Genomic DNA, 57671 nt, shown 5'->3' on the forward strand with positions numbered 1-57671 from the left:
CTATTCTGCCGCGCGTTTTCTGACCCAGCCAAGGAAGGCCGCATCCGGGCGCCGCAGCCGTGGCGCGCCAGAGCGCACCCACATCGTGCGCCAGTCCGCCTCCAGCGCATAGACATCCACGCCGGGGATCAGGCTGCGGGCCTGCTCCAGCGTGCGCGCGCTCAGCACCGGCGGGCGCTGGCTGTTGTCCAGCACCGCATGTTTCTGGGAAAACCGGATCAGATCCCCCGGCAGCTCCTCCATCGCGTAATCCGGCAGGGGCTGGGCCGCAATCATGTCGCGCAGCATCTTGCGAAACACCCGGCGCGGCGAGGCTGAGCCGGATTTCTTCAACAGCACCTCCACCGAGATCTGCCAGCTGTCCTGCCGCCCGCAATGTTTGCGCGCCAGCTCATAGATGCGCCGCTCCAGCGGTTTCCTGAGCCGGAAGTAATCGCGGCTGAGGGTCAGCACCGATTTCGACAGCACCGCGCGATAGATCCATTCGCTGAGCGTCACCACCACATTGACCATCCGCCCGCCGCGCGCCTTGCGCACAATCTCCCAGCTCTCGATCAGGCCAAAGCCGCTGGTCACCTCCTGACCGCCGGTGACGATATTGGTGGTGATGCGGGTGCCCGCCAGCCGCTCAAACGCCTCGCGCAGACGGCGGTAGGCATCGCCCGAGGTTTCGCGGTTGGTCGCCACCAGCAGATCATGGGCGGTGAGATGCAGCGTGCGGCTGACCTGGCGGCCCGCGTTCACCGCCGCCATCAGCTGGCTGATGCAGAAGATCAGAATGTCCTTGTCGTGGATCGTCGCCAGCCCTTTGACCGAAGGCACCACGGTGATCTCGGCACCATTGTGTTCGTAGTTCAGAATCCGCCGGTCCGGCCGTGTGCCAAGCGAGAACAGCGGGTGTTCCATCGAGGCGAGATCGTTTTTCGGGATCGCATCAAAGATATCGCAGAGGAAAAAATCCCCGCCCTGCGCCCCGCCGCCTGCGGTCATCTGGCCTGAAATCTGGCCTGCCATGTCACTGTCCTGTCTGCTCTGCCGCCCCTCGTCTGTGCGGGCCTTATGGCCTCTTTCGGGGTGACTCGCGTCTTCGTGGTTTTGATTACGCCCACCCTAAAGTTATCCACACCAGTTCTCAACGGGGGTTCAGAGTCACTGCTTCGGGGGATCAGAGTCAGTCTATCGGGGTTTCAGAATCGCAAAGCCCTGAAAAAAGTCCCGCATCGCCAATGAAAAAAGGGCTTTGCGCCGATGGGTGTTGCGCCTTAACTTATATATAACTCAATAATAACAGGTAGAAAAAATCGACGCCGGAAAAATCACCCCCGGTCGCGCCCCAGAGCCACCCGATTTTGACGCCGCAACCCCCGGATTTGCTTAGAAAATTCAAAAGAGATGCGCATATATCTTTCATGTGCGCTGTTTTCTGCTATCATCCGCAAAAGGCCGCACATCAGGGGTGCCCTTCGGGGGCAGTCCGGATGGAAGGGGCACAGGCAGAGGCATGAGAGCAATGGCACGAGAGACCCAGAAGAAAGACCCAAGCCGCGGCGCGGCCGGGCTGCCCCCCTATTTCAACATCGACCCCGACAGCGCGCTCAGCGATCTGGATGCCCCCACCAGCACCGGTGGCTTTGCCGATATCGCCGAGGCCTGCGCCCGGGGCCGGGCGGATCTCTCCAGCCGGGGCATGAACGAAGAGGGGCGCAAAGCGCTGCGCCTGTTCTCCACCTGGGAAATCACCCGCTATCTGATCCCGGTTGCCCAGGCCCATTTCCGCCGGGTGCTGAAGGCCAACCCCGAACTGCCGCAGGGCCGCTCTGAAACCGAGGGCGGCGCCAAGTGGTTCACCCTCGACGAGGTGCTGCGGCTGCGGGCGCATTTCGCCGCCCAGGGCTCCAAGGCCAAGGATTACCAACCCTACCGCCCCGAAGGGCTGCCCGCCAAAATGGTCGCTGTGGCCAACTTCAAAGGCGGCGTGGGCAAGACGTCGACGGCGGCCCATCTGGCGATGTCAGCCGCGCTGGATGGCTACAAGGTGCTGGTGATTGATCTCGATAGCCAGGGCTCGATGACCTCGATCTTCGGCGGCCGCGTGGAGGATGAATGGCAAACCGCCTTCCCGCTTTTGGCGCGCCATTACGGCGATCACCTGCGGCTGGAAAACCAGCGCCGTCTGGATCGCGGCGATGCGCCCCAGCCGCTGGACGACAGCCTGTCGGCCGCGATGGAGATGACGGCGGCGGATGTGATCCAGCCCACCCATTGGCCCAATATCGATCTCATCGGCGCGCAGCTGAACCTCTACTGGGCGGAATTCCAGATCCCGGTCTGGCGCATGGCCGCGCGCTCCTGGAAGCTCTGGGATGCGCTGACCGAACGGCTGGAGGCCGACGGGGTCTTGGACCAATATGACGTGATCTTCATCGACACGCCGCCGGCCCTTGGCTACCTGACCATCAACGGTCTGTCGGCGGCGGATATCCTCTTGGTGCCGATGGGCGCGTCCTTTCTGGAGTTCGACAGTACGGGGCGGTTTTTCGATATGCTGCATTCCACCTTCGCCTCCATCGAGGAGGGTGAGAACCTGGCCGCGCGCGCGCTGGGGCGGCCGGAGATTGCCTTTGAATGGGATGCGGTGCGCACGGTAATCACCCGCTATGACAGCGCCCAGCAGGGGGAGCTGGCAGCCCTGATGCAGGCCTATCTGGGCCCCACCCTGTCGCCGCACCGGCAAGATTACACCGCGCTGATCGGTCAGGCCGGCGAGCAGGTCAATGGCATCTACGAGGCCGATTACCGCGATTTCAACCGCGAAACCTATGCGCGCGGGCGCGAGACCTTCGACGCCACCTATGCGGCCTTCAAGCGGCTCCTGCTGGCGGTCTGGCGCCGGGATGAGTTGCAGATGCAGCGCGCGGCGCAGTAACGGGCTAAAAACACACCGCGCCTCATACTGTGACCCCGGCGGCCCCCAAGGGCAGACAGGACCGCAGAGATCAGATCAGGCGCGACAAAAAAAGGACAGGCAGATGGCAAAACGCAAACGGCTTTCCCCGGCACAGCCGACCTATCTCAGCACCGCGCCGGAGAGCAAATCCGCCCTCGGCGGCCCAGGTTCGCTGTCAGCGCCACCGATTGCGCAGGTCGCCTCCGAAGCCGCCACAGAGGGCGCGCTGCAGGAGCTGACAGCGGTGCTGGAGACCGCCCGCGCCAAGGGGCTGATGATCGAGGAGATCGCGCTTGAGGCCATTGATGAGACCCATCTGGTGCGCGACCGGCTGGAACAGGACGAGGAGGAAATGGGGGCGCTGGTGGGATCCCTGCGCGCCCGTGGCCAGCAGACCCCGATCGAGGTGGTCGAGCTGGGCCAGACCGCAGATGGCAAGACCCACGGGCTGATTTCCGGCTGGCGCCGTCTGCGGGCGATGCGCAGGCTGCATGCCGAAACCGGCGATCCCGCCTTTGCCACCATCAAGGCGCTGGTGATCCAGCCCGATGGCGCTGAGGGCGCTTATGTGGCGATGGTTGAGGAAAACGAAATCCGGGTGAACCTCTCCCACTATGAACGGGCCCGCATTGCGGTGCGGGCGCTGCGCGAAGGGGTCTACAGCAGCCAGAAATATGCGCTGCAATCGCTGTTTGCCAATGCCACCCGCGCCAAACGTTCCAAGATCGGCAGCTTTGTCACCCTGGTTGAGGCGCTGGATGAGGATCTGCTGTTCCCCACCGCCATCCGCGAGAAACTGGGGCTGGGGCTGGCGCGGGCCTTTGCGCAGACACCCGGCTTTGCCGATGAGGTGGTCGCGGCCCTGCGCGCCACCGCCCGCCCCACGGCAGAGGCGGAACAGGAGGTGCTGAGCCAGCTGCTGGCGGCTTATGAGGGGAGTGAGATTCCGGGCCCCGCTGTGGATCAAGCGGCCTCTGCCGTCCCGACGTCTGAGCGGGCGCCGGCTCCTGCGGAACAGCCTGCCCCGGCGCCCCGGGTGCGCAGCCTTGATCCTGCGGATCACATTGGCGCGGATGAGCGGGTGAGCGTGCAAGCCGCTGCGGGCGTGCGGCTGGGGTTCACCCCCGGTCAGCAGCGGATCGAACTCACCGGCACGGCAGTGGATACGACACTGATGGAAGATCTGAAGGCCTGGCTGCGCCGCCGCTGAACGGAGCCTGACAAGAGCATGCAAAAAGACCCTGATACAGGCGTATCAGGGTCTTTTGCGTTTCTGGGAGATAGGTTTCGGCGGGCTTATCGGCCCACCCCGACATAGGTTTCAAACCCGGCGCGTTTGGCGGCTTTGGCGGTGTAGATATTGCGCAGATCCACCATCCGGGGCTGCGCCATCTTGCGCGCCAGCGCCTTCAGATCGAGGGCGCGGAATTCATTCCATTCCGTCAGCAGCACCACCAGATCGGCATTGCGCGCGGCCTTATAGGGATCGTCCTCCCATTTGACACCGGGCAGCAGATCGCGCCCCTCGGCCTCGCCCTGCGGGTCCACCACCCGCACCTTGGCGCCGCCGCCAATGAGGGCCGGCACGATGGTGAGGCTCGGCGCCTCGCGCATGTCATCGGTATTGGGTTTGAAGGTGACGCCCAGCACCGCGATGGTCTTGCCGTTGAAATTGCCGTCACAGGCGTCGCGCAGCTTCTCCAGCATCCGCGCCTTGACCTCCTGATTGACCCGCATCACGGTTTCGGTGATCTGCATCGGATAGGCATGGTCCTGACCGATGCGCGCCAGCGCGGCAGTGTCCTTGGGAAAACACGACCCGCCATAGCCGGGACCGGCATGCAGGAACTTATTGCCGATGCGCCCGTCCAGCCCGATGCCACGGGCGACTTCCTTGACGTCGGATCCCACCCGCTCACAGAGGCCGGCGATTTCATTCATGAAGGTGATCTTGGTCGCCAGAAACGCATTGGCGGCATATTTGATCATCTCGGCACTTTCGAGATCGGTGGTGAGGATCGGGAAATCGCGCAGATATAATGGCCGGTAGATCTCGGCCATGACCTCAGCGGCGCGGTCGTTCTGCACGCCCACAACCACCCGGTCGGGGCGCATGAAATCATCAATCGCCGCCCCTTCGCGCAGGAACTCCGGGTTGGAGGCCACATCAAACTCCGCCGCCGGATTGGATTTGGCGATCACCTGTTTCACCTGCCGGTTGGTGCCGAGGGGAACGGTGGATTTGGTGACCACCACGGTATAGCCCTGCAGGGCGGCGGCAATTTCCTCGCTGGCGGCCATCACATAGGTGAGATCGGCATGACCATCGCCGCGCCGTGTTGGCGTGCCAACGGCGATGAACACCGCTTCGGCCTCGGCGACGGCGGCGGCCAGATCATCGGTAAAGGAGAGCCGGCCCGCCGCCACATTGCGCGCCATCAGATCCTCCAGCCCCGGCTCATAGATCGGCACCTCACCGGCTTGTAGCCGGGCGATCTTGGCAGCGTCCTTGTCGACGCAGACCACGTCATGGCCAAAGTCGGAAAAACAGACGCCGGAGACCAATCCGACATATCCGGTGCCAATCATTGCAATGCGCATGGGGGTGGTCCTTTGCTGTTGCCTCATGGCCCTCGCTTGGGGGAGGGCTTTGGATATCAGACATATACGGGCGCGCGGGGGGCGGGAACCGGAATTTTGGGCCGCTGACGGGGGTGGGCAAAATAGGTCCGGTTCGGACCAAATGTTTCGCACGCGAAACATTTGGTCAATCATGCTGACCTAATTGAAGGGGAGAGTCTTGCTGCCAATTTCACAGAAATCGGCAGGCCTGCGGCGCGCGTCTTTAGGGAAAGGTGACAGGTCAGAGATGCCTGTCGCCCCGGATTAGCCCTGCCCCGGATCAGCCTTCCGCGTCGCTGTAATACGCCCGGTACCAGGCAACAAACCGCGCCACGCCCTCTGCGACGCTGACTTGCGGTTCATAGCCGGTGAGCTGGCTCAGCAAGCTGGTGTCGGCCCAGGTGGCCGGCACATCCCCGGCCTGCATCTCCATCAGGTTTTTCTCGGCCGGAAGTCCCAGCGCGGTTTCCAGCGCCGCGATATACTCCATCAGCGGTGTCGGCTTGGAGGCGCCGATATTGACCACCCGGAACGGGGCGACAGGGCTGAGATTGTCCTGTTCCGAGACCGGCTGATCCCCCGGCACCGCGTCGATCAGCCCGGTGATGCCGGTCACCAGATCGTCGATATAGGTGAAGTCCCGGCTCATCCTGCCGTGGTTATAGACGTCGATCGGCTGACCGGCCTGCATCGCCTTGGTGAATTTGAACAGCGCCATATCGGGCCGGCCCCAGGGGCCGTAGACGGTGAAGAAGCGGAACATGGTGGTGGGCAGCCCATAGAGATGGGCATAGGAATGCGCCATCGTCTCGCCTGCCTTTTTGGTGGCGGCATAAAAGGACATCTGATGATCGGCCTGCTGACGCTCATCAAAGGGCATCTGGGTATTGGCGCCATAAGCCGAGGAGGTGGAGGCGATCAGCATATGGGCGGGCGGATGGGCGCGGGCGGCCTCCAGCAGTTCAAAGGTGCCAATGAGATTGGCCTCAAGATAATCGCGCGGCGCATCAATCGAATGGCGCACCCCGGCCTGGGCGGCCAGATGGATCACCGCATCGGGCTTATGGGTGTCAAACAGTGCCATCAGGCGGCCGGGATCTTCCAGCTTGCCAATGATTGGCGTGAAGCCGGCGTGCGCTGCCAGCATGGCGTGGCGGCGTTCTTTCAGGCGGACATCATAATAAGGCGAGAGGCAATCCAGCCCAATGACACGCCAGCCTGCGGCCAGCAGCCGGTCTGCCAGGTGATAGCCGATAAAGCCGGCCGATCCGGTGATAAGAGCGGTTTTCATGCCCCTTAGGTGGCGGCTTGGGCGCGGGGTGTCAATGCGTCCTGCGGCGGGGAAACCAATCTGTCACCGGCAGGTGAATTGACAGCCCGGTCTATTTATGAGTTTTGCGCTCTGAACCAAACCCGCCGCTGCCCGCAGGAGCCCTTGTCGCTGTGAACGAAACCTTGATCCCCGAGCCTGCGCCTCAGGCTGATATGCAGCAGGCCAATATGCAGCAAGCCGGTGCCGGACGTCTGGTGGCGGTGGTGGTCACCTACAATCGGCTGGAGAAGCTGAAGGTGACGCTGGCGCGGCTGCTGGAGAGCCCCGCTGAGGACCTGGCGGCGCTGGTGGTGGTGGACAATGCCTCCAACGATGGGACTGGTGACTGGCTGGCCGGCTGGGCGGCGGAGCATCCGCGGGTTGATGTGATCACAAGTGCCACCAATCAAGGCGGGGCCGGGGGCTTTGCCCTGGGAATGCGCCGTGCGATGGAGGCCCATAGACCCGACTGGCTGGTGGTGATGGATGATGATGGCCGCCCGGAACCCGGTGGGCTGGCGGCGTTTCACGCCATGGGGCAGAGCGGCGCGCTGGCCCATTGGGACGCGGTGGCGGCGGCGGTCTATTTCCCGAGCGGCGAGATCTGCGAGATGAACCGCCCTTCGCGCAATCCGTTCTGGAGCTTCGGGCATTTCCTCTCCACCGCGCGCAAAGGGCGCGATGGGTTCCATATTCCGCGCCGCGCCTATGAGGGCGGGCTGAGTGCGATTGATGTGACCTCTTTTGTGGGGTTCTTCATTTCAGCAGCGGCGGTGCGGCGGGTGGGCTACCCGGATCCCAAGCTGTTCATCTACGGCGATGATGCGCTTTATACGCTGGGGCTGAGTGCGGCGGGCGGGCGCATCTGCTTTGCCGCCGATGTGCGGTTTGAGCATGATTTCTCCACCTTCAGCAATGGCGACAGCGGCCAGCGGTTCCGGCCGCTGTGGAAGGTCTATTACCATCACCGCAATCTGCTGCTGCTGTACCGGCAGGCGGCGGGCTGGCTGTTCTGGCCGGTGCTGTTGCTGATCCTGCCCAAATGGGTGCTGAAAGTGCGCCACCACCCCGGCGTGCGCCGGGCCTATCTACGCCTGACCTGGCTGGCGGTGCGGGACGGGCTGTTGCGCCGGCTGGGGCGCAGCCACGGCGAGGTGCTGGCAGAAGCCCGCGAATAGGGGCCGATCAGCGGTTCAGGATCACCCGGTGATAGCGGCGCATCAGGATCAGGCCGAGGGCGGTCAGCGCCAGGCCGATCAGCAGCACATAAGAATGGCTGACGTAATCGGCATTATAGGTGGGGTAGAACCCGGTGCGCATCAACCCGGTGATATGCAGCAGCGGATTATACCACAGCACGTCCTGCGCCACCGGCGGCAGATCCTCATAGATATAGATCACGCCGGAGGCCAGAAACAGCGGTCGGGTGATGATCGACCAGGCCACATCCCACAAGGGAAACAACCCCATCAGCACCGCATTGATGCAGCCCACGCCCAGTCCCAGCACCATGGCGAGGGTGATGGCTTCGACCAGCGGCGGCAGGTCGATGGCAGTGCGGCTGTCGATCACCGCAAGGATGCCGGTGATCAGCAGGGTGGTGATGACAATGCCGGTCAGGCTGTTCAGCACAAACCGCGCCAGGATCGCATCCAGCCAGGTGACCGCGGGGTAGCGCAGCAAGGGGCGGGAATAGGCCAGCGCCCGCGCAACGGTGCCGGAAAGAGTCTGATACAGGTTAAATGGCAGAAACCCGGTGGCGTAGAACAATAGGAAGCTGGTGCCGAGCGAGGGCGTGCGGATCACCAGCGAGAAGCCCAGCGACAGAAACAGGATTGCGGCGAGCGGTTCCAGAATGCCCCAGAGGTAGCCGCCGGGGGTGCGCCCGTAGCGGGTCGACATCTCGCGCAGCACCAGTGCCGCCACGGTGCGCAGTGTCGCCATGCTGCGGCGGTGCCGCTGGTGCGGATTGGCGGCGGGGCTGGTGGGGATCTGAGCGGGGATCTGTGCCGCGCCTTGTGTCTTTGGCGGGCTTAACGGGCGGGGCTGAGCCGGGGGCGCAGAAGAAGACAGGCTGGCCATGAACACCCCATGAATACCCATTGTGAAACGCGGATCGCGAACGGTATTATGAGAGAAACAAAAGACAATGACAAACGGCTTGGGGCAGGGTGCTTTTGGGCCAGGACAGGTTGATCATGACACAGACGCCCCCGTCGGCCCTGACCGGACGCCCCGCTTCAGATGAGGCGACCTCAGAGGAGGTGGCTGCGGCAGAGACTGCCGCCAGCCCAGCGACCGGCACCCCCGCGGCCTCTCCTGCTGCCACAGCATCAGACAGCGCCCCGAATACGGCAGAGGCCGCCGCCCCCGCCCAGCGGGTGCCGGATCCCGTCAAACAGCTGAAACGGGTGCGCCGCAAGGCGCGCAAGGCTGAGGCCGCGGTGGCCGAGCTGGAAGCGCGCATTGCCGAGGCCGAGCAGCGCCCGGCCTATCCGCTGGCGCGCCCCGCCAGTATGAAAAAACGCCACTGGGGGCTGGTGATCAGCTTTGTGGCGCTGGTGCTGGCGCCGCTTCTGGCGGTGATGATCTACCTCTGGACCTTTGCCGAGGATCAATATGCCTCCACCGCCGGCTTTACCGTGCGCAGCCAGGAAAGCAGCGGCGCCAATGATCTGCTTGGCGGTCTGGCGCAGTTTGCAGGCACCAGCAGCGCCTCGGACAGTGATATTCTCTATGAATTCATCCAGAGCCAGGAAATGGTGGCGGCGGTCGACAAAGCCGTGGATCTGCAGGGGCATTACAGCGCGCTCTGGCCGCGGGACTGGGCTTTTGCGCTCTGGCCGGAGGCCTCGCTGGAGGATCTGACCTGGTATTGGCAGCGCATTGTCGGCATCTCCTTTGACAGCGGCTCGGGGCTGATCGAGGTGCAGGCGCTGGCCTTTGATGCGGCGACTGCGCAGGCGATCACAAAAGCCATCGTGGCGGAGAGCCAGACCCGGATCAATGCGCTGAACGAACAGGCGCGCGCCGATGCGATGCGCTATGCCCGCGCCGATCTGGACGAGGCGCTGGAGCGGCTGAAGGAAGCCCGTCAGTCGCTGACCCAATTCCGCACCCGCACCCGGATTGTGGATCCCGAGGCCGATATCCAGGGCCGTATGGGGGTAATGAACAACCTCCAGCAGCAGCTGGCCGAGGCGCTGATTGAACAGGATCTGTTGCTGGTTTCTGTCAGCCCGTCAGATCCCCGGATCAAGAAAGCGCAGCAGCATATTGATGTGATCCGCGACCGGATCAATATCGAACGGCAGACCTTTACCTCCAACAACACCGACACCGGGGGCGTCGGGGAGGATTACCCGTCGCTGATTTCCGAGTTTGAACGGCTGACGGTGGACCGCGAATATGCCGAGGAAAGCTATCGTGCGGCGCTGACGGCGCTGGAGGTGGCGCGCGATGATGCCGCCCGTCAGAGCCGCTATCTGGCGACCTATATCAACCCCACCCGTGCCACCGAGGCGGAATATCCCCGCCGCGCGGTGCTGGCCGCCCTGGCCGGGCTGTTCCTGCTGCTGACCTGGTCGATCCTGACGCTGATCTACTATTCGATCCGCGATCGCAGTTAAGTCGAGGGGGCAGGGCGGTGATCCGGTTTGAAAATCTGACCAAGAGCTTCTGGCTCAAGGGCGAGCGGCGGGTTGTCATCGACAATCTGAACCTGACCCTGCCGACGGGGCGGTCGCTGGCGCTTCTGGGGCGCAATGGCGCGGGCAAATCCACCCTGCTGCAGCTGGTGGCGGGCACCATGCGCCCCGATCATGGTGAGATCATCTCCGACGGGTCGATCTCCTGGCCGGTGGGGCTGGCGGCGTCGTTTCACGGCGATCTGAGCGGCGCGGAAAACGTCCGCTTCATCGCGCGGATTTACGGCGTGGATACCGATGATCTGGTGGGGTTTGTGGAAGATTTTGCCGAGTTGGGCAAATTCTACCACATGCCGATGCGCAGCTATTCTTCCGGCATGCGGGCGCGGCTGACATTCGGCGCCTCCATGGGGATCAAGTTTGACACCTATCTGGTGGATGAGGTGACGGCGGTGGGCGATGCCGCCTTCAAGCGCAAAAGCCGCGATATCTTCACCGACCGGATGCGCCATTCCAGCGCCATTCTGGTCAATCATTCGATGCGCCAGCTGCGCCAGTTCTGCAATGCCGGCCTGGTGCTGGATAATGGCCGGCTGCGCTATTTCAGCGATCTGGATGAGGCCATTGCCGAGCATCACCGCCTGATGGCGGTCTGACGGGGGTTGAGATGTCCGGCAGGTGTTCCCGTAATGCCTTGATATCAAATTAAAATGCAGGTCTTTGCCGGCGCTGAAACCGATCCTTGTATGCTTTTGGATTGTTTGACAAAAAGGGCAGGGGACGCAAACAGGACGGGGTGCCGGGGTGAATATACTGATGGTGGGCGCAGGGCTTTCGGGCGCTGTGATCGGACGGCATCTGGCCGAGGCAGGTCACAAGATCACGGTGCTGGACAGCCGCGACCATATCGGCGGCAATTGCCATACCGCGCGCGATGCGGAGACCGGCGTCATGGTGCATGTCTACGGGCCGCATATTTTCCACACGGATGACGCGGAGGTCTGGGACTATGTGAACGGGTTTGAGACCTTCCTGCCCTATAAAAACCGGGTGAAGACCACCAGCCTGGACCCCGAGGGGCGGCGCGGGGTGTTCTCGCTGCCGGTGAATCTGCACACCATCAACCAGTTCTTCGGCAAGACCCTGCGCCCCGAAGCGGCGCATGAGTTCATCACCCAAGAGCAGGCCGATACCTCCATCACCGATCCGCAGACCTTTGAAGAGCAGGCGCTGCGCTTTGTGGGCCGCGATCTTTATGAGGCGTTTTTCAAGGGCTACACCATCAAGCAATGGGGCGTGGCGCCAAGCGCACTGCCGGCCTCGATCCTGAAACGGCTGCCGGTGCGGTTCAACTACGACGACAATTACTTCTTCCATAAATATCAGGGCATGCCGGAGAACGGCTATACCGCGATGATTGAAAAAATCCTCGATCATCCGGGCATAACGGTCAAGTTAGAGACTGTTTTTGACCAATCGCAGGCGGCAGATTACGACCATGTGTTCTACTCCGGGCCGTTGGATGGGTATTTCGACTACCAGCTGGGCCGGCTGGGGTACCGGACGCTGGATTTCGAACGGTTCACCCATCAGGGCGATTATCAGGGCTGCGCGGTGATGAACTACGGCGAGGAATCCGTGCCTTACACCCGCATCACCGAACACAAGCATTTCGCCCCCTGGGAAAGCCATGACGGCTCGGTCTGCTACCGTGAGTTTTCCCGCGCCGCAGAGCCGGAGGATATCCCCTATTACCCGATCCGCCAGGTCGAGGAGAAAGCGCTGCTGGGAGAGTATGTGGCGCTGGCCGAACAGGCCGAGGGCGTCACCTTTGTGGGGCGTCTGGGCACCTATCGCTATCTCGATATGGATGTGACCATCCGCGAGGCGCTGGACACCGCGCGCGGCTTTCTGGCGGCGGCGGAGGCAGGCAACCGGGCGCCTGCGTTTTTCGTGGCACCGCTCTGAGCGGATCGGCGGGCTGTGGCAGGTGGCTTGGTCTGGACCCGTACCGGATGTTAGAGTAGGGCTTGGGCGCCGGAAAATAAGGCTGATGAAGTAACGAGATGGAGCCGATGAGCGACAAGACCGGAGCCAGACCCAAGACGCTTGTGATTCACATCGGCGACCACAAGACCGGGACCACCACCATCCAGAACGCGCTGGCTGTGGGCAGCATTCAGCTGCATGACGCCAAGCTGCTCTACCCGGCCAAGATGAACCACAATTATCTGACCGGGTTTATCACCAGCTATCGCAAGGGCACGCCCCTGCCCAAACATCTGGAGGATCGCGACGGTCTGACAGAGGTGGCCGCCCAGATCGCGGCCTCGGATGCGGATTATGCGGTGCTGTCTGCCGAGGCGTTTGAGAATATCCCGGCGCCGGAATTTCACGATCTGGTCGAGACCTTCTTTCGCGGCTGCGCCGATCGCATTCATATCGTGGCCTATGTGCGCCCCCATGCGCAGCGGATCCTGTCGAGCTATGCCGAGCAGATCAAGATCGGCTGGTACCGGGGCAGCATGCAGGAGTTCTTTGACCACAATCTGCAAAACGGCCGCTTTCACTACGCGCCACGTTTTGCCCAGTGGCGCCAGCTGTTCGGCGAGGATTTCACCCTGCGCCCGATGATCCGCAAGGAGCTGAAAAACGGCTCGGTGCTGGATGATTTTGCCGAGGTGGCCTTTGACGGGCGGCCCTGCACGGTGGAGGAATTCGAGCCGGAAAACCAGGCCATGACCGTGCGCGAGCTGGCGTTGATGTATTTCCTGCAAGGTAAGTTTCAGGAACAGGACCCCTGGCTGCGCCATACGCTGGGCTGGGAAGTGTCGCGCCAGCTGGACCGCTCGCGCGGCGACAGCGAGGCCAAGGTGCGCAAACTGGTGATGGCACGCGATCTGGCCGAGGCCGCCACCGCCGCCTATCGCTGCGATGCCGAGGTTATGGATGCCGAATTCTTCGGCGGCCGGCCGCTGTTGCGCAATGCGCTGCGCGACATGGAAAAACAATCCGCCCCGCGCGCCCCCTCACTGGATCCGAGCCAGTTTTTCAGCCCCGAACATCTGCGCAACCTGACCGTCATGGCCAAGATCATCGAAGGCATGCTGGAGCGGCAGGGCAAATGGCCCTCCTATTTCCACAGTCACCGGATCAAGGATATTGAACGGCACAAGAACGCGCGTCTGGGGCTGGATGAAAACGGCGATCCGCTGGAGCCGGAGGTGGATGCAGAGATGCCTGCCGGATCCGAGACCGCAGCCTCTCCCGCCACCCAGAGCGCCACACCCACATCTGACACGCCGGCCCAGACACCACCGTCACCGCCCGCGCGCGTCCTCGCAGATGCCGCCGCAGGCGCTGCGCCACAGAAGGATCAGCCATGAATATCCGTTCCTCCCTCGCCGCGGTCATCGTGACCTATAACCGGCTGGACAAGCTGAAGCGCGTGATCGCGGCCCTGCAGGCGCAGACCTGCCTGCCGGAGCGGGTTTTTGTGATCGACAATGCCTCCACCGATGAGACCGGCAGCTGGTTGACCCAACTGCAACAGGACGACCCGCGGTTTCAGCATGTGCGGCTGCCGGAGAACATCGGCGGCGCTGGCGGCTTTTACGAGGGCGCGCGGGTGGCCTATGAGGAAGGCTATGATTACATCTGGTTCAGCGATGATGATGCCTACCCAGAGCCCAATGCCATCGAGCTGCTGCTGACCGGCATCAAGGATTTCGAGGCGCGGTTCACCTGGCGGCCGTCTTTTGCCTGTTCGGCGGTAAAATGGACCAATGGCGATCTCTGCGAGATGAACACGCCTTCGACGGTCTGGGACTGGCCGCGGTTCTACAGCCCCGAGACGCCTTATTTCCTGGTCGGATCCTGTTCCTTTGTCTCGGTGCTGGTGCCGCGTTGGGCGATCCAGAAACACGGTTTTCCGATCAAGGAATATTTCATCTGGTACGATGATGCCGAATACACCCAGCGGATCGCCAAATCCTACCCTGGCATCTATTGCCCCAACAGTGTGGTGGTTCATGATGTGCCGGAAAACAAGGGCGTGAACTATTCGCTGGTGAACCAGGCCAATATCTGGAAATTCCGCTATGGCGCGCGCAATGAGGCGTCGTTCCGCCGCCGTGAACAGGGCTGGGCCGGGGTGGCTGTCTTTGCCCGCGGGGTGCGCCGGCAGATGCGCCAGGGCAATGTGGAAAAATCCCTGCGCCGGGAGGTCTATAAGGCGATCTGGCAGGGCTGTTCCTTTAATCCGCCCATCGTGCGCCCCGATCCCGACACCGGCGTCTGAAACAGGACGTCTGAAACCCAGCATCTGAAAACGGCGTCTATATAGGCCCGTTCCCCACAGATCGCACAAGCCGACAGGCAGGCAGACAGAGCACGAGGCAGGAGCCCCCATGTCCCAGGACAGAGAGTATATCGATCAGGAGATCGCGCAGATCCGTTTCATCTATGAAACGCTCTATCCCGAGACCCCGGTCGAGACCCATATGTGGTGGGAAAAGGCCAAGCTGCCGACCCCGGCGGTGCAGCCGCAGGAGATGGCCTATGGCGCCGAGATGATGGCGCTGACCTATATCGGCAACCTGCGCACCGGACCGCAGGAGACCCCGGCGCTGCCGGGCAAACGGGTGTTTGTCACCATTCCCTCGCCGCGCCAGGTGGCGGTGCGCGAAAGTGCTGGCGGCGTGCCCTGGCACAAACGGCCGCGCAAATACCGGGCCATTCATGCGCTCTCGCCGATATTGGCGGAACAGATGAAATATCAGATCGAGGCGCGGCGGTTCCGCAAACTGCCCAGTCGGCATAAATTCTCCCGGCTGGCCTGTTCACGCGGCATCTTTGAAACCCAGAAAATGGCCCCTGAGGGGCGCCATGGCGGCAAGGATCCGGCGATCCTGATCGGGCTGCACTGGCTGGATGTGGGCGGTGCCGAGAGCCTTGGCATCGACAGCATTCAATGGGCGCTGGATGCCGGGTTGCGGGTGTTTGTCATGGTGGGTCAGCAGGGGCCCGAACGGCTGCTGGCGAAACTGCCCGATGATCCGCGCCTGCAGTTGATCCGCACCGACCGTTACCTGCCGCGCAGCCAGACCAGCGGTTTTGTCAGCCAGCTGATCGCGCAGGAAAACATCATCCTCACCCACAATCATCACTGCGTGCCGCTCTATGATGCCTTGCCCACGATCAAGCTGCGCCATCCGCATGTGGTCAATATCGACAGCACCCATATCGTGGAATACGCCGATGGCGGCTATCCGCGGATCTCGGGCGTCTGGAGCAATTACATCGATCATCACCATGTGATCAGCGGCGATCTGGAACGCTTCTACAAGGAGCGGTTCCGGGTCTATGGCAGCAAGCTGGTGCTGGGGCGTCTGCTGGATGACAGCCGCCGCGGGGCGGAGGTGGCGCCGGTGCGCATCAAGGCCGGGCAGAGCCGCTGCCGGGTCGCCTTTGTCGGGCGGATGGTGCATCAGAAACGCCCGGTGGTGGCGCTGTCGATCATCCGGCGGCTGCGTGCCTGGGGCAAGCGCAACGGTGTGGAATTCCGCTTTGATATGGTGGGCGAGGGGCCCTATCGCGGCGCGGTGGAACATCTTTTGACCCGCTACCGGCTGACGGATGTGGTGCATCTGCATCCTGCGGGCACCGATGTGCCGGCCCTCCTGGGCGAGAGCGATATCCTTCTGGTGCCGTCGTCGAACGAAGGGCTGGCGCTGGTCTGTTATGAGGCGATCGAGGCCGGCTGCGTGCCGATCTGCTCCGAGGTGGGGGCGCAGGCGGAGATCTGCCCGCCGGAAACGCTGGTGGCCTGGTCGCCGCTGCAGGCGGTGCGCGACAGCGTCGCGGTGGTGCAGCGGCTGTTGCGCGAGGAAGGCTTTGCCGAGGCGGTGGAGACCGGCCAGCGCGCCCGGATGCAGGCCTTGCAGGATGAGCCTTCGGCGCGCGAGGTGCTGGACCGGCTCTATCGCGATACGCTGGCGGCGGCGCAAGCCGGACCTGAGAGCCAGAGCGAGACACCCCAGCCTGCTGCCGCCAAACGCAAGACAAAAGGCAAGGCCCCGGCATGACCCGTCGGCTGTGGCTGCATATCGGCTCGCATAAGACCGGGTCGACCTCGCTGCAGACCGCGCTGCGACAGGGGCAGAGCGACAAGACCCTGGGTCGCTGGAGCTATCTGCATGCCCGCCCGCGGGTGGATTTCAACCCGCTGGTGCGCTGCCATGGCATGGGCGCGGGGATGCACACCGAATTGCGTTGGCCGTTTCTGGAGCGGCGCATGGCGGATGCCGATCATCGTGGCCATGGTGACTGTATCCTGTCGAGCGAAATGCTGTTCTGGCTGATGGATGTCGCGGATCTGGAGGCGCTGCGCCAGCAGCTGCTGACCCATTTTGACGAGATCAGCGTGGTGGCCTATCTGCGGCGTCAGGACGCGCTGGCGCTGTCGCACCGCAAACAGGTGGTGATGGGGCGGGCGGCCTATCAGTTTTACGGCGCGCAGATCCAGGGGCTGCCGGAATTTCAGCCGCATATGATGCGCTATTTCGACTATGCCACCAAACTGGCGCGCTGGGAGCAGGTGTTCGGGGCCGAGAATGTCACCGTGCGCCGGTTCCAGCGTGGCGATCTGGTGGGCGGCGATACGGTGCTGGATTTCTACCATCTGGTGGGGCTGACGCCACCGCCGGAGCTGCCGCAGGAAAACGCGGCCTGGTCGCGCAGCCAGTTGCTGGCGGGGCTGTGGCTGCGCCAGCGTGGCTATCCGCGCCAAAGCTTTGCCGAGGCGGTGCAGGAGCTGCCGGATGATGGCCGTCTGATGCCCGCGCGGGCAGAGGCGGCGGCGTTTCTGGCGCGATTTGACGCGATCAACCGGGCCTTAGCGGCGCGTTATGATCCCGAGGGGCCGGAGATGTTTTTTGACTGTGATCTCAGCCGTTATCCCGAAGCGGGCAATGGCGAGGGGCTGGAAGGCGACGCGGTGGTGACGCCTGAGGTGCTGGCGGGGTTGGAGGCGCGGGCGCGGGCGGAAATGGCGGCGCGGGAGCTGCCGCTGGATCCGCTGAACCCGGAGGATCGGCTTTAGGCTGCCGCAGACCGATTATTGATCTGGCATCCCCCTCCGCAAGAGATTGCGGGGGGATTTTTTATGCGCGCGCGGGTCATCAGATCCGCGCAAAAGAAAAGGCCCCGCAAAGCGGGGCCTTTCCGAAGACATGTGACAGCGCCAATTAGACGATGAAGTCGCCTGCGTCCAAGCTTGCGAGTGTCACATCTGTAGTGTTTTGCAGAGCTACAGAGGTATCAGCGTCAATTTGCAGCACAACGTAGGTACCATTTGCAGCACCGGGAGTCCCATCAACTTCATATGCATTGGCGAGCAGATCTGCCAGCGTCATGCCTCCATCAACCAGTTCGGAGATGTCAAGCAAGTCGGTCCCATCGGTGAAATCTTCGATGGTGGTTGCGCCTGTGCCCGCTTTCAGGACAAAGGTGTCCGCACCAGCGCCACCGAGCAGATCGTCACCGCCGAGGCTGGTGTAGATCACATCGTCGCCAGCACCGCCGTCAACGTCATCTTTGCCCGCACCGCCGCGCAGTTCGTCGTTATTGTTTCCACCGTTAAGGACGTCGTTGCCGTCGCCACCTTTCAGGGTGTCATTACCGTCGCCACCGTTCAGCTGGTCTGCACCTGCACCACCGTTGATGACGTCGTTGCCCGCACCGCCGTCGAGGCCGTTGTTAGCTGCATCGTCGCCGTTGCCGCCGAAGATGGTGTCGTTGCCGTCGCCGCCGGTGATTTCATCGTTACCTGCGCCGCCACCAAGAAGGTTGTCATCGGACGCGCCACCAGTTGCTGCGGTGATGACATCATTGCCGTTACCGCCGCGGATGATGTTGTCGCCGGTGCCGCCATTGATCTGGTCGTTGCCGTTTTCACCGAGAATCAGGTCATCACCATCGCCACCGGCGAGGATGTCATTATCATCGCCACCGGACAGGCTGTCATTGCCGTCACCTGCAGTGATGTTGTCAACGCCTTCGTGACCGGTGAAGGTGTCATTGCCGTCATCTTCGCTACCGGTTTCGTCGACAGTTGCATTCGATGTCGATGCTACCCAAGTGTCGTCACCGGTGGTGAAGGGGATGGTTTCAGTAAAGGTGACCGGAATGGTCGACTGAACGCCATTGGCATCTTCTACGACGATGTCATAGGTGAAGGATGCGGTGCCACCAACATTGCCTGCTGCGCGCAGGGCTGCGTCGCTTGCAGTGAATGCAACGGAAGTTGCGCCTGCGCCATCAACGATGCTGAATTGGCCATCGTCGTTGTTGAAAGCAGTGCCCGCGTCGGCGATTACAGAACCATCAACACTGATGATGGTGTGCCCGTTTGTCAGAGCTGCGTCTGCGGTCAGGTTTGACCCGTCCCAGCGATATGTCAGTTCAGAACCGGCTGCGCCAGTAAAGGTCCCATCAGAAACAATCGGATTGTGGACCGAAGCGACGCCGGATTCCAAAACTGCACCGTCAGCAAATTGAACTTTGGTGAAGCCGTTGGTCAGAGTGATGACATCTGCCGCGGTACCACCTGCCGTATTATCGTCGAGAGTTCATTCCTTGGTGCTGCCGCCGACATAAGAAACACGGTCAAGCTCGGTGCCGACAAATGCGGCGAGGCCCTGGCCCAGCACCAGAGTATCGGAACCACCATTGCCGTCGTGAGTCAGCTGATCTGTGCCGTCGATGGTACCAGTCAGGGTGACGACGTCATCGCCAGTTGTGCCTTTGACCAGCTGATCGTCGGCGGGAAGTGTAATATTAGCCATTTTCTACTCCGTAGTAATGCTCGTCGATTTCTGCGAACAAACGCGCCTGCCTTATGCCCGCAAAGGTTTTACCGCTCTCTGTCTCTCTGGATGGGCATCTGTTGTCAAGGAAACTTGCGCAGGCGGGCTCAGGAATTGCGGGGATGTCGAAATCGTGCCCTGCGTGCCACGCTGCCCCATTGTGGGAAACGGGCGGCTTGCAGCTAATTTAACCATTTTAGGGGTTGAAAAGACGGGATCTTTTTGCAAATTTCTTGCCCGACTGAGGTGCGTTGCGGCGCGCCTGCGGGAGCTATGGCGGATTTATGTATGATTTCGCCGGTAAACTTGACGTTTTGCGAAGCGCCTGCGCATTTTGTTAACTCTTTTTTAATACATCTTATAAGGGTAGGGAATACCTGACCTGTGGCTCATCCTCTCCCTGTAGGTGTGTGGTTTTTGCCACCCCGATCAAAACGGGTTTTCATTTTTCAACATTCCGCCCCGGCGTTTTAAAAGAGCGGTGCGATTTCTTTCACTTCCTATTCGCGGGAATAAAGGTTCGATTTAAATTAATCTGCTTTTTTGGTGGCTTCAGGTGGCTTTTGAGGGGATAAGTTTCACTTTCTCCACACTACCTCTTTCGACGTAGGAAGGTGGTAGTGCCCCGAAGCGGCGAAAACCCTGCCGCAACCGGCCAGATTTGCCCTTGCGGCGGGGAGCTGCGGGAGAATCTCCCCGCCGCAGCGCAGGGCTGTGCCCGCCCGCAGCGGGCGGGTGGAATCGGGGCAGACTCGGGGTGGATTCGGGGTGAATACGGGGCTGCAGGGGGGCTCTGGCATGGGCAGCCCGGCCCCAAAGCGGGGGCAGGATCGGGCCGGTCAGATAAGCCCGGCGCGTTCAGCTGGTGCCATCAAACCGTGACGGCGGCTCAGCTGTAGCAGCGGCTCACCAGCTGATGCAGCCGGGTGTCGTTGCGGCTTTTCTCGCCCACCAGATTGCGCACCGCATCGGGGATGTCTTCGGCGGCTTTGGTCTTGGTGCCGGTGTTCTCGCGGTGCTCGGTCAGCTCCGCCAGACCATGGCTGCGGCGCAAATGCTGCAGCGAGGCGCCCAGATGTTCGGTGACACCAATAAAGCTGTAGGCGGCGTTCAGTTTCTCCAGCGCGTGATCAAAGGAGTAGAAAGCCCCGGTCATCAGCGACAGCTGGTAATCATAAGGCAGCACGCGGGCATAGGATTCCAGCGTCGGAAAGCGCGCGGCGAAGGTTTTGTGCTGGGGGTGTTTGTCGGAGGTGTTGTAACGGTAGTTCGACACGAAGCGAGCCAGCGGGTCGCGGATGATGGTGGCGCATTTGAGCGGCAGCTCCTGATGGCGCCAATACATCACGTCAGACCAGGCGAAATGCCCCATCAGCACCTGACGGCAGGGGTTGGCCTCATCGCTGCGCCGGTAGAGCGCCTTGCGCGTCTTGTTGCGGAAGGACTGGTTGGTGTTCTCCCAGGAGACCGGGTGAAAGATGTCAAAGGCCGCCTGCAGCGCCTTGCCCACCGACATGCCTGCGGTCTTGGGAATATGCATGAACAGGATCACGTCATTGGGATCGTGATAGGTCTCTGCCGCCACCAGCCGGGGGGAAAACCGGGCCTCGAACGCGGTCTCGGCAACGGTTTTGCTGCCGGAGGTCTGAGAGGAAACCTGTGACATGATAAGGGCTTGCTCCAGTTTGGTCGGCAGGTGCCGGATGCGCTGTCGGGCTTTAGCGAAGGGGGGGGCGGATGTCAATCTGAGCAAGGCGGAGCGGCGGGGTTTGGACGGGTCTGTGGCGGCGGGGCTGCCCCCGTTTTGAGTGCGCGACTGCGCCTGGCGGGTGATGCGGCGCCGCCGCGCCTGTCGGCTATTGTTGCGGGGGCGGAGGGAGCTGTTTGACAAGCCTTGGACGGCTGTGCTTTTGACCCTGTTAAAGATGTCCGGACGTCGGTGCCGCAGGGAGCCATTGTGCATCCGGGCCTGTCCGGGCATATCCGCCCCTGACCCCGGTCCAGCCTGTCCAGATCTCTGTTGCGGGTGGCCGGGTCTTTTGGTCCTCTTACTTTCGGGCGCCCCTCCGGGCGCCCCCGACAAAGGCAATATGTCATGGCACGCACCTCTGCACAGCATTCCGGATCCGGGCATAAGTCCGGCCTGGGTGAGATCCGCAAGGCCCGCAGGGGCAATCGCGGTGCTTTCTGGCTGATTGGCGTGTTCAGCTTCTTTGCCAATCTGCTGATGCTGACCAGCCCGCTCTATATGATGCAGGTCTATGACCGGGTGCTGGGCAGCCGCTCGCTGGAGACGCTGGTGGCGCTGACGGTGCTGGCGGGGTTCCTGTTCCTGATCATGGGGGTGCTGGACTATGTGCGCGGCCGGATCCTGGCGCGGGTCGGGGCGCGGTTCCATGACCAGCTGGAAACCCGGGTGTTCAACGCGGTGCAGGACAAATCGGCGGCGGGGTTTAATGACGACATCGCCAAAGTGGGGCTGCGGGATCTGGAAGCGATGCAGAAGGCGCTGTCCTCGCCCATCGTGTCGGCGTTCTTTGATCTGCCCTGGACGCCGCTGTTTCTGGGGCTGATTGCGGTGTTCCATCCGCTGCTGGGGCTTTTGGCGCTGATCGGGGGGGCGGTGCTGGTGGTTTTTGCGCTGGCCAATCAGATGATCTCCAAGGCGGCGGTGGAAAACGCCAGCATGATGGCGGCTTCGGCGCATCAGGTTTCCGACGGGATGCGCAACAATGCGGAGCTGATCCAGGGGCTGGGGATGCGCCGCGCGGCCTTTGCCAAATGGCGGATGCTGCGCAGCCAGGCGGTGGGGTCCGAGCTGAGTGCGGCGGATATGACCGGCGGCTTCAGCACCGCCACCCGCACCTTCCGGCTGGCGCTGCAATCAGCGATGCTGGGCACGGGTGCCTATCTGGTGCTGACCGAAGGGCTGACGCCGGGGGTGATGATTGCCTCGTCGATCATCATGGGGCGGGCGCTGGCCCCGATCGAGACGCTGATCGGCCAATGGGCGCTGGTGCAGCGGGCCATGCAGGCGCAGGAGCGTCTGGCACAGATGCTGACCGAAACCCCGGAACGCCCGGCGCCGATGAAACTGGCCCGCCCGGCGGCCAAACTGGAGGTGCAGGGCGTGGCTCTGGTGCCGCCGGTGGCGCCGGGGCAGGTGGCCAAGCCGGCCTTGCAGGGGCTGAATTTCAATCTCCAGCCCGGTCAGGCGCTGGGGGTGATCGGTGCCTCTGGGGCGGGGAAATCTTCGCTGGCACGGGCGCTGATCGGGGTCTGGCATCCGGTCTCGGGCAAGATCCGGCTCGATGGGGCGGCGCTCAATCAATATGACATGGATGATCTGGGCAGCTATATCGGCTATCTGCCGCAGCAGGTGACGCTGTTTGACGGCACCATTGCCGAAAACATTGCCCGCCTGTCGATGATGCCGGATCCCGATCAGGTGGTGGCGGCGGCGCGCAAGGCGGCGGTGCATGATATGATCCTGACCCTGCCGCAGGGTTATGACACGCCGGTGCGGGTGGCCAGCAACCGGCTGTCGGGTGGGCAGGTGCAGCGTATCGGGCTGGCGCGTGCGCTTTATGGCGATCCGGTGCTGCTGGTGCTGGATGAGCCGAATTCAAATCTCGACAATGAGGGCAGCCAGGCGCTGAACCTGGCGGTCTCCCATGCCAAGAAGGACGGGCGCGCGGTGATCATCATGGCGCATCGCCCGGCGGCGATCCAGCTCTGTGATCTGATCCTGATCCTGGACAATGGCACCCAGCGCGCCTTTGGTCCCAAGGATGCGGTTCTGGGAGAGCATCTGCAGAACCCGCAGGTGGCGCAGAAGAAACCGGCCCAGCAGCAGGCCTCGAAACCGGCGGCCCAGCAACAGGCTGCCGCCCCGTCCGCAACGACACCGTCCCCGTCTACACCGGCGCAATCCACGCCCCCCCAGAAACAGCCAGCCCCAAAGCAGGCAGAGGCAAAATCATGAGCGATACATCCAAATCCTACCCGATCCGGGGGCTGACCATTGCCGGGTTGCTGGCCATGGGGCTGCTGGTCGGCGGCCTTGGCCAATGGGCCGCCACGGCAGAAATCTCCGGCGCGGTGATTGCCTCCGGTTCCATCAAGGTGGAGCAGAACCGGCAGGTGGTGCAGCACCCCTATGGCGGTGTTGTCGATGAGGTGCTGGTGAGCGAGGGCGATCTGGTTGAGGAAGACGCGCTGCTGCTGCGGCTGGAGCCGTCGGAGCTGCTGGCCGACCGTCAGATCGTCGAAGGCCAGCTGGCCGAAACCCTGGCCCGGCGCAGCCGCTATAGCGCCGAACGGGACGAGGCCGAAGAGATCACTTTTGCCGAGCTGCTGTTTGAGCTGAAGGGCACCCATGTGCAGACCGAAGAGCTGATCAACGGGCAGAAACGCCTGTTTGAGGCGCGCCTGGTCAATCTGCGGGCCCGCATCAGCCGCCTGCAGGAACGTATCGGCCAGATCCAGAGCCAGATCGACGGGATCGAGGCGCAGCAATCGGCTCTGCAGGAACAATTGGTGCTGATCGGCAAGGAGCTGGAAAACCAGCAGAGCCTGCTGTCGCAGGGGCTGGCGCAGTCCAGCCGGGTGCTGTCCCTGCAGCGTGAACAGTCGCGGCTGCGCGGTCAGGCCGGGGCGCTGACCGCCCAGAAGGCCCAGGCCGAAGGGCAGGTCACCGAATTGGGTCTGGAGATCCTCAACCAGAAAAGCGCGCGGCGCGAAGAGGCGATCACCACCCTGCGTGACCTGCAGGTGCGTGAGCTGGAGCTGATCGAGCGGCGCAATGTGATCCTGCAGCGGCTGTCCCGGCTGGAGGTGCGCGCGCCGGTGGCGGGGGTGGTTTATGACCTCAATGTCTTTGCCCGCAAATCGGTGATCCGGGCGGCGGATCCGCTGATGTATCTGATCCCGCAGAGCCAGCCTCTGGTGATCTCGGCGCAGGTGGCACCCTCAGATATTGATCAGGTCTATCTCAATCAGAAGGTCAGCCTGAATTTCTCCAGCTTCAACCAGCGCACCACGCCGACGCTGTTTGGCTCGGTGAGCACAATCTCGGCAGATTCCTTTATCGATCCGCAGACCGGGCGCAGCTACTACGTGGTGGAGGTGCGGCTGAACAAAGGCGAGGCCGCCCGCCTGCCCGAGGGCAATGTGCTGGTGCCGGGGATGCCGGTGGAGACCTTTATCCAGACCAACAGCCGCACGCCTTTTGCCTATCTGGTGCAGCCCTTCACCGATTATCTCAACCGGGCCTTCCGCGAAAGCTGAGCCTGCCGGCCTGGATCTCGCACCCCGCCTGCCGATCCGGACAGGGGGGGATGCCGGGGGGGTATTGGGGCGAAAACCGGCTGCCACTCCGCCGCAACATGTTTTAAGCTGAGACCACCCCGCGCCCAGGTGCCAAACCGCGGCCGACCGCATAAGATTTAAGGATAGCAGATGAAAAAAGCCCTCATCACCGGTGTAACGGGTCAGGATGGGTCCTACCTTGCGGAGTTTCTTCTGGAGAAGGGCTATGAGGTGCATGGGCTGAAGCGGCGGGCGTCGTCGTTCAACACGGCGCGGGTGGATCATATCTATCAGGATCCGCATGTGGATCATGCCCGGTTCAAACTGCATTACGGCGATCTGACCGACACGTCGAACCTGACCCGGCTGCTGAGCGAGATTGAACCGGATGAGGTCTATAACCTCGGCGCGCAGTCCCATGTGGCGGTCAGCTTTGAGGCGCCGGAATATACCGCCGATGTGGATGGCATCGGCACCCTGCGCCTGCTGGAGGCGATCCGCTTTCTGGGGCTGGAGAAGAAGACCCGGTTTTATCAGGCCTCCACGTCTGAGCTTTATGGTCTGGTGCAGGAAACCCCGCAGCGCGAGACCACGCCGTTTTACCCGCGCTCGCCCTATGCGGTGGCCAAGCTGTATTCCTACTGGATCACGGTCAACTACCGCGAGGCCTATGGCATCTATGCCTGCAACGGCATCCTGTTCAACCACGAGAGCCCGCGCCGGGGCGAGACCTTTGTGACGCGCAAGATCACCCGCGGTCTGGCCAATATCGCCCAAGGCCTCGAGGAGTGTCTTTATATGGGCAATATCGACGCGTTGCGCGACTGGGGCCATGCCAAGGATTACGTGCGCATGCAGTGGATGATGCTGCAGCAGGAGACGCCTGAGGATTTTGTGATTGCCACCGGCAAGCAATATTCGGTGCGCCAGTTCATCACCTGGTCGGCGCAGGAACTGGGGCTGACGCTGGCGTTTTCAGGCGCAGGTGTCGAGGAAATTGCCACGGTGACCGCGATTGCGGGCGATATGGCCCCGGCGCTGAAAGTGGGCGATGTGGTGCTGCGCATTGACCCGCGTTATTTCCGCCCCGCCGAGGTGGAGACGCTGCTGGGTGATCCGTCAAAGGCGAAGGAGCAACTGGGCTGGGAGCCGGAAATCACCACCCAGGAGATGTGCGCCGAAATGGTGCGCGAAGACCTCAAGACCGCCCGCCGCCACGCCCTGCTGAAAGAGCACGGCATGGATCTGCCGGTCAGCACAGAGGGCTGAGAGCATGGGCACCAGCGCTGTGAAAATCTATGTGGCCGGCCATCGTGGCATGGTGGGCGGCGCCATCCTGCGCCGCTTGCAGGCGCGTCAGGATGCGGGGGCAGACATTCAGCTGATCACCCGCACCAGCGCCGAGCTGGATCTGACCAATCAGGCGGCGGTACAGGCGTTTTTCGCCGCAGAACGCCCCGATCAGGTGGTGCTGGCGGCGGCCAAAGTGGGTGGCATTCATGCCAACAACGCCTATCCGGCGGCGTTCATCTATGAAAACCTGATGATGGAATGCAATGTGATCCATGCCGCCCATCAACAGGGCGTTGAGCGGCTGTTGCAGCTGGGATCCAGTTGCATCTATCCCAAACACGCCCCCCAACCGATGGCCGAAGCCGCCCTGCTGAGCGATGTGCTGGAGGCCACCAATGAGCCTTATGCGATTGCCAAGATCGCCGGCATCAAGCTCTGCGAGAGTTACAACCGCCAATATGGCCGCGATTACCGCTCGGTGCTGCCGACCAATCTCTATGGGCCGGGGGATAATTTTCACCCCGAAAACAGCCATGTTCTGCCGGCGCTTATCCGTCGGTTTGATGCGGCGGCGCGGGCCGGCGAGGATCATGTGACGATCTGGGGCACCGGCACGCCCCGGCGCGAATTCCTGCACGTCGATGACATGGCGGCGGCCTCGCTGTTTGTGCTGGACCTGGATCCGGCGATCTACCGGCGTGAAACCAGCCCGATGCTGAGCCATATCAACGTCGGCTGCGGGCAGGATATCTCGATCCTGGAGCTGGCCCGAATGGTGGCCGATGTGGTGGGCTTTGACGGTGAGATCCGCACCAATCCCGATCAGCCCGACGGCACCCCGCGCAAACTGATGGATGTCTCGCGGCTGGCGCGCCTGGGCTGGCAGGCGGAAATTGCCCTGCGCGACGGGATCGCCCAGACCTATGCGTGGTACCGCGCGCAGGACCAGGCCAGCCTGCGCAGCAAATAACCTGCCTGCTGGCCATCGCCGCAAAAAAGGTCCAGAAAAGACAGGGAGATGGCCCAGAAATTGGGCAGACATTTGCCTCAAACGGGTCAGACTAGGACTCAGAGACCGGTCGGAAAGGGACAGCTCATGATCACCCCCATTCTCCTGTGCGGCGGCTCCGGCACACGGCTGTGGCCGCTCTCGCGCAAGAGCTATCCAAAGCAATTTGTCCCCCTGGTGGGGGAGACCACGCTGTTTCAGGCCTCCGCCCTGCGCTTGTCGGGCGCGGGATTTGCCGCCCCGATGGTGCTGACCAATTCGGATTTCCGTTTCATCGTCACCGAACAGCTGGCGGAGGTGGGCATTGATCCGGGCGCCATTCTGATCGAACCGGCCGGGCGCAACACCGCCCCTGCGGTGTTGGCGGCGGCGCTTTGGCTGCGGGCGCGCGATCCGGAGGGGCTGATGCTGGTGGCGCCCTCGGATCATGTGGTGCCCGATGCGGCGGCCTTTCGCGCAGCTGTTGCGGCGGCGGAGCCGGCGGCGCGCGCAGGCCAGCTGGTCACCTTCGGGATCAAACCGGACCGGGCTGAAACCGGTTATGGCTATCTTGAACTGGATGGCGATCCGGGTGATTTCACACCGCAGGTGATCGGGCTCAAACGGTTTGTCGAAAAACCGGATCTCGCCACCGCCGAGGATATGCTGGCCTCCGGGCAGTTCCTGTGGAATGCCGGCATCTTCCTGTTTTCGGTCAAAGCCATCATCGCCGCCTTTGAGGCCCATGCGCCGGATCTGATGGCGCCGGTGCAGGGCGCGGTGGACAAGGGCGAACCTGATCTCGGCTTTCTGCGACTGGACCCGGACGCCTGGGACGGGGCGGCGGATATCTCCATCGACTATGCGGTGATGGAACGGGCCGATAATCTCGCGGTGGTGCCCTATGCGGGCGGCTGGTCCGATCTCGGTGGCTGGGATGCGGTCTGGCGTGAAAGCGGCCCCGATGGCGATGGCATCGTCACCCAGGGGCGCGCGACGGCCATTGAGTGTCGCAACAGCCTGCTGCGCTCGGAGGATGATGGGTTGGAGGTTGTCGGCATCGGGCTGAAGGATGTGATCGCCGTGGCGATGCCGGATGCGGTGCTGGTGGCGGATGCCTCCCGCGCGCAGGACGTCAAACAGGCGGTCAGCGCACTGAAGGCACAATCCGCCCGCCAGGCCGAGGCCTTCCCCAAGGATCACCGCCCCTGGGGCTGGTTTGAGAGCCTGGTGGTGGGCGAGCGGTTTCAGGTGAAACGTATCCATGTGCATCCCGGGGCAGCGCTCAGCCTGCAGAGCCATCACCACCGGTCGGAACATTGGATCGTGGTGGAAGGCACCGCCAAGGTGACGGTGGATGACAGCATCCAGCTGGTGAGCGAAAACCAGTCGGTCTACATCCCCCTTGGCGCGGTGCACCGGATGGAGAACCCCGGCAAAGTGCCGATGGTCCTCATCGAAGTGCAGACCGGCAGCTATCTCGGCGAGGATGACATCATCCGCTACGAGGACATCTACGCCCGCAAGTGACGGTTGGGTCTATCCCCCTCACGCCCTGATCCTAGCGGATCAGCCAGTCTTCCAGACCTTCGGGCGGGGTGGTTTTGCCGGGCGGCAGCGCGCGCAGGCGGATCCAGCGGGGATCGGTGGGCTGGCCTGCGCGCAGGCGCAACCGGCCCAGAAGCCCGACCATATCCCATTCCACCCGCTCAGCCCGGCTGCGGTAGGGGCGGGTGGGGTCATAGGCCGGATTGAGACAGGGCGCGCCACCGGCATCGCGCAGGATGGCGCCAAAGCCATCGCGCAGGCTGCGGCCCTGCCATCGCCCGCCATCATCATTGCCCAGAATGGACGGGGTGGTGGAGATCACCCCCATTGGTGTCTCGCCGGGCTGGGCGGCGCGGATCCGGTCGCCCTCCAGCACCACGGAGATCCCGCGCCGGTCCTCCCCGTCCGGGTTGCCATCCAGCCATTCGAAAAACTCGGCATAATCTGCGCCGCCGCCGCTCCAGGCACCATCGCAATAGCCATTGCCATTCTGGCTCAGTCGGAACATCGCGCCGCTGCCATCGCCGGCGGTCAGGTAATCCTGCCCGCTGCCCGTCGCGGTGAGCGCCAGAAGCGTGTTGTCATCGCCCTGCACTTCCAGACGGGCGCCGGGATCATAGGTGCCAAAGCCGGCCCGCCCGCTGGCGGATTTCAGCACCATGGCGGCCTCCCAACTGCTGCCATCGGGGGAGAGTTTCACGGTGAAATCGGTATTGCCCGCCAGCCCCATCTCGGCATGGCCCGCCCAGTTGGATTGAAACAGCAGGCTGGCGGTGTCACCACCTGAGGCCTTGTTGATCTTCAGCTGGTGGCCGCCGCCATCATGGCTGAGCAGGCTGGCGGGGCTGCGCAGGGACAGGCGGTTGCTGGCATCGGCATCGGTGGCAATGCCCAGGCGTTCCAGCCGGTCGCCGGTGAGAGGCGGCAGCACCCAGGCGGTGCCATCCCAGATCCGCAGCGCCTGATCCGTCGGCACCCAGGCGCGCCAGCCCGGCTGCGGTGTCAGGAACTGCCAGGCGGCCTCCTGCCAGATCGCCAGACGGCCACCCTGACCGGCCCAGGCATCCGCCGGGCTGTCGGCCAGCCCATAGGTGGCGCCCGCGGCCGGGGTTGCGGGCGGGGTGGTGGCGTCAAACGCTTCAAGGCGCAGCTGCACCAGCGCATCCAGCATGCGCAGCGCCTCGTTATGGGTCACATGTTTCTGCGCCTGCGCGGGCATCAGATAGGGCAGGGCAAGGCGGGGTGAGGTTTCGGGCAGGGTCTCTGGCAGACTTTCTGACATTCTGGCGGCTCCTGATCACGGGGGGATGGCGCCATCCTGCCGCAACCACATCACCCACCCCCTAAGAGCGCGCGCGCCGCCTGCGCAACACCTGCGCGGGGATTGTTTCTCTCATGCCGGAACCACAGGGATTGTCTTCAATATGTAAACAATCTCCGCGTTTCTGCCCCATTCCCGTCCGCTCTACCGCCGCGACCACCCGTGAGGGTTGATTTCGACCCCGGGCAATCGCCCCGACGGGTCGGGTGATGACACAGCGCGGGAGCAGCAGGATGGATCTACAGTTTGCAGGACGGTTCGGGGCCAATGATCACCTGCTGGACAGCGATCTGCGCGATCTGGAACTCCATCAGGCGGCCAATGGCGCGGTGCAATTATTTGCGGTGAGCGGGCTCAATGGCGGCATTGCCAGCTACAGTCTGGGTGGCGGTGCGCCGGTGCTGCGCGACAGCCTGTACCACCGCGCGCTGGGGCTGGCGGGGGGCGAGGCGACCTTGGCCGAGATCGGCGGCGAGACGCGTCTGCTGGTGGAGGGCAGCACCCGCAGCGCGCTGGCGTTTCACCAGATCGGCGGCAATGGTCAGCTGTCGGCGCAGCAGCAGGCCAGCCTGCCGGGCGCGGGTTCTGCCGGGCTGACAGCGACGGTGGCGGGGGATCTGAGCGGTGGCGGATCGGTGATCTACGGTCTGGCCAAGGGCCAGCTGAGCGGCTGGCAGCTGGGCGCGGGCGGCACCCCCGGCGCAGAGGTCGCCACCCTTGGCGCGGCGGCGGCCTACGCCCGCCCCGGCGCGGTGGCGCTGGAGCTGGTGGATCTGGGCGGTGGCGCGCAGCTGCTTTTGCTGGCGGACCGGGTTGAGCAGGGGGTGCAGAGCTACCGGGTGGATGCTGCCACTGGCGCGCTGAGCGTCGCGGACAGTCTGGGGGCGGCGGATGGGCTGGGGCTGGCGGAACCCACCGCGCTGGAGAGCTTCACCGCCTTTGGCAGCAGCTGGGTGGTGGTTGCGGCGGCGGGCAGCGGCTCGCTCAGCCTGATTGCGCTGGCGGCCAATGGTCAGATGAGCCTGCGCGATCATGTGCTGGACACGGCCGCGACCCGTTTTGGCGGGATCACCGCGCTGGAGGTGGTGGAGGTCGCAGGCGAGGTGCTGGTGCTGGCGGCAGGCAGCGACGACGGGCTGGCGCTGTTTCGGATCCTGCCCGAGGGGCAGCTGGTGCATGTTACAAGCCTGGCCCAGGCCAGTGGCACGGAGGATGCCGGGCTGGGGCTGGAGAATGTCACTGCGCTGGCGGCGGCAGTGGTCGGAGAGGATTTGCAGATCTTTGCCAGCTCCGGCAGTGCCGAGGGGCTGTCGCAGTTCACCCTGTCGCTGGCAGAGCTGGGCGATGTGATCACCACCGCAGGCGGCCGGATCAGCGGCACTGGCGGCGCGGATGTGCTGGCCGGCGGCATCGGCGCGGTGCTGAGCGGGGGGGCGGGGGCGGATGTCTTTGTGCTCCGCCCCGCCGAGGAGGGGCGCAGTGGCAGCCTGCGCATTACGGATTTCGAGGCGGGTCAGGACAGTCTGGATCTGTCGGGGTTTGACGGGCTGCGCAGTCTTGAGGGGCTGCAGATCCGCAGCCGCAGCGATGGCGCCACGCTCACCCATCAGGCGGCGGATGGCAGCCGCACCGAGGTTGTGGTGCAAAGCCGCGATGGCGACAGTCTGGATGCGGCGGATCTCTTTGCGGATGGCTTTATCTTTGCCGATCGCATGCTGCCCCCGGCGGAGGCGCCGGATCCGATGCGCTATGGCAGCGGCGGCGCCGACCGGATCACCGCGCGCAGTGCTGGCGATCAGATCAACGGTCTGGGCGGCAATGACACGCTGCTGGGCGGTGACGGGCGCGACAGCCTCTGGGGGGATGCGGGGCATGACCGGCTGATTGGCGGCAAGGGCGTCGACCGGCTGCGCGGGCAGGCAGGCAATGATGTGCTGCTGGGGCAGGAGGCGCGCGATCTGCTGGTGGGGGGGCTCGGGCGTGACACGCTGGATGGCGGGCGCGGCGGGGATCGCTTATTGGGCGGGGCAGATGCGGATCTGCTGCGCGGCGGCGGGGAGAATGACCTGTTGCGCGGCGGCGCCCAAGGTGATCGCCTGCTGGGGCAGAGCGGCCGGGACAAGCTGTTTGGCCAGAAGGGCAATGACCTGCTGGATGGCGGCGGCGGGCATGACACGCTGACCGGCGGCGCAGGCGCGGATGTTTTTGTCTTCGGGGCGGGTCATGGCAGTGACCGGATCCGTGATTTCACCCAAGGCGAGGATGTGATCCATTTGGGGCGTCTGGCGCGGGCGGGCATCTCTGAGGATATGAGCGATCTGATCCTGCAGCAGCAGGGCGATCACACGCGGATCCAGACCGGGGCCGGGGACATCCTGCTGCTCAATCAGAGTGCGGCAGAGCTGAGTGCGGATGATTTTATCTTCTGATCCCGGCCCATCTTCCGGGGCCAATCCGAAAGGCGTGTCGGGATCAGATCAGACCAATAAGGCCGCGAGGCTCAGGCGCCTTCAAAACAGAAAGTCATCCGCCCTGAGAGCGTCCAGCGCAATGTCCTGCAGGGTCAGGGACCAGCCGTTGTCATCCCGGATCACCAGATCTGTGCCCCGGACCTCAAGGTGATCATCGCGCAGATCGGCAAAATCCGAGATCCCGGTGGTGGCGCGCATATCAAGGCGGTCGTCGCGCTGAAAATCAATCACCACATCGGCCCCTTGCGAGAACACAAAGACATCCGCACCGCGCCCGCCGGCCATCCGGTCATTGCCGTCGCCGCCGTCCAGCCTGTCTTGTCCGGCGCCACCTTTCAGCGTGTCGCGTCCGCGCCCGCCCTCCAGCGCGTCATGGCCCTTGCCGCCTTGCAGCCGGTCGCTGCCCTGACCGCCGCTCAACTCATCCCCGCCGCGCGCCCCGGCCAGCGTGTCGCGCCCGGCGTTGCCCAGCAGTTCATTGGGAGCGCCATTGCCGATCAGATGGTCGTTGCCGGCCCCGCCCCAGGCGTCTTCGATCAGATTGAGGGTGCGGCCATCCACCCGCACGGCGGCGGCCATGGCCACATTGTTCTCCAGCGCTCCGATGCTGGAATATTGCCCGGGCCGCAGATCGATCCGGCTGTTGGTCTCAATATCGGAGGCATCCATCAGATCCTGCCCGCCGGCATCCCAGATCGTCAGGCTGACATTGCGCGCCACCCCGTCGCCGCCCTGCACGGTCATGCCATCCGCGCCATATTGATAAGCCAGGGTGCCGCGCCCGTCGCCGGCGCCCAGATAGACCGTGGCATCGGTGCGGGTCTCCGTATTGGCGCCATAAAGCGCCTGCAATGCCTGAATGTCCCATAGCATCGGCGTCAACGCCCAGCCCTGGAGGTCATACGCCACGTCTTCTTCGCCCGGGTGCGCCACATAAGACATCACTGTGAACTGGCCGTTGGTGGCCGTGTTATCAGGCATCTCATTGGGGTGGTGCAGCCCCAGCGCATGGCCCAGCTCATGCAGATAGGTGTTCCAGCTGGTGTGGCCCAGCATTGGTCCAATCCCCGGCACATATTGATCGGGGTTGTTGCTGTTGATCCAGAGATCCCCCGCAGCCGACGGGTTGGTGCCGAGGTCGGAAGGGTCGGGGAAATCGGCAACGAAGCCAAACAACCCGTCTTCCGAAAAATGGGCGCTGGCAAAGGTCAGATCCGCGATCCCGTCCTGAGCCGGGATCAGGTTCAGATTGGCCACCTCATTCCAGGCCGCAACCGCCTGCAGCATCATCTGCTGCTCAGCGGGATCCATATTCACGCTGGCGCCTTCGGGAAGATAACTGCCGCCGATGTCATAATCGCCAAAAACCGGATCATAATCGTAATACGCCGGGATCGAGGTGAGAAACTGATAGCGAATGACGTCGCTGCCCTCATGCCAGCCTTCGGCACCCCCAACCAGAAGCGCCCGGTAATCTTGATAGGTTGGCATCTTTATATCCCCCGTTTTGATCTGTGGCTCCGGCCAGCCTATCAAGGCATTGCGGAGATATATTTAATTTCCCATGAAATCATATGTGCTCTCACTGTTTAGCCCACACAGGGCGCAGCGGCAGGCAAAATGTGCCTTTCCCGTGGCGTCACGCGCGTCTGCGCGTTAGGACAGAAGACAGGACCACGGCAGCAGATCGGGGGAGAGGGCATGCAGATTGAAGACACGGACCTGCCAGGGGTGAAGATCCTGACACCGGCGCGGTTTGGCGATGCGCGGGGGTTTTTCTCCGAATGCTGGAACAAGGCGCGGATGGCTGAGGCGGGGCTGGATGTCGATTTCGTACAGGACAATCATTCGCTGTCGATGGAGGTTGGCACCCTGCGCGGGCTGCATTTTCAGGCGCCGCCCCAGGCTCAGGCCAAGCTGGTGCGCTGTGGTCAGGGGGCGCTGTTTGATGTGGCGGTGGATATCCGCAAAGGCTCGCCCACCTATGGGCGCTGGACCGGGGTGGAGCTGTCGGCGACAAACGGCCGCCAGCTGCTGATCCCGGCGGGGTTCCTGCATGGGTTCATCACCCGCAGCCCTGGCACCGAAGTTCTGTATAAATGCGATGCGTATTACGCGCCGGACTGTGATGGCGCGGTGGCCTGGGACAGCTGCGGCATTGACTGGGGCTTTGAGGGCACACCGGTGCTTTCTGAAAAGGATGCTGCGGCGCCGCGGTTTGAAGACTTCGACAGCCCCTTCGTGTGGGAAGGATAAGAGATGAAGATTTTGGTGACAGGTGGCGCTGGGTTCATCGGCTCGGCCGTCGTCCGACTGGCCGTGGCGCGGGGCCATCAGGTGGTCAATCTGGATGCGCTGACCTATGCGGCCTGTCTGGACAATGTGGCGGCTGTGGCGGACAGCCCGCTCTATGCCTTTGAGCAGGTCGATATCCGCGATCGCGCCGCATTAGACACTGTTTTTACCCGCCACCGCCCGGATGTGGTGATGCATCTGGCCGCCGAGAGCCACGTGGACCGCTCCATCGACGGGCCGGGGGATTTCATCGAGACCAATATCACCGGCACCTATCAGATGCTGGAGGCGGCGCGCAAATACTGGGCCGAGGCGGGGCGTCCCGAGGGGTTCCGCTTCCATCATATCTCCACCGATGAGGTCTATGGCAGCCTGCCTGCGGACCCGAGCGTGATGTTCACCGAAGAGACAGGCTATGATCCGCGCTCGCCCTATTCCGCCAGCAAGGCCGCCAGCGACCATCTGGTGCGTGCCTGGGGCGAGACCTATGGGCTGCCGGTGGTGCTGACCAATTGTTCCAACAACTACGGCCCCTATCATTTCCCGGAAAAGCTGATCCCGGTGGTGATCCTCAATGCGCTGGCAGGAAAACCGCTGCCGATCTACGGCGATGGCTCCAATGTGCGCGACTGGCTTTATGTGGAGGATCACGCCGATGCGCTGCTGTTGGTGGTGGCCAAGGGGCGCGTTGGGCGCAGCTACAATATCGGCGGCGAGAATGAGCGCAGCAATCTGGAGCTGGTCGAGACGCTCTGTGCGATCCTTGACGAGAAACGGCCGCGGGAGGACGGGGGGTCTTACAAGGATCAGATCACATTTGTCACCGACCGCCCGGGCCATGATGCGCGCTATGCCATTGATCCCAGCCGCATCCGCGACGAACTCGGCTGGCGGCCCAGCGTCACCGTTGAGGAAGGTCTGGCGCGCACGGTGCAATGGTATCTGGACAATGAGGCCTGGTGGCAGGCCTTGCAAAACCGCGACGGCGTCGGCCAGCGGCTGGGGGTCAAGGCGTGATCTGCAACCGGCTACATAGGGCGCGCCTGGCCTTGGGAAGATGCAGGGCGCCTGCCGGGCAGCGGGACGGGCAGCAGGACGGGGATATTGTGGGCCAGCAGAGAAATGCCCCTGCCCGTGGGCAGACCAAGGAACCTAAAGGGAGCCGCATATGATCCTTGTTTTTGGCAAAACCGGTCAGGTGGCGCGGGAACTGGCGGCGGAGGAAACCGTCACCTGCCTGAGCCGCGATCAGGCGGATCTCACGGATCCTGCGGCCTGCGCCGAGGTGATCCGCGCCCATGCGCCTGTGGTGGTGATCAATGCCGCCGCCTATACGGTTGTGGACCGGGCCGAGGCGGAGGAGGATCTGGCGACACTGATCAATGGCACCACCCCCGGGGTCATGGCCGAAACCTGTGCCACGCTGGGCATTCCCTTTGTCACCCTCTCCACCGATTATGTTTTTGACGGCAAGGGCAGCAGTCCCTGGCATCCGGATGAACCGGTGGCGCCGCTCAATGCCTATGGGCGTTCCAAACAGGTGGGCGAGGCGGCCGTGCGCCTGGCGGGGGGGACGCATGTGATCCTGCGCACCTCCTGGGTGGTGTCGGCCCATGGCAGCAATTTCGTCAAGACCATGCTGCGTCTGGGCAGGGCGCGCGAGCGGATGCGCGTGGTGGCCGATCAGATCGGCGCGCCGACCCCGGCGCGCGCCATCGCCGCCGCCTGTATCGAGATTGCCCGCCAGCTGATCGCAGACCCTGAAAAATCCGGCACCTATCATTTTGCAGGCGAGCCGGAGACCAGCTGGGCCGGGGTCGCGACCGAGATTTTCACCGCGGCGGCCATCCCCTGTGCGGTGGCGGAAATCCCCAGTTCCGCCTATCCGACCCCGGCGCCACGGCCATTGAATTCGCGGTTGGATTGCAGCACGCTGGAGACGGTTTTTGGCATCACGCGCCCGGACTGGCAGGCCGGGCTAAAGGATATTCTGAAAGATCTGGGAGAGCGGGCATGACCACAGGCACATCCGGCGCGGGCCGCAAAGGCATCATTCTGGCAGGCGGCTCCGGCACCCGGCTTTACCCGATCACCATGGCGGTCTCCAAACAGCTCTTGCCGCTCTATGACAAGCCGATGATCTACTATCCCCTGTCGGTGCTGATGCTGGCGGGCATTCGCGAGATCTGCGTCATCACCACGCCGCAGGATCAGGATCAGTTCACCCGGCTTCTGGGCGATGGCAGCCAATGGGGCATCTCTCTCACCTATGTGGAGCAGCCCAGCCCCGACGGTCTGGCGCAGGCCTTTGTGCTGGCCGAAGAGTTTCTGGATGGCGCGCCCTCGGCGCTGGTGCTGGGGGACAATGTGTTCTTTGGCCATGGTCTGCCGAAACTCCTGGCGGCGGCGGATGCGCAGACCAGCGGCGGCACTGTTTTTGGCTATCACGTGGCCGATCCCGAACGCTATGGCGTGGTGGATTTCGACGCCGAGGGCCGCGCCCGCGAGATCATCGAAAAACCCGCTGTGCCGCCGTCGAATTATGCGGTGACGGGGCTGTATTTCCTGGATGGCAGCGCGCCGGAACGGGCGCGGCAGGTCACCCCCAGCCCCCGCGGCGAGCTGGAGATCACCGATCTGTTGCAGATGTATCTGGACCAAGGCGCCCTCCGGGTGGAGACCATGGGCCGCGGCTATGCCTGGCTGGACACCGGCACCCATGGATCGCTGCTGGATGCGGGCAATTTCGTGCGCACCCTGCAGGAGCGTCAGGGGCTGCAGACCGGCTGCCCTGAGGAAATCGCCTATGAGGCGGGCTGGATTGATGCCGCCCAGCTGCGCACCCGCGCCGAGATGTTCGCCAAAAACGCTTATGGCGCCTATCTGGAACGGCTGCTGGACTGATCAGGCCGAGCGCACAATGCGCGTCAGGCGGTCTGAAATACGGCGGATTTGTTTGGACACCGGTCCCAGTCTGCGGCCTTCAGGCAGGGTGATTGCTCTGCTCAATGAGGCGCGCGCGACATCAACCGGAGCTGCCAGCGCCTGCAGGTCTGCGGCGGTGATCCAGCGTTCCTCCCGTTTGGCCAGGTTGGCTTTTTCCGGCTCGAAGGCTTTGCAGAACCGGCGCGGATGCCCCATCTTGAAGGCGGCCAGTGTTTCCAATGGATAGTCCCACCAAGCCGTGGCCTCCAGCCGAGCGATCAGCGGCGCTGCAAACCGGTATTTCAATACCCGGGCCGGCACGCCGCCAACAACGGCATAGGGCGGCACATCCTTGGTGACGATGGCGCCTGCGGCCACCACTGCGCCATTGCCGATAGTGATTCCGCCGGCCATCTGCACCCCGCGCCCGATCCAGACGTCATTGCCAATGCGCACGGGCGGGGTTTTGGTATTGAACCGGGCGTGTGGTTCATAGCTCTCGGCGCCCAGGTTGCGGGCGAGTTTGGCGTAGTAGGGCCCATAGCTGAACGGGTGGGAAGACACCCGCCGGATCGGGTGGCGATCCCCCAGGACCCGCAGCCCGGCCGCAATTGAACAGAAGGCTCCAGCGGACCAGTTGCGGGAGGGGGAGTGGCTGTAGCTCATGTAGCCAATACTGCTCAGCGGCAGCAGGCCACCTGCTTTCAGCCCGTGCCGGGTGACAACCGAGAGGTTCAGATCCGGTGGAAAGCTGAGCCGTTTGAGCGCGGTCAGATCCCGTTCGTCACGCCAGGGTTTCGGCATCACATGGCGGTCGGCCAGCAGTTTGCGCATGCTGTCGGTCACCCGAAGAGTTGTCGGTTTCATCGAAAAAGAAGGACTCTGAATAAAGGTTGTTGCGAAATAATAAGACGACCCGGAGTCAGGCGGGGTGGGTTTCGCGGTCAGAAATCAACCAGAAACCCAAGGCCAGAAACCGGGGTAAACAGGACAGGAGCAGACTAGCCTCCAAGAGCAGGGAGGGCCAGTATAAATTCTCTACCTGAGATTGATTTTCCACACCTGCGGCCTGAGGCGCAGGCGCTGTCTGGCTACGCACATGCCCTTCCTAAAAGAGAGGGGCATGTGCCTGTCGTTTCCCAGCAGTGGCTGATCAGAGCGCGCCTGCGCGGCTGAAGACGCCGAAGAAGTTGCCGATGATATTGGAGATGGTCAGCGCATCATTCACTGGCGCCTCGGTGGCGATCAACAGATCCCCGGAGTTGATCTGAAACCGGCGCGCCGAGAACAGCCCGTCAGCTGAGGTGAGATCCAGCGTGAACACCACCCGGGGCTGGCGCGGACCACGCTGGCCCGGCGCGAGGGCGCTGTCGGGGTATTCGCGCAGCACCAAAAGCCCCTGCGGATCAGCGCGGCTGTCCTGAAAGCCGCCCGCCACCGACATGGCATCCATTGCCGACATCTGATCCTTGGTGAACGTGTGCAGATCCTCACGGCCGGTGGCCCCGAAAGACAGGAAATAACGCGCGTCCTCTTCCACAAACACCCGGTCGCCGCCGCGCAGGAGCGTGTCGCGGCGCGGATCATTGAGCAGGGTCTCCACCGAGGTGCCATAGATGCTGCGCCCGCGCACCAGACGGATCTGCGGATTGTTGAGGCTGGCGCTGATGCCGCCGCCCGCTGCAATCAGCCCCATCACCGTGTAATTGCGATCCGGCATCGGATAGGTGCCGGGGGTCTCAACGCCGCTGACCAGATCCACCGAATTGCCGCGCCCTTCGGTCATGTCCAGCTGCAGCTGGGCCGAGGGCACGATTTCTTCCATGGCAGTTTGCAGTTTTTCGCGCGCCAGATCCGGGGTCAGCCCGTTCACATTCACATTGCCCACATAGGGCATGAAGATGCTGCCATTGGCCGCCACCGTCACATCCTGCAGCTGCACCATTTTCTCATCCGGGGTGGTCAGCAGGGAATTGTCGCTGCTGTCCCAGATCCGCAGGGTCAGAAGATCCCCGGGCTGGATGATCTGGGTCTTGGCGCCCTGGGTGGCGCCGATCCATTTCAGCGGACGTTTGCCGCTATGGGCCCCGCCGCTTTCAGGGCCGGTTTCAGGCCAATGGGCCACCGTCGGCAGAAAGGCGCGGGTGACGGGATAGAGCGCAAAATCGGCATCCGCATCATCGGCGGTTTTCAGGATCTCTTCGCTGGCGGGGGCGCCACCGGGCAGGCGACCGCAGGCTGCCGGCAGCAGGGCAAGGCCAAGAGCGGCAAGTAGGAAGGTAAAGCGGCGCATGAGGATCCTTGTCCGAAAACGGCCGAAAACGGCTTGATTTTTGTTCCCGGCAAGATACTGGGCATGCAGACTGCGTCAACCGCATGGGCAACGGTAACAGGGGGGCTGATGCGTTTTCCACCCACATTGAGACCCATATTGATTCTGGGCGCCTCCGGGCGGATCGGCGGGATCCTGCGCCACCAATGGGCCTCTGCCGGGGCGGACCTGCGCTGGCAGCGGCGGGCGCGGCCTGACGGGGCAGAGCCCGACGCAGCAGGCTGGCATGTCTTTGATCCGCTGGCGGATCCAGAGGCGCTGGCCGCGGCGGCGCGGGGCACGGCGGCGATCCTTTGTCTGGCGGGTCCGGTGCCCGGCGGCGCGGCGGGCCGGGATCTGAGTGCGCACCAGCTGATGCAACATCGTGATCTGGCGCTGGCCACACTTGAGGCGGCGGCGCGTGTGCGCGAGGCAGAGACAGGGGCAGGGACAGGCGCGCCGCGGCTGCTGCTGGCCTCTTCGGCGGCGGTCTATGGCGCGGCCCCCGGCCCCCTGAGCGAGGACATCCCGCTGGCCCCGATGGCCCCTTACGGGGTGGCCAAGGCCGAGATGGAACAGGCCGCACAGGCGCGTGCCGCTGAACTGGGGCTGGAGATCAGCCTGCTCAGGATCGGCAATATTGCCGGTATTGATGCGATCTTGGGCGGCTGGCGGGCGGGGTTCTGTCTGGATCAATTTGCCGATGGGCAGACCCCCCGGCGCAGCTATATCGGCCCCCGGACCCTAGCGGAGGTGCTGGCAAGCCTGATCCAATGTCCCGATCTGCCGCAGGTGCTGAACATCGCCCAGCCGGGCGCGGTGGCGATGGGCGATCTGTTGCAGGCGGCGGGGTTGGACTGTGCCCGCAAACCGGCGCCCGCGCAGGCCATCGCCGAGGTGCGGCTTGACGTGACGCGGCTGATCGGGCTTTTGGCGGCACAGCCCGTGCCTGCCGCAGATCTGCCAGCTCGCCTGCCTGTTGCCACAGCCGCTGATCTGGTGGCGGAGGCGCGCGCGCTCACCCTGCTGCCCCAATCCGCCCCTGATAAGGACACCCGCATATGACCTGGCGCAAACGCCTCTTTGATCTCTTCTTTGCCAGCCTTCTGGTGGTGGTGCTGGGGCCGGTGCTGCTGGGGCTGATGATCTGGCTGCTGCTGAAGGAAGGCCGCCCGCTGTTTTACGTGGCTGAACGGATGAAGGGGGTCGATCAGCCCTTTGCCCTGTGGAAACTGCGCACCATGCAGGTGGTGGCGCAGGACACCGGGGTCTCCGGCGGCGACAAATCGGCCCGCATCACCAAGACCGGCGCCTGGCTGCGCGCCAAGCGGCTGGATGAATTCCCGCAGCTGTGGAACATCCTGAAAGGGGATCTCTCCTTTGTCGGGCCGCGCCCGCCGCTGCGCCAATATGTCGAGGCCAATCCCGAGCTCTATGCCCGGGTGCTGAAATCGCGCCCTGGGGTCACCGGGCTGGCCTCCATCACCTATCACAAACATGAGGCTGCCCTGTTGGCGCGCTGCACCACCTCCGCGGAAACCGATCAGGTCTATTCCCGCCTCTGCGTGCCGATGAAGGCGCGGCTGGATCTCATTTACCAGCGTCACCAGAGCATGTGTTACGACTTTGATCTGGTGTTTCAGACCATCGGCAACCTGTTCCGACGCGGCTGAGGGATGAGATTGCGGGGCGATTCGGCGATTCGCCCCGGTCCGGGCGGGTCCGGACGGGTGTGTCCTGCCCAAGCTGCCCCCTGGGGCGTGCCCGCGCGCAGAGGGATCGGCCAAACCCTGCGTCAGGCCTGCACAGACGCCGCCTGGGGGCGCCAAAACGGGCAAATCACCGTCAGACGGCGCTTTTTTGCTGCCCGTGGTTTTGTATTAGCCCCGAAATACGTCTAAAGTGATGCTCGGGGCGCCCATGAAACCCCCGGCGTAGGGCCTGTCACACCTGCTGCGGAGGGACCAGGGGCACCCGGAGGGATAGACGACGCGAAAGACATCCCGATGCCAGAGAGAGCCGTCACATGCGGGTCCGGGGGTCTGGCGCGGGGAATTGATAAAAACGCATTTGAAACGATGCGCGCCAGAAAGACCTCGGCGCCACATCGCGACATATAAACAGGCCGCCCGGACTGCGAGGCGGTCACCGGGGACTGGAAGTGGGGACGGCCAGGGATGTTCAATCTGATCAGTGCGCTGTCACGCAAACAGAAATCCTATATTTTTCTCACCATTGATCTGGCCCTGATCCCGCTGGCGCTGTTCCTGACCTTTCTGGTGCTGCCCTTGCCGGGATCCGCCCTGGCCACGCTGGCAGCGATGCTGCCGGTGCTGCCTTATGTGCTGGCGCTGGCGGCGGCGGTGGCACTGTGGCTCGGATTGCCCAAGGTGCAGCTCAATGCCTATGAACGCCATGCGGTCGGGCTGACGGCGCTGCTGGCCTCAATCACCGCCGGGGCCACGGCCGGGCTGACGCTGCTGTTTGGTCCTGATCTGCCGCCTGGCACCCATGTGGTCTTTGCCACCACCTATTTTCTCTGCCTGCTGGCGGCGCGTGCCCTGCTCTATCAGGTGGTGGTGGCGATTTACCGCCGCGCCCAGCCGCGCTGCCGGGTGCTGATCTATGGGGCCGGCACCACCGGCGCCCAGCTGGCGCAGGCGCTGAAGGCCCATGATGGCATCGATCCTGTTGCCTTTGTGGATGACAATACCTCCTTGCAGGGGGTGACACTGGTCGGATTGCCGGTGTTCCCGCCCGCCCGCATCGCCGAGATCGCCGAGGCCCGCCAGATCAAGCGGGTGTTGCTGGCAATGCCGTCGCAGAGCCAGCCGAAACAGGCGCAGATCATCCAGCGACTGCAGCGGATGCAGCTGGAGGTGCAGGCGCTGCCCTCCTTTGCTCAGCTTATCGGGGAAGAGGCGCTGGTCGACAAGCTGACCCCGGTGGCGCCGCAGAATTTCCTGGGCCGCGCCACCCGCGATGTGCCCCTGCAGGAGGCCAGCGGATCTTATCAGGACCGGGTGGTGCTGGTCTCCGGCGCCGGTGGCTCCATCGGCTCCGAGCTTTGCCGTCAGGTCTTGGCCTGCCGTCCGCGCAAACTGGTGCTGTATGAGCTGTCGGAACTGGCGCTTTACACCATTCATCAGGAGCTGGAGCAGCAGGTCGAAGGCACCGGGATCACCCTGGTGCCGGTGCTCGGCTCCGTGACAGATCCGCGTCAGGTGCGCATGGTGCTGGCCCATCACGGCGTCCAGGTGGTGCTGCATGCGGCAGCGTATAAACATGTGCCCTTGGTGGAGGCCAACCCGCTGCCCGGTCTGGCCAACAATGTCTTTGGCACGCAGACGCTGGCCCGGGCCGCCGCGCGCAGCGGGGTGGAACGCTTCATCCTGATTTCCTCCGATAAGGCGGTGCGCCCGACCAATGTGATGGGCGCCTCCAAACGCATGGCGGAACTGGTGGTGCAGGATCTGGCCACCCGCAATCCCGGCACCGTTTTCACCATGGTGCGTTTTGGCAATGTCTTGGGCTCCTCGGGCTCCGTGGTGCCGCTGTTTCAGGAGCAGATCAGCCGCGGCGGGCCGGTCACCGTCACCGATCCGCGCGTCAAACGCTATTTCATGACCATCCGCGAGGCGGTGCAGCTGGTGCTGCAGGCCGGCGCCGAGGCGCTGGGGGGCGAGGTGTTTGTGCTCGACATGGGCGAGCCGATCTCAATTCTGCAGCTGGCCCGTCAGGTCATCGAAAGTGCCGGTTATTCCGTGCGGGACGACGATCACCCCGACGGCGATATCGCCATCGATATCATCGGCCTGCGGCCCGGGGAAAAAATGCAGGAAGAGCTGACCCTCAGCTCGGATCTGATCACCACCCGCCACCAGAAGATTTTCTGCGCCCGCGAAGCGGTGCTGTCGGAAATTGAGGTTGCAACCCTGATCCGGGGGCTGCGTCAGGCCGTGGCCGCCGGCGACGAACGGGTTGCGCGGGTCCTGATCAAACGCTGGGTCGAGGGCTACCGCGCCCCGGAAGAGGATCGCAAGACCTCCTGAACGCGCCTTTGATCCGCCTTGCTGGCAGGAGCAGGAGGAGCAGGGGACCTGCGACGGGGTCTTGCAGTCGGCACTATAGTTTACGGGTCACAGCCCAGCCGGCAGCGCGGGCCGGCATGGGCCGGATCGTTGATCCGCCTGCGGGTTTTGTGGTCTAACCGGGCCAACACCAGCCGCGGGGGCAGGGCGGCCGATCCGCCCTTCATTGCTCCGGCATTTCGACCAGACCACAAGCCAGACAACAAGGCAGTCCGAACCCGTGATCCCCAGTCTTCGATCTCTTCATGTGGCGCGGCTTTTGCCAATGGCCCATATGCCGGCTGCCCATATGCCGGCCGCCCGTATCCTGGCAACCTCTGTGGTCATGGCCTCGGTGGCACTCTCTGCACAGGCGCAAGACGCGCTCACCACGCCCAAACCGGAGGCACCACGCTTCAAACCGCTGCCCGCCCCCAGCCTCAATTTCTACGGCTCCCCCGGTCTGGTGGATATGCCAAGCGCGGAGATGCTGCCGGACGGGCAGTTTGCCACCACCTATTCCTGGTTTGGCGGTCAGGCGCGTTACAATCTGACCTTTCAGGCCACCCCCTGGCTCAGCGCGTCCTTCCGCTACAATGGCATCCAGACCAATGGCGCCCAGATTGGTGGGTTCAGCACCTATTACGACCGCGGCTTTGACGTGCGGCTGCGGCTCCTGCGCGAGGGGCGCTATCGCCCGGCCGTAACCCTGGGTCTGCAGGATTTTGCCGGCACCGGGATTTATGCCGGGGAATATATCGTTGCCACCAAGAATTTTGACACCCCGGCGCTCAGCCATCGCGGCGGCGCAGGACGGCTGAAGCTGACCGCAGGTCTGGGCTGGGGACGCCTGGGCTCCAACGGCTCCATCGGCAGTATCTCCGGCACCCGTCCGGGGTTTGTTGCTGGCAACACCGGGGGCAAGCTGTCCTATGATCAGTGGTTCCGCGGCGAGATGGCACCGTTTGCGGGGATCGAATGGCAGCCCAATGACCGCTGGGGGTTCAAGGCGGAATATTCCTCGGATGCTTATGTGCTGGAAACCGGCGCCCCAAATGTGTTTGCGCGCAAATCCTCCGTCAACTTTGGCGCCGAATATCAGGCCAGACCAGGCCTGCGGCTGGGGGCCTATTATCTTTATGGCTCGGAACTGGGCGTCACCGCGCAGATCCAGCTCAATCCCAAACACCCCACCCAGCCCATGCGGGTTCACGCACCGGTGCCGGTGGTGCCGCGCAGCAGCTGGGCCACCGACGAGGCCCATTGGAGTCGCGACTGGGCCACAAGCACCCGCGCCAAGACTACCCTGCGCGATGCGCTGGCCGAGGCCTTGCAGCAGGACGGGCTGATCCTGGAGGCGCTGAGCCTGCCTGCAGATGGCACCGAGGCTGAACTGCGCTATCGCAATCCGCGCTACCGCGCCCAGACCCTGGCCATTGGCCGCAGTGCACGCGCCATGGCGCGGCTGCTGCCGCCCTCCGTGGAAACGCTGAAAATCGTGCCGATGCGCGGCGGGCTGGCGCTGTCGCAGGTGGTGATCCGGCGCAGCGATCTGGAGGCGCTGGAACATAACCCCGACGCCACCGAGGCGCTCTGGGCGGTGACCGGTCTGCAGGCCGCCGAACCGCTGGCTGAAGAGGCGCTGGTCTCAGGCGATCTCTACCCGGCGTTTTCCACCTCCCTCAGCCCCTATACCGCGCCCTCCTATTTCGATCCCGAGCTGCCGTTCCGGCTGGATGTTGGCGTGGATCTGAAGGCCTCCTACGCACCGGCCCCCGGCTGGCGCATCGCGGGCGCCATCCGTCAGCGGATCTGGGGCAATGTGAAGGACGGGCGCGCCTCCAATTCGGTGCTGCCGCATGTGCGCACCGATGCGACGGAATATGCCCAGTTTGGCACCACCCTGGAAAATCTCTATGTCACGCGGCAATGGCAGATGGGGCGCGATCTTTATGCCCGCAGCACCGTCGGCCTGTTTGAAAGCATGTTTGGCGGGGTCTCGGGCGAGGTGCTGTGGAAACCGGTCTCCAGCCGTCTGGCGCTGGGGGTCGAGGGCAATTACGTGGTGCAGCGCGATTATGATCAGCGGCTGTCGTTTCGCGATTACAAGACCTTCACCGGTCATGCCTCGGCTTATTACCAGATGGACAAGGGCTATCATCTGCAGGTGGATGCCGGGCGCTATCTGGCCGGTGATTATGGCGCCACCTTTGCGCTGGACCGTGAATTTGCCAATGGCTGGCGGGTCGGCGGGTTCTTTACCCTCACCGATGTCTCCTCGGAGGATTTCGGCGAAGGCTCTTTTGACAAGGGCTTCCGCTTCAGCATTCCGCTGGACTGGCTGCTGGGCAAACCCAGCCGCAATACATTCGGCATGACCGTGCGCCCGACCCAGCGCGACGGCGGCCAGCGGGTGCATGTGCCCGACCGGCTTTATGGACAAATCCGCGAAGCCCATCGCATACAGCTGACCCGACAGCGGGCAAGGATCTGGGAATGATGACGCCTGTAATCACACGCCTTGCCGGGCTGCTGCCGATTCTGGGTCTGCTGGCGCTGACCGCCTGTAGCCGCGGGCCGGATCAAGCGCCCCTGCAGGTGGAACTGCTGCGCAGCCTTTCTGATAAAGTCAGCGCCCGGCTGTCTGGGGGCAAGGGAAAACAGGCGGCCCGCCCGCCGCTGACCCGCGCCGGTCTGGATGAAATCAAGGACCCCTATATCGAGGTCACCATCGAGAAAAACGATGTCTTTGCCTATCTGTCGCGCCAGCAGCTGCGCCGCGATGACAGCCCCGGCACCGTGGCGGTCTGGCGCACCGAGGACAATATCAGCTTGACCCTGCGCAACGGGGTTCTGGTGGCGACGCGCAATCTTGGCAATGACATCCTGTCCAGCTCAGCGCTGGTCGAAGGAGACACGGGTGGCCCTCTGCGCAGTGGCGCGCGGCGCTATCATATCCGCGGGCTCGACAATGGCGCCTGGCAGCTGGATCTGCTCTGCAGCCGCCGAGATCTGGGTGTTGATCCCATCGTGATCGTTGAATTGCGCTACCCCACCCGCCACATCGAGGAACGCTGCCATCCCAGCCAGCCGGGACGCAGCGGCGAAATCGTCAATGACTACTGGGTAGATTCGCGCAGTGGCCGGGTCTGGCAATCGCGCCAATGGGCTGGGCCAAATGTGGGCTATCTGCGCATCCGCCAGCTGACCACCGGTGGCTGACCCCAGGTCTGACGCGTTAAAAAACAGGCGGTTTGGGGCCATATCCGCCCAAATGAGCGATATCTCGGCAACGGCAGAAAAAAAATTTCCAGCCGCCGGGATATTGCTGCTAAAAGCTGCGTTGAATTCACGAGGTAACTCACCTACTCTCGGCTCAACGGTCTCCAAAGGAGTTTTGGATTATGAACAAGTTCTTCGCAGCATTCGCTCTGGCCACCCTGGCCGCAACCACCACCGCTTCCGCTCAGGACCAAGGCACCCCGACCCTGCTCGGCGGCACCGGCCTTGAGCAAGGCACCCTGATCGCGGGCGGCGTTGCCGGTGCGGTCATTCTGGGTGTGATCCTGAACGACGACGACGAAACCAGCACCACCACCACAACCAACTGATCATTTGTGATCAGACCGGTGGGGCGGGATCGCAGATCCTGCGCTGACAGCGTCTTATGAATGACCATCCTTGGATGGAAAAAGCGGGCCACTGGCCCGCTTTTTGCATTTGGATATTCGGGGTACAGAAGAGGGCCGGTCACCCCACCCGGCGCAGGAAGGCCCGCGTGCGGGGATCCTGCGGCGCATCAAAGATCTGCGCCGGCGGGCCCTGTTCCACAATCCGCCCGCCTTCCATGAACACCACCCGATCGGCAATTTCGCGGGCAAACTGCATCTCATGGGTGACGATCAGCATGGTCTGGCGCTCTTCGGCGACCTTGTGCATCAGCGCCAGCACCTCGCCCACCCATTCGGGGTCCAGCGCCGAGGTTGGCTCGTCAAAGAGCATCAGCTCGGCCCCCAGCGCCATCGCCCGGCCAATGCCGACGCGCTGCTGTTGCCCGCCGGACAGGCTGGCGGGATAGGCATCGGCCTTATCCGCCAGACCGGTCTCTGCCAGGATGTCCAGCGCGCGGGCACGGGCGGCGTCGCGGGGCTGTTTCTGCACGGTGACCAGCGCCTCCATGATGTTTTCCGCTGCCGTCTTATTGGCAAACAGCGCATAGTTCTGAAACACAAAGGCGGTGCGCCGGCGCAGGGCCAGGATCTCCGCCTTGCTGGCGCGGGCAGCCTCCACCTCCAGATCGCCGATGCGGATTTGCCCACCGTCCGGTGCATCCAGGAAATTCAGACAGCGCAGCAGCGTCGATTTACCCGTGCCCGAAGGGCCGATAATGACAATGCGCTCGCCGGGCTTAATGGTCAGGTCGATGCCATCCAGCACCACGCTGTCGCCAAAGGTCTTGCGCAGGCCGGTGATGGAAATGGCAGTGTCAGCTTGTGCGTCGTTCATCGTGCATAGGCCTTGTTCAGATGTGTCTCCAACAGCCGCTGCACCAGCGACAGCGCCTCCACCAGAATCCAGTAGATCACCGCCACCACCAGGAAGGCCTCAAAATAAAGGAAACTGCCGGCCGCCTCTTTCTGGGTGGCACCCATCATTTCCGTGACCCCAAGGGTAAACGCCAGCGAGGTGCCCTTGATCATGTCGATGAAATAATTGACCAGCGTCGGCGCCGCGATCCGGGCCGCCTGCGGCAGCACGATACGGCGCATCATCTGGCCACGGGTCATGCCGATCGACTGCGCCGCCTCCCATTGGCTGCGATCCACCCCGAGGATGGCGGCGCGGATGCTTTCGGCCATATAGGCGGCAAAATGCAGGGTCAGCCCCATGATCGCCGCACTGACCCCATTGATCTGGGTCAGCACCGACAGCACCTGCGGCAGCCCGTAGTAGAACAGGAACAGCTGCACCAGCAGCGGCGTGCCGCGAAAGAAGCTGATGAACAGCACCACCAGCTGATCCAGCACCGGGATCCGCAGCACCCGCTCCACCGCCAGAAGCGACGCCAGCACCAAGGCCAGCGCCATCGCCACCACCGCCATGAACAGTGTCAGCGGCACATAGCTGAGCAGCACCGGCACCAGGCCCAGCATATAGGCGATGTCCAACCCCTGCATTTACCGGCTCACTTCTCAGCCGGGGCGGAAACCGCCGTAATATCGGTGCCGAACCATTTTTGCGAGATGTCCGCCAGCTTGCCGGTCTCGCGCAGCGTGCTCAGCGCCGCATCCACCCGGTCGCGCAGCGCCAGGCTGTCTGCGTCCTGACGGAACGGCAGCGCATTGCGGATCTCGGAGAACGGCGCCCCCGCCAGCGCCAGCGGCAGCGGGCTTTCCTGGATCAGCTGGGCCGAGGACACCCGGTCCATCACAAAGGCATCGACCCGCCCCAGAGCCGTATCCTGAGCGATATTGGCCTCATAGGTTTTGATCTCGATCTTGTCGGCCTGCGGCAGCTCCCGCAGCAGTTGTTCGAAATTGGAGCCCAGATTCACCGCCACGGTCTTGCCCGCCAGATCATCCGGGCCTGCGATGCTGTCCTCATTGCCGCGTTTCACCACCACCTGCGCGCCGTCGATGACATAGGCCTGGGTAAAGGCAAATTTGGCGCTGCGCTCCGGCGTGATGGTGATCTGGTTGGCGATGGTGTCGATGCGGTCGGATTCCAGCGCGCCAATCAGGCCGGAAAACGACATGGTGACAAATTCCACCTCCAGACCGGTTTCCTCGGCCACGGCGTTCATCACATCCACCTCAAACCCCTGCAGCACGTCCTGACGCACAAAGGTGAAGGGAAAATAGCCACCCGACATGCCCACACGCAGCGTGTCAGAGGCAAAAGCGGACGATGCGGCAGTCAGGCTCGCAGCGGCGGCCGCGGCCCAGGCAAATGTTTTCATCATGTCAGAGATTCCTTTTCTTTTCCGCCCCGACCTAATCCCCCTGACGTCGGGGACCAAGATGTCGCGGCACTGACCATGGCAAATAAGCCCGCCTGTTCGCAGGCAGGCCACGGGCGGGGGATCGGTTCACATGACAGACGCCGCAAAGCGGGAGTTTGTTCCCCCAGCGGGCGTGTTTTTGCGGATTTGTTCTGATCAGGGCAGAGAAAAATCCAGGATCCACGGCGGATCCGCTGCCGCCTTGGTCAGGCCTGTCCTTTGATCCCTGATTCATGCGGATCCGGGCGCTGCATGATGCGGGCCATATGCCGGGCCATATCCTGCACATTCGGCTCCTGCAGGATCGACAGATGGGAGCCCGGCACCTCGATCAGCTCAAACCCTGCCGCCGCCACCGGCGCCCAGCCCAGCCCCTGACGCAGCCCCTCGGGACTGTCAAAGAGATCATCGCCGGCCCGGAACACGGTCAGCGGTGTGGCCAGCGGTTCCGGCGTGTAACGCTCCACCGATTGCTGGTTGGCCGCGATCAGCGCCTCGATCGACAGCGCGCCACCGCCGCCGGTCCATTCCAGCCGCCGCCGTTCAAAGGAGTTGCGCAAGGTCTCAATCCGGTGGCGGGCCACATGGCCCAGATAGGCCGGTCCCATGCGCCGGAGCAGCCCCAGATGGGCGCCCAGTCTGGCCCGCCCCTGCACCCGGCTGCGCCCGGCCGGGCCTTCGGCATCAAACAGCGCCACCAATCCCAAGTCGCGCCCCGCCGCCAGCAGCTGACGGGCCAGTTCAAAGGCAAAATAACTGCCCAGGGACACTGCCGCCAGATGCACAACTCCGCTGGGGTAATGGGTCTGGATTTCCTCCAGATACAGTTTTGCGGTGGCGCGCACCCCGGTGGGGGTGCGGCTGTCCAACAGGCCGATGCTCAGCCCATAGACCGGCTGGTCCGGGCCAAGCGCAGCAGCCAGCGGGCGATAGAATTCCTCGTTGCGACCCAGCACATGAACGCCAAACAACGGCGCGCGCGCGCCACCGTCCTGAATGATCACCAGGTGATCGGGCAGGGTGTGGCCCTCCGGTGTTTCCGGGCTGTCACCGTCCCCATCTCCCGGGCTCAGCGCGTCCGCCAGCGCCCGCGGGCTGGGGGTCAGATGCAGCGCCGCCAGGCTCAGCCGCTGGCCCAGTTCCGCCTCGATCCGGCCAATCAGCCGCATCGCCAGCAGCGAGTGGCCGCCGCGATCATAGAAACTGTCATCCACGCCCAGATCCGGCTGGCCCAGCAGATCCGCCATCATCGCCATCAGCTGCTGCGCCAGTGGCGAGGGCGGGGCGCTGGTGTCAAGCGCCGCGCCGCCGTTGCGGCGCAGGCGCAGGCCGCTTGAGGCCTGTGTCGGCGCGGGCAGGGCAGCCATGTCGATCTTGCCGCCGGCGGTGCGGGGAAATGCCGCCACCGGCACCAGCGCCGGGCGCATATGGGCGGGCAGATCGCGCTGCACCACCTGTTGCAGCGCCGCCAGATCCGGGCGGGTATCGCCAGCCCTTTCTTCGGTGCCAGCTTCTCCGGCCTCCCGAAGGCCCCGCACCCAACAGCAGAGCTGCGCCGCCGGGCTGTCCTTGCCATGCACCGCCACCAGCGCCTGCAGCTGCGGATAGGCGCGCTCCAGCACCTGCTCCACATGGCGCAGATCAATGCGAAAGCCGCGCAGTTTCACCTGCCGGTCCTGCCGCCCGAGAAAGGCCAGCGTGCCATCCCCGCGCCAGGCCGCGCGATCACCGGTGCGATAGATCCGGGCGGCGGGGCAGCTTGTGTGGTGCCCGCCGCCCGTATTCTGCGGCGCAAAGGGATCGGGTCGAAACGCCTTTGCGGTGTCCTCCGGGCGGCCGATATAGCCATCGCTCACCGCCGGGCCCCCAATCCACAGATCCCCCGCGACCCCCGCCGGGGCGAGACTGCCATCCGCCGCCAGCACATAGGCGCGGGCATGGGCGGTGGGGCGGCCGATGGGGACATCTTCATGCGCCTTCACAGGGTAGCCCTGATCCAGACCCGGATCATGCAGCGTACAGGTGATGGTGGTTTCTGTCGGCCCATAGCCATTGAGCCAGCGCACCCCCGGCACCAGCTGCTGCCAGCGCGCCAGGGACTGCGGGTTGACCTGCTCGCCGCCGACGATCACCAGCCGCACCGAAGGTGGCAGGCTGCGGCCACTGTCGGCCATCACATCACAGAGCACATGCCAGAAGGCGGTCGGCAGATTGAGCACCGTCAGCTCCAGCGCCGCCACCCGGTCCAGAAACAGCCCCGGTGCCCCGATCATATCCGGCGCGCGCAGCACCACGCAGGCGCCAGCCAACAGGCTCGGCAGCACCTCCTCAATGGCCACATCAAAGGACAGGCTGGCAAATTGCAGCATCCGGTCACTGCTCTGCAACTCAAAGGCGGCGGTGATGGCGCTGGCATGGGCCAGCAACGCCCGCATCGGCACCCGCACCCCCTTGGGTTTTCCCGTGGAGCCGGAGGTGTAGATCACATAGGCCAGCCGCCCCGGGTCCGGGGCAGGCCGCAGCGGCCTGTCCGGCTGTTCCGATAGCTCAGACCCCGCATCAGGCGCCACCCAGACCACCCCTTCCGGGGTCAGGGCAGCGTCGTGCCCATGTGCAGATTTCCCTTTATCAGAGCCTATATCAGGCCCTGATACCGTGCCGTAATCCGGCCCGCCAATGCCCAGCCTGGTGCCGCTGTCCTGCAACATATGGGCAATCACCGCAGCCGGGTAGGTCGGGTCCACCGGCAGGAAGCCGGCGCCGACCTTCAGCACCGCCAGCATGGCAATGATGAACTCCGGGCTGCGCGGCAGGCAGATGGCGATGATATCCCCGGCCGTGGCCCCCCGCGCCTGCAGGACCACCGCCAGACGATCCGCGCGGGCCTGTAGATCGGCATGGCTCAGAACCGCGCCGTCGGGGGCCATCTGCAGCGCCGGGGCCTCCGGCATCCGCGCCGCCGTGGCCTCCAGCCGGGTTGCCATGCAGGGCGGGGCGGCCGCCATCTCCCGCGCCAGAACCTGCGCCAGCGCCGGATCCGGACGGCCCTGTTGCAACAGCTGGGTCGCCTCGGCCTCCGGCAACATCTCCAGATCGCGCAGCGCCATATCCGCAGGGGCCGTGGCCAGGCTCTGCAGCAGCTGACACAGATGGTCCAGCATGTGCGCCACCTGGCTGGTCGGCAAAACTTCGGGGTCATATTCCAGCATCAAAAGCGGCTGCTCATCACCATAGACCGCCAGCGTCAGCGGCATCGCCCCCTCTTCGCGCAGCTCCACCCGGCGCTGGGTCCAGGGGCTGTCGTCCTTTCCCCCCAGGCTGCGCATCCGCGCATTCAGGCTGTCGCGTTCAAACATCACCATGGTGTCAAACAGCGGCACGCTGCCCGGCAGCCCGCACCAGCGGCGCATATCCGCCAGCGAGGCCTGTTCATGCGGGCGCAGCGCCACCGCATCGCGGCGCAGCGCCGACAACAGCCCGTCCACAGTTGTGGCCCCGGACAGATGCAGATGCAGGGGCACCGTATTGATCAGACAGCCCACCGTGCGCCCGCAGCCTTCCAAAAGATAGCGCCCCGACCGGGTGACCCCGAAGACAGCGCTTTCCCGGCCGCTCCAGCGCGCCACCAGCAGCCCCCAGGCGGCATGGATCATATTGGCCAGGGTGGCCGGTCCTGCGTCATTCTCTGTCGCAACCCCACCGGCCCGCTGCACCAGCGCGCGGCGCAACTCAGCCGGCAGCTGCCGCCGCAGGATCTGCTTGCGGCCATGGCCCGCCGCATCCGGTGCTGCCACAGCAGGCCGATCATCCGACCCGATCAGCCGGGCAATCTGGTTCGGGGTTTCAAACCCGTCCAGATGCGCCCGGAAAAACGCCTGGCTGGCCGGCTGTTCGGACACCTGCGCCACCGCCGGACTAAAGGCATCAAAGCCGGTCACAGGCGCCGTGGCGGCAGGCAGCTCGCCCCCAATGAGCGCCGCAAAGACATCTTCCAGCACCACCGCCATACTGCGGCCATCGACCAGCACATGGTGAATGGTCCAGACCATCACCGATCGGTTCGCCCCCAGCCGCGCCAGCATCACCCGCCAGGACACCGCCTGTTCCAGCGCGCAGCCCCGATTGCGATCCTCGCTGAGAAACTGCTCCAGCCGCTCCGCCTGATCCTCCGCCTCCAGCCCCTGCCAGTCCTGTGTCTCCACCCTGATCTGATCGGTGGCCGCATCCACATCCGCGACCTGCAAGACCGGCAGCGGACGGCCCTGCCACAACACCGCACTGCGCAGCACCGGATGACGCGCGCAGACCTGCTGCCAGGCCAGCCGCAGCGCCCTTGGATCTGGCGCTTCGGCGTCCAGATGCACCACGATCTGTTCCAGATTGACCCAAGGTCTGCCCGCGGCGGCGCTTTCATACAGCAGCCCCTGCTGCATCGGGGTCAGCGCGATTTCCTGACCGCTGCTGTGACCATGGTTGCGCTCTCTGGATCCTTCGGCGGGGGGGGCGGTGCCAGTCTCAAAGGACGCTTGCGTCGCGGCCCGGACGTCGGGTTGGGCCGAAGATGGCGCCTGTGGCTGGGCCTGCGAAAGATCACTCATGATGCCCCCTACCTGACACCGGGCTTGGGCCAACCCGGGCCATACTTCTTCATGCTGTGCCGCCCCCGGATCACCCGGGTATCACGTCACTCTTAATATCCACTTTTTAGCGGTCCCCTCAGGCCAGGATCACCCCCATGATCCCCGCCGCAGACCCAAGGATACCAGACCCGGGGACGGGCAAGCAACAAAACACCACCGGATTGCACTCACATCTCTGCCCGCCGCCTCATACCCGCAGCCATGCGGCCCGCGCCTGTGAATGGCTCAGAACCCCTTAATCCATCTTATGTTAAATAAAAACATATAGGCCTGATATCTGCAGAGAGCAGATGCACAATAAAGGGCCGCTCGTGAGAGCGGCCCTTTATTGTTCACAGTTCCGGTCGGGCGGGGTGCGGATCACTCCGCCGGGGTTTTGTGCTGCACCAATGCGCCCAGCACCTCGTTCAGCGCCGCCGCGTCGCCGCCGCGCAGGCAGGTCAGCGCGGTCCGTGGCAGACGGCGTTTGGCGCGCAGCAACGGGGTCACCGGGCGCTTGCTGTCATGGGACAGCTCAGCACTGATCAGCCGCGCCCCGAAGGCATCGCGCAACCGCGTCACATGGGCCAGATCAAGCGGATGGTCGCCATGGATGGCATAGATCCGCGCCGCCGTATCACAGCCCGCGCAGGCATCGCGATAAGCGCCGCTCCAGTCCAGCTTGCGCGCAGCCGGGAACCGGGTCTCGTCGGGGATCAGATCTTCGGCCAGCGTGGTGATCGGCTGCAGCGCCACCACGTTTTCCGCGCCGATCAGATCGGCAAAGGCCATGGCACCAAAAGCCCCCATGCCGGAGCCCAGCACATGCACCTTGTCAAACCCGGCCATCCAGGCGCGGGTGTCTGGTGCCTGGAAATACTGCTCCAGATCCAGCGGACGGTACCAGTTCTGCTGATGCGGCAAGACCGACAGCACCGCATAGCCGGATTTGATCAGGAAACGTTCACCAAAACCCGGACGCAGGGGATCCTTGCGGTCCAGCGCCTGGCCTGCCCCTTCAAAGGTGACCACCAGTTCCCGCGCGCCCTCCGGGTGCAGCCGCCGCATGGCATAAGACGGGGTCAGCGTGGTGGTGGGCCACAGCCCCTCCGGCAGCGTGGCTTCGGGATCTTGAGCCCTGCGAATCGCACCCATCTGGGTGCGACTGTCCACTGCGGGCACTGGCTGAGGCTCCTCCGGCACGATGGTATCGACCTCCAGGCCATGTTCGGCCAGGGCTGCCACATATTCGGCGTGGCGCTGGCGATAGGTCGCCTTCATCTTGTCCAGCATCTCGGGCGACAGATATTCATCCAGCACCGCCTTCAGACCCTTGCGCATGAATTTCTGCGTGTTCAGCGCCGGCAGGCCGAAATGTTCGGTCAGCTCCGCCACCCGGTTGTCATGTTTGAGGAAAATCGCCGGCTGGCCCGCCTGCAGGGCCGCCACGCCACCATGGAAACGGTCGCCGATATAGACATCATGCAGCATCGCCGCCTGTCGCCAGGCGCCAGCCTCAGAGAAGTAGTAATAGCGGTTGAAATCAACCTTATGACCGCATTTGCGGCTCAGCCAGCGATTGAGCATCTCCGGCTGAGCAATGTTATTGCCCTCATTATAGCCAAACCGGTCCTTGATGAATTTGCCATAGGCAAAGATCTCATCCTGGAACACATAAGAGGCCTCGATCTTGTCGAACGCCTTGGCCAGTTCGGTGCCGCGTTCAACGATGGCCCCCTCCCGCATGGAGAAATGGCCAGCGGTCATCACATTGGCCCGACGCCCCTTGGCCTGGGCCGCGGTGCCGTCAATGGCCATGATCGACTGCGGATAGACATAAAGACTGGGGCAGCCCAGCACGGTGGTGTTCTCCAGCCCGTTCTGCGCCAGCCACTCTGCCGTCTGGGTGCCACGCACCCCGAACAGATTGGCCCGCTCATTGAGCAGCGCCAGAAGATCGCGGTTGCCCGGCATCAGATCCTCAAACGCATGGCTGCCCTGCATCCCGGCGCCCAGCACCACAAAAGGCACCCGCCCATCCAGCGCCTCAAGCGCGGAAAACAACCGAATGCCATCGTGGTTGGGGCGGATGAAATTGGCCAGCGACACCACGATCATGTCGAAATGCGCGGCCATGACTTCGGCATAACCGTCGCCGAGGTTTTTCTGCAGATTGGCGATATTGCCCACCGCAGACCCCTCGGGATCCTTGCGCAGGCTGCGGGCCGGGGCTTCGGCATGAATGATATTGCCGCGATTCCCGGTCAGCTTATGCGCCGGTTTCAGGCCAAACAACGTGTCCGTCACGGTTGGTGGCACGCCCAGGATACTGGACAGCGCCGGATCCGGACGATGGGCCGAAAGCACGGGAGCGTGGAAAAGGATTCTCATATATCACCAAATGTTACTCACCATGGGCCCCTGTAAAAACCGGGGTCATGGCCTGTTGGGAAAGGGGGTCGGCAACCACGCCAAGGCGTCTCCGGCAGCCGCAGCCCCCGGGATTGCTGCGTTGCGCGCATGTTAGCGCCGTGACCTCTGGGAACAAGCCCGGAAAACCGCGCCCAGAGCTCGGGTGGTGAAACCCTGCCCATGGTTTCGCCCTGGGTTTCGCCCTGACGCGCCCCCTGCCCCGCGATCTGTGCCTGTGCCCACCTGTCGAAAGGGTTGCACCCGCAGCGCTCTCGCGGCATGGATAGATCATGAAATTTCTCTTTGTGCACCAGAACATGCCCGGCCAGTACCGGGAGATGATCCAGTGGCTGGCCGATCAGGGCGAGCATGAGATCGTGTTTTTGACCCAGCGGAACGATGTGAAGCTGCCCGGCGTCTCCACCGCGACCTACAAAAGCCACCACCAGCCCGCCGCCGATGCCTATGGGTTGTCCAAGGATTGGGAGGCCGCGGCCGGCAATGGCATTGGCGCCGCCCTCGCCGCGCGCCAGCTGGAGGCCAGAGATGGTTTCAAACCCGATATCATCATCGGTCATACCGGCTGGGGGGAGTTGACCTTTATGAAAGAGGTCTGGCCGGATGTGCCGATTATTGGCTTCTTTGAATATTTCTACCGCACCACTGGCGGTCTGGTGGGTTTTGATCCGGAAAATCCCCCCGGCGAACACGC

The 57671-nt window shown here is 63.6% G+C and carries 43 protein-coding genes (1 of these 43 running past the window's edge); 27 read left to right on the forward strand and 16 right to left on the reverse strand.

Translation table 11 applies throughout. The features are described from left to right. Nucleotides 1-1014, reverse strand: a complete 1014-nt coding sequence (locus phaeop14_RS19090; RefSeq protein ID WP_052463968.1) for a replication initiator protein A — start codon at nucleotides 1012-1014, stop codon at nucleotides 1-3. 496 nt (nucleotides 1015-1510) lie between these two features. Here phaeop14_RS19090 and phaeop14_RS19095 point away from each other — a divergent pair, with 496 nt between their 5' ends. Both phaeop14_RS19095 and phaeop14_RS19100 read left to right on the forward strand, forming a co-directional pair. Beyond that, nucleotides 1511-2926: an AAA family ATPase gene (locus tag phaeop14_RS19095; protein WP_040175799.1), complete on the forward strand. Its 1416-nt coding sequence runs from the start codon at nucleotides 1511-1513 to the stop codon at nucleotides 2924-2926. 103 nt (nucleotides 2927-3029) lie between these two features. Then, nucleotides 3030-4157, forward strand: coding sequence for a ParB/RepB/Spo0J family partition protein (locus phaeop14_RS19100; protein WP_096790636.1), 1128 nt, complete (start codon nucleotides 3030-3032; stop codon nucleotides 4155-4157). Between the two features lie 86 nt (nucleotides 4158-4243). Here phaeop14_RS19100 and phaeop14_RS19105 read toward each other — a convergent pair whose 3' ends face one another. Together phaeop14_RS19105 and phaeop14_RS19110 are read right to left on the reverse strand one after the other, a co-directional pair. Continuing rightward, a complete protein-coding gene (locus tag phaeop14_RS19105; RefSeq protein WP_040175802.1) occupies nucleotides 4244-5548 on the reverse strand; it encodes a UDP-glucose dehydrogenase family protein in 1305 nt (434 codons plus the stop codon). A 301-nt stretch (nucleotides 5549-5849) separates the two neighbouring features. Then, nucleotides 5850-6860 carry an NAD-dependent epimerase/dehydratase family protein gene (locus phaeop14_RS19110; protein WP_096790637.1) on the reverse strand — a complete coding sequence of 337 codons (1011 nt, stop codon included), beginning with the start codon at nucleotides 6858-6860 and terminating at the stop codon, nucleotides 5850-5852. A gap of 152 nt (nucleotides 6861-7012) precedes the next feature. On the opposite strand from phaeop14_RS19110, the gene phaeop14_RS19115 reads away from it, so the two are divergent. Next, nucleotides 7013-8059: a glycosyltransferase gene (locus phaeop14_RS19115; protein ID WP_096790661.1), complete on the forward strand. Its 1047-nt coding sequence runs from the start codon at nucleotides 7013-7015 to the stop codon at nucleotides 8057-8059. Between the two features lie 7 nt (nucleotides 8060-8066). Here the strand turns inward: phaeop14_RS19115 and phaeop14_RS19120 are convergent, their stop codons facing one another. Beyond that, nucleotides 8067-8963, reverse strand: coding sequence for an ABC transporter permease (locus phaeop14_RS19120; RefSeq protein ID WP_096790662.1), 897 nt, complete (start codon nucleotides 8961-8963; stop codon nucleotides 8067-8069). Nucleotides 8964-9079: 116 nt separating this feature from the next. Between phaeop14_RS19120 and phaeop14_RS19125 the strand changes: the two genes are divergently transcribed. From phaeop14_RS19125 to phaeop14_RS19155, 7 genes are all read left to right on the forward strand, one after another. Next, nucleotides 9080-10510, forward strand: a complete 1431-nt coding sequence (locus phaeop14_RS19125; RefSeq protein WP_096790638.1) for a KpsE/RkpR family capsule polysaccharide export protein — start codon at nucleotides 9080-9082, stop codon at nucleotides 10508-10510. A gap of 17 nt (nucleotides 10511-10527) precedes the next feature. Further along, nucleotides 10528-11184 carry an ABC transporter ATP-binding protein gene (locus tag phaeop14_RS19130; RefSeq protein ID WP_027246738.1) on the forward strand — a complete coding sequence of 219 codons (657 nt, stop codon included), beginning with the start codon at nucleotides 10528-10530 and terminating at the stop codon, nucleotides 11182-11184. 148 nt (nucleotides 11185-11332) lie between these two features. Further along, a complete protein-coding gene (gene glf / locus phaeop14_RS19135) occupies nucleotides 11333-12496 on the forward strand; it encodes a UDP-galactopyranose mutase (protein ID WP_369808853.1) in 1164 nt (387 codons plus the stop codon). A gap of 107 nt (nucleotides 12497-12603) precedes the next feature. Then, nucleotides 12604-13914, forward strand: a complete 1311-nt coding sequence (locus tag phaeop14_RS19140; RefSeq protein ID WP_244905873.1) for a hypothetical protein — start codon at nucleotides 12604-12606, stop codon at nucleotides 13912-13914. Beyond that, nucleotides 13911-14828 carry a glycosyltransferase family 2 protein gene (locus phaeop14_RS19145; RefSeq protein WP_040179249.1) on the forward strand — a complete coding sequence of 306 codons (918 nt, stop codon included), beginning with the start codon at nucleotides 13911-13913 and terminating at the stop codon, nucleotides 14826-14828. The genes phaeop14_RS19140 and phaeop14_RS19145 overlap by 4 nt, the downstream gene beginning before the upstream one ends. Before the next feature lie 109 nt (nucleotides 14829-14937). After that, a complete protein-coding gene (locus phaeop14_RS19150; protein ID WP_040179250.1) occupies nucleotides 14938-16614 on the forward strand; it encodes a glycosyltransferase family 4 protein in 1677 nt (558 codons plus the stop codon). Further along, the gene (locus tag phaeop14_RS19155) at nucleotides 16611-17630 is read left to right on the forward strand and encodes a hypothetical protein (protein WP_096790640.1); all 1020 of its coding nucleotides are present in this window, start codon (nucleotides 16611-16613) and stop codon (nucleotides 17628-17630) included. Before phaeop14_RS19150 ends, phaeop14_RS19155 begins: the two co-directional genes overlap by 4 nt. A 145-nt stretch (nucleotides 17631-17775) precedes the next feature. Here the strand turns inward: phaeop14_RS19155 and phaeop14_RS19160 are convergent, their stop codons facing one another. The 3 genes from phaeop14_RS19160 to phaeop14_RS19170 form a co-directional block, all read right to left on the reverse strand. Next, nucleotides 17776-19065, reverse strand: a complete 1290-nt coding sequence (locus tag phaeop14_RS19160) for a calcium-binding protein (protein ID WP_096790641.1) — start codon at nucleotides 19063-19065, stop codon at nucleotides 17776-17778. A 93-nt stretch (nucleotides 19066-19158) separates the two neighbouring features. After that, entirely contained in the window at nucleotides 19159-19374 is a 216-nt protein-coding gene (locus phaeop14_RS19165; RefSeq protein WP_096790642.1) for a hypothetical protein, read from the reverse strand. Nucleotides 19375-20284: 910 nt separating this feature from the next. After that, nucleotides 20285-21061, reverse strand: coding sequence for a sulfotransferase family 2 domain-containing protein (locus tag phaeop14_RS19170; RefSeq protein ID WP_096790643.1), 777 nt, complete (start codon nucleotides 21059-21061; stop codon nucleotides 20285-20287). A gap of 429 nt (nucleotides 21062-21490) precedes the next feature. Here phaeop14_RS19170 and phaeop14_RS19175 point away from each other — a divergent pair, with 429 nt between their 5' ends. The 5 genes from phaeop14_RS19175 to phaeop14_RS19195 all read left to right on the forward strand — a co-directional run bounded on the left by phaeop14_RS19175 (nucleotide 21491) and on the right by phaeop14_RS19195 (nucleotide 28516). Next, complete coding sequence (locus tag phaeop14_RS19175) at nucleotides 21491-23380, forward strand: type I secretion system permease/ATPase (RefSeq protein WP_096790644.1); 1890 nt, start codon at nucleotides 21491-21493, stop codon at nucleotides 23378-23380. After that, the gene (locus phaeop14_RS19180; protein WP_082035105.1) at nucleotides 23377-24684 is read left to right on the forward strand and encodes an HlyD family type I secretion periplasmic adaptor subunit; all 1308 of its coding nucleotides are present in this window, start codon (nucleotides 23377-23379) and stop codon (nucleotides 24682-24684) included. Before phaeop14_RS19175 ends, phaeop14_RS19180 begins: the two co-directional genes overlap by 4 nt. Nucleotides 24685-24855: 171 nt before the next feature. Continuing rightward, nucleotides 24856-25974, forward strand: a complete 1119-nt coding sequence (gmd, locus tag phaeop14_RS19185) for a GDP-mannose 4,6-dehydratase (protein ID WP_096790645.1) — start codon at nucleotides 24856-24858, stop codon at nucleotides 25972-25974. Between the two features lie 4 nt (nucleotides 25975-25978). After that, the gene (locus phaeop14_RS19190; protein WP_096790646.1) at nucleotides 25979-26968 is read left to right on the forward strand and encodes a GDP-L-fucose synthase family protein; all 990 of its coding nucleotides are present in this window, start codon (nucleotides 25979-25981) and stop codon (nucleotides 26966-26968) included. A gap of 126 nt (nucleotides 26969-27094) precedes the next feature. Continuing rightward, a complete protein-coding gene (locus tag phaeop14_RS19195; protein WP_096790647.1) occupies nucleotides 27095-28516 on the forward strand; it encodes a mannose-1-phosphate guanylyltransferase/mannose-6-phosphate isomerase in 1422 nt (473 codons plus the stop codon). A gap of 31 nt (nucleotides 28517-28547) precedes the next feature. Here the strand turns inward: phaeop14_RS19195 and phaeop14_RS19200 are convergent, their stop codons facing one another. After that, nucleotides 28548-29816 (reverse strand): DUF2793 domain-containing protein, encoded by a 1269-nt coding sequence (locus phaeop14_RS19200; protein WP_244905874.1) that lies wholly within the window; start codon nucleotides 29814-29816, stop codon nucleotides 28548-28550. A 272-nt stretch (nucleotides 29817-30088) separates the two neighbouring features. Here phaeop14_RS19200 and phaeop14_RS19205 point away from each other — a divergent pair, with 272 nt between their 5' ends. Continuing rightward, a complete protein-coding gene (locus tag phaeop14_RS19205; protein WP_244905875.1) occupies nucleotides 30089-32284 on the forward strand; it encodes a calcium-binding protein in 2196 nt (731 codons plus the stop codon). Between the two features lie 81 nt (nucleotides 32285-32365). Here phaeop14_RS19205 and phaeop14_RS19210 read toward each other — a convergent pair whose 3' ends face one another. Then, nucleotides 32366-33817, reverse strand: a complete 1452-nt coding sequence (locus tag phaeop14_RS19210; RefSeq protein ID WP_040175829.1) for a M10 family metallopeptidase — start codon at nucleotides 33815-33817, stop codon at nucleotides 32366-32368. Nucleotides 33818-34027: 210 nt separating this feature from the next. Here phaeop14_RS19210 and rfbC point away from each other — a divergent pair, with 210 nt between their 5' ends. The 4 genes from rfbC to rfbA all read left to right on the forward strand — a co-directional run bounded on the left by rfbC (nucleotide 34028) and on the right by rfbA (nucleotide 37525). After that, nucleotides 34028-34582, forward strand: coding sequence for a dTDP-4-dehydrorhamnose 3,5-epimerase (gene rfbC, locus phaeop14_RS19215; protein ID WP_096790649.1), 555 nt, complete (start codon nucleotides 34028-34030; stop codon nucleotides 34580-34582). A 3-nt stretch (nucleotides 34583-34585) separates the two neighbouring features. Next, complete coding sequence (gene rfbB, locus phaeop14_RS19220; protein ID WP_096790650.1) at nucleotides 34586-35638, forward strand: dTDP-glucose 4,6-dehydratase; 1053 nt, start codon at nucleotides 34586-34588, stop codon at nucleotides 35636-35638. Nucleotides 35639-35789: 151 nt separating this feature from the next. Further along, nucleotides 35790-36638 carry a dTDP-4-dehydrorhamnose reductase gene (gene rfbD / locus phaeop14_RS19225; RefSeq protein WP_096790651.1) on the forward strand — a complete coding sequence of 283 codons (849 nt, stop codon included), beginning with the start codon at nucleotides 35790-35792 and terminating at the stop codon, nucleotides 36636-36638. After that, nucleotides 36635-37525, forward strand: coding sequence for a glucose-1-phosphate thymidylyltransferase RfbA (gene rfbA / locus phaeop14_RS19230; RefSeq protein ID WP_040175836.1), 891 nt, complete (start codon nucleotides 36635-36637; stop codon nucleotides 37523-37525). Before rfbD ends, rfbA begins: the two co-directional genes overlap by 4 nt. Here rfbA and phaeop14_RS20015 read toward each other — a convergent pair whose 3' ends face one another. Together phaeop14_RS20015 and phaeop14_RS19240 are read right to left on the reverse strand one after the other, a co-directional pair. After that, nucleotides 37526-38413, reverse strand: coding sequence for a CatB-related O-acetyltransferase (locus phaeop14_RS20015; RefSeq protein ID WP_052463970.1), 888 nt, complete (start codon nucleotides 38411-38413; stop codon nucleotides 37526-37528). It lies immediately after the preceding gene. A 286-nt stretch (nucleotides 38414-38699) separates the two neighbouring features. Then, complete coding sequence (locus phaeop14_RS19240; RefSeq protein ID WP_040175838.1) at nucleotides 38700-39839, reverse strand: polysaccharide biosynthesis/export family protein; 1140 nt, start codon at nucleotides 39837-39839, stop codon at nucleotides 38700-38702. A 108-nt stretch (nucleotides 39840-39947) separates the two neighbouring features. Between phaeop14_RS19240 and phaeop14_RS19245 the strand changes: the two genes are divergently transcribed. The 6 genes from phaeop14_RS19245 to phaeop14_RS19270 all read left to right on the forward strand — a co-directional run bounded on the left by phaeop14_RS19245 (nucleotide 39948) and on the right by phaeop14_RS19270 (nucleotide 47538). Further along, a complete protein-coding gene (locus tag phaeop14_RS19245) occupies nucleotides 39948-40922 on the forward strand; it encodes an NAD-dependent epimerase/dehydratase family protein (RefSeq protein WP_244905871.1) in 975 nt (324 codons plus the stop codon). Next, nucleotides 40919-41530, forward strand: a complete 612-nt coding sequence (locus tag phaeop14_RS19250; protein ID WP_096790652.1) for a sugar transferase — start codon at nucleotides 40919-40921, stop codon at nucleotides 41528-41530. The genes phaeop14_RS19245 and phaeop14_RS19250 overlap by 4 nt, the downstream gene beginning before the upstream one ends. 504 nt (nucleotides 41531-42034) lie before the next feature. After that, nucleotides 42035-43909, forward strand: a complete 1875-nt coding sequence (locus phaeop14_RS19255) for a polysaccharide biosynthesis protein (protein ID WP_040175772.1) — start codon at nucleotides 42035-42037, stop codon at nucleotides 43907-43909. Nucleotides 43910-44213: 304 nt separating this feature from the next. Next, entirely contained in the window at nucleotides 44214-46427 is a 2214-nt protein-coding gene (locus tag phaeop14_RS19260) for a YjbH domain-containing protein (protein ID WP_244905872.1), read from the forward strand. Next, entirely contained in the window at nucleotides 46424-47149 is a 726-nt protein-coding gene (locus tag phaeop14_RS19265) for a YjbF family lipoprotein (RefSeq protein WP_040175775.1), read from the forward strand. The genes phaeop14_RS19260 and phaeop14_RS19265 overlap by 4 nt, the downstream gene beginning before the upstream one ends. Before the next feature lie 182 nt (nucleotides 47150-47331). Then, entirely contained in the window at nucleotides 47332-47538 is a 207-nt protein-coding gene (locus tag phaeop14_RS19270) for a hypothetical protein (RefSeq protein ID WP_040175777.1), read from the forward strand. A gap of 139 nt (nucleotides 47539-47677) precedes the next feature. On the opposite strand, the gene phaeop14_RS19275 is transcribed toward phaeop14_RS19270, so the two are convergent. The 5 genes from phaeop14_RS19275 to phaeop14_RS19295 all read right to left on the reverse strand — a co-directional run bounded on the left by phaeop14_RS19275 (nucleotide 47678) and on the right by phaeop14_RS19295 (nucleotide 56938). Further along, nucleotides 47678-48433 carry an amino acid ABC transporter ATP-binding protein gene (locus tag phaeop14_RS19275; protein ID WP_096790653.1) on the reverse strand — a complete coding sequence of 252 codons (756 nt, stop codon included), beginning with the start codon at nucleotides 48431-48433 and terminating at the stop codon, nucleotides 47678-47680. Further along, on the reverse strand, nucleotides 48430-49104 hold the full coding sequence (locus phaeop14_RS19280; RefSeq protein WP_040179226.1) for an amino acid ABC transporter permease: 675 nt from the start codon (nucleotides 49102-49104) through the stop codon (nucleotides 48430-48432). Before phaeop14_RS19280 ends, phaeop14_RS19275 begins: the two co-directional genes overlap by 4 nt. An 8-nt stretch (nucleotides 49105-49112) precedes the next feature. After that, on the reverse strand, nucleotides 49113-49889 hold the full coding sequence (locus phaeop14_RS19285; protein ID WP_096790654.1) for an amino acid ABC transporter substrate-binding protein: 777 nt from the start codon (nucleotides 49887-49889) through the stop codon (nucleotides 49113-49115). Between the two features lie 245 nt (nucleotides 49890-50134). Continuing rightward, nucleotides 50135-54526 (reverse strand): non-ribosomal peptide synthetase, encoded by a 4392-nt coding sequence (locus phaeop14_RS19290; RefSeq protein WP_096790655.1) that lies wholly within the window; start codon nucleotides 54524-54526, stop codon nucleotides 50135-50137. A 402-nt stretch (nucleotides 54527-54928) separates the two neighbouring features. Then, a complete protein-coding gene (locus phaeop14_RS19295) occupies nucleotides 54929-56938 on the reverse strand; it encodes a polysaccharide pyruvyl transferase family protein (RefSeq protein WP_096790656.1) in 2010 nt (669 codons plus the stop codon). A gap of 311 nt (nucleotides 56939-57249) precedes the next feature. Between phaeop14_RS19295 and phaeop14_RS19300 the strand changes: the two genes are divergently transcribed. Continuing rightward, nucleotides 57250-57671: the beginning of a glycosyltransferase family 4 protein gene (locus tag phaeop14_RS19300; RefSeq protein ID WP_040175786.1), read on the forward strand. It continues 823 nt past the right edge of the window; only the first 422 of its 1245 coding nucleotides appear in the window; its start codon is at nucleotides 57250-57252; the stop codon falls past the right edge of the window.

The organism is Phaeobacter piscinae (assembly GCF_002407245.1).
GTDB classification, from domain to species: Bacteria; Pseudomonadota; Alphaproteobacteria; order Rhodobacterales; family Rhodobacteraceae; genus Phaeobacter; species Phaeobacter piscinae.

Excerpts from the sequence above, each read along its gene's own strand:
- phaeop14_RS19090 (WP_052463968.1), bottom strand. The coding sequence starts at position 1,014 with ATGGCAGGCCAGATTTCAGGCCAGATGACCGCAGGCGGCGGGGCGCAG.
- phaeop14_RS19095 (WP_040175799.1), top strand. The coding sequence starts at position 1,511 with ATGGCACGAGAGACCCAGAAGAAAGACCCAAGCCGCGGCGCGGCCGGG.
- phaeop14_RS19100 (WP_096790636.1), top strand. The coding sequence starts at position 3,030 with ATGGCAAAACGCAAACGGCTTTCCCCGGCACAGCCGACCTATCTCAGC.
- phaeop14_RS19105 (WP_040175802.1), bottom strand. The coding sequence starts at position 5,548 with ATGCGCATTGCAATGATTGGCACCGGATATGTCGGATTGGTCTCCGGC.
- phaeop14_RS19110 (WP_096790637.1), bottom strand. The coding sequence starts at position 6,860 with ATGAAAACCGCTCTTATCACCGGATCGGCCGGCTTTATCGGCTATCAC.
- phaeop14_RS19120 (WP_096790662.1), bottom strand. The coding sequence starts at position 8,963 with ATGGCCAGCCTGTCTTCTTCTGCGCCCCCGGCTCAGCCCCGCCCGTTA.
- phaeop14_RS19125 (WP_096790638.1), top strand. The coding sequence starts at position 9,080 with ATGACACAGACGCCCCCGTCGGCCCTGACCGGACGCCCCGCTTCAGAT.
- phaeop14_RS19140 (WP_244905873.1), top strand. The coding sequence starts at position 12,604 with ATGAGCGACAAGACCGGAGCCAGACCCAAGACGCTTGTGATTCACATC.
- phaeop14_RS19145 (WP_040179249.1), top strand. The coding sequence starts at position 13,911 with ATGAATATCCGTTCCTCCCTCGCCGCGGTCATCGTGACCTATAACCGG.
- phaeop14_RS19150 (WP_040179250.1), top strand. The coding sequence starts at position 14,938 with ATGTCCCAGGACAGAGAGTATATCGATCAGGAGATCGCGCAGATCCGT.
- phaeop14_RS19155 (WP_096790640.1), top strand. The coding sequence starts at position 16,611 with ATGACCCGTCGGCTGTGGCTGCATATCGGCTCGCATAAGACCGGGTCG.
- phaeop14_RS19165 (WP_096790642.1), bottom strand. The coding sequence starts at position 19,374 with ATGGCTAATATTACACTTCCCGCCGACGATCAGCTGGTCAAAGGCACA.
- phaeop14_RS19170 (WP_096790643.1), bottom strand. The coding sequence starts at position 21,061 with ATGTCACAGGTTTCCTCTCAGACCTCCGGCAGCAAAACCGTTGCCGAG.
- phaeop14_RS19175 (WP_096790644.1), top strand. The coding sequence starts at position 21,491 with ATGGCACGCACCTCTGCACAGCATTCCGGATCCGGGCATAAGTCCGGC.
- phaeop14_RS19180 (WP_082035105.1), top strand. The coding sequence starts at position 23,377 with ATGAGCGATACATCCAAATCCTACCCGATCCGGGGGCTGACCATTGCC.
- gmd (WP_096790645.1), top strand. The coding sequence starts at position 24,856 with ATGAAAAAAGCCCTCATCACCGGTGTAACGGGTCAGGATGGGTCCTAC.
- phaeop14_RS19190 (WP_096790646.1), top strand. The coding sequence starts at position 25,979 with ATGGGCACCAGCGCTGTGAAAATCTATGTGGCCGGCCATCGTGGCATG.
- phaeop14_RS19195 (WP_096790647.1), top strand. The coding sequence starts at position 27,095 with ATGATCACCCCCATTCTCCTGTGCGGCGGCTCCGGCACACGGCTGTGG.
- phaeop14_RS19200 (WP_244905874.1), bottom strand. The coding sequence starts at position 29,816 with ATGTCAGAAAGTCTGCCAGAGACCCTGCCCGAAACCTCACCCCGCCTT.
- phaeop14_RS19205 (WP_244905875.1), top strand. The coding sequence starts at position 30,089 with ATGGATCTACAGTTTGCAGGACGGTTCGGGGCCAATGATCACCTGCTG.
- phaeop14_RS19210 (WP_040175829.1), bottom strand. The coding sequence starts at position 33,817 with ATGCCAACCTATCAAGATTACCGGGCGCTTCTGGTTGGGGGTGCCGAA.
- rfbC (WP_096790649.1), top strand. The coding sequence starts at position 34,028 with ATGCAGATTGAAGACACGGACCTGCCAGGGGTGAAGATCCTGACACCG.
- rfbB (WP_096790650.1), top strand. The coding sequence starts at position 34,586 with ATGAAGATTTTGGTGACAGGTGGCGCTGGGTTCATCGGCTCGGCCGTC.
- rfbD (WP_096790651.1), top strand. The coding sequence starts at position 35,790 with ATGATCCTTGTTTTTGGCAAAACCGGTCAGGTGGCGCGGGAACTGGCG.
- rfbA (WP_040175836.1), top strand. The coding sequence starts at position 36,635 with ATGACCACAGGCACATCCGGCGCGGGCCGCAAAGGCATCATTCTGGCA.
- phaeop14_RS20015 (WP_052463970.1), bottom strand. The coding sequence starts at position 38,413 with ATGAAACCGACAACTCTTCGGGTGACCGACAGCATGCGCAAACTGCTG.
- phaeop14_RS19240 (WP_040175838.1), bottom strand. The coding sequence starts at position 39,839 with ATGCGCCGCTTTACCTTCCTACTTGCCGCTCTTGGCCTTGCCCTGCTG.
- phaeop14_RS19245 (WP_244905871.1), top strand. The coding sequence starts at position 39,948 with ATGCGTTTTCCACCCACATTGAGACCCATATTGATTCTGGGCGCCTCC.
- phaeop14_RS19250 (WP_096790652.1), top strand. The coding sequence starts at position 40,919 with ATGACCTGGCGCAAACGCCTCTTTGATCTCTTCTTTGCCAGCCTTCTG.
- phaeop14_RS19255 (WP_040175772.1), top strand. The coding sequence starts at position 42,035 with ATGTTCAATCTGATCAGTGCGCTGTCACGCAAACAGAAATCCTATATT.
- phaeop14_RS19260 (WP_244905872.1), top strand. The coding sequence starts at position 44,214 with ATGGCCCATATGCCGGCTGCCCATATGCCGGCCGCCCGTATCCTGGCA.
- phaeop14_RS19265 (WP_040175775.1), top strand. The coding sequence starts at position 46,424 with ATGATGACGCCTGTAATCACACGCCTTGCCGGGCTGCTGCCGATTCTG.
- phaeop14_RS19270 (WP_040175777.1), top strand. The coding sequence starts at position 47,332 with ATGAACAAGTTCTTCGCAGCATTCGCTCTGGCCACCCTGGCCGCAACC.
- phaeop14_RS19275 (WP_096790653.1), bottom strand. The coding sequence starts at position 48,433 with ATGAACGACGCACAAGCTGACACTGCCATTTCCATCACCGGCCTGCGC.
- phaeop14_RS19280 (WP_040179226.1), bottom strand. The coding sequence starts at position 49,104 with ATGCAGGGGTTGGACATCGCCTATATGCTGGGCCTGGTGCCGGTGCTG.
- phaeop14_RS19285 (WP_096790654.1), bottom strand. The coding sequence starts at position 49,889 with ATGATGAAAACATTTGCCTGGGCCGCGGCCGCCGCTGCGAGCCTGACT.
- phaeop14_RS19290 (WP_096790655.1), bottom strand. The coding sequence starts at position 54,526 with ATGAGTGATCTTTCGCAGGCCCAGCCACAGGCGCCATCTTCGGCCCAA.
- phaeop14_RS19295 (WP_096790656.1), bottom strand. The coding sequence starts at position 56,938 with ATGAGAATCCTTTTCCACGCTCCCGTGCTTTCGGCCCATCGTCCGGAT.